Source organism: Pseudomonas putida (assembly GCF_050989985.1).
GTDB classification, from domain to species: domain Bacteria; phylum Pseudomonadota; class Gammaproteobacteria; order Pseudomonadales; family Pseudomonadaceae; genus Aquipseudomonas; species Aquipseudomonas putida_AI.
In genome coordinates, this window is the sequence record NZ_CP158815.1 from 2,673,528 (window position 1) to 2,729,821 (window position 56,294).

The 56,294-nt window shown below is 60.7% G+C and carries 51 protein-coding genes, 1 tRNA gene and 1 pseudogene (2 of these 53 cut by a window edge); 23 read left to right on the plus strand and 30 right to left on the minus strand.

Annotated elements, in window-relative coordinates; translation table 11 throughout:
• Window positions 1-126, plus strand: partial view of a hypothetical protein gene (locus ABTV29_RS12415; RefSeq protein ID WP_433770594.1) — the end only. Its footprint begins 534 nt before the window's first position; 126 of the gene's 660 nt are visible here — the last part of the coding sequence; the start codon falls outside the window, past its left edge; its stop codon occupies window positions 124-126.
• 3 nt (window positions 127-129) lie between these two features.
• Entirely contained in the window at window positions 130-489 is a 360-nt protein-coding gene (locus ABTV29_RS12420) for a hypothetical protein (protein WP_433770596.1), read from the plus strand.
• Window positions 490-888: 399 nt separating this feature from the next.
• Here ABTV29_RS12420 and ABTV29_RS12425 read toward each other — a convergent pair.
• A pseudogene (locus ABTV29_RS12425) lies at window positions 889-1,026 on the minus strand (Rho-binding antiterminator); the annotation flags it as partial.
• Between the two features lie 340 nt (window positions 1,027-1,366).
• On the opposite strand from ABTV29_RS12425, the gene ABTV29_RS12430 reads away from it, so the two are divergent.
• From ABTV29_RS12430 to ABTV29_RS12455, 6 genes are all read left to right on the plus strand, one after another.
• A complete protein-coding gene (locus tag ABTV29_RS12430) occupies window positions 1,367-1,813 on the plus strand; it encodes an RDD family protein (protein ID WP_433770598.1) in 447 nt (148 codons plus the stop codon).
• Between the two features lie 70 nt (window positions 1,814-1,883).
• Complete coding sequence (locus ABTV29_RS12435) at window positions 1,884-2,579, plus strand: hypothetical protein (protein WP_433770601.1); 696 nt, start codon at window positions 1,884-1,886, stop codon at window positions 2,577-2,579.
• 144 nt (window positions 2,580-2,723) lie between these two features.
• Window positions 2,724-3,209 carry a hypothetical protein gene (locus ABTV29_RS12440; RefSeq protein ID WP_433770603.1) on the plus strand — a complete coding sequence of 162 codons (486 nt, stop codon included), beginning with the start codon at window positions 2,724-2,726 and terminating at the stop codon, window positions 3,207-3,209.
• A gap of 58 nt (window positions 3,210-3,267) precedes the next feature.
• Entirely contained in the window at window positions 3,268-3,690 is a 423-nt protein-coding gene (locus tag ABTV29_RS12445; protein WP_433770604.1) for an RDD family protein, read from the plus strand.
• Window positions 3,691-3,869: 179 nt separating this feature from the next.
• Entirely contained in the window at window positions 3,870-5,090 is a 1,221-nt protein-coding gene (locus ABTV29_RS12450) for a helix-turn-helix domain-containing protein (RefSeq protein ID WP_433770606.1), read from the plus strand.
• Between the two features lie 36 nt (window positions 5,091-5,126).
• Window positions 5,127-5,768, plus strand: a complete 642-nt coding sequence (locus ABTV29_RS12455) for a Vgb family protein (RefSeq protein ID WP_433770608.1) — start codon at window positions 5,127-5,129, stop codon at window positions 5,766-5,768.
• Window positions 5,769-5,846: 78 nt separating this feature from the next.
• Here the strand turns inward: ABTV29_RS12455 and ABTV29_RS12460 are convergent, their stop codons facing one another.
• Window positions 5,847-7,172, minus strand: coding sequence for a 2-hydroxycarboxylate transporter family protein (locus ABTV29_RS12460; RefSeq protein ID WP_433770610.1), 1,326 nt, complete (start codon window positions 7,170-7,172; stop codon window positions 5,847-5,849).
• 259 nt (window positions 7,173-7,431) lie between these two features.
• Here ABTV29_RS12460 and ABTV29_RS12465 point away from each other — a divergent pair, with 259 nt between their 5' ends.
• Window positions 7,432-8,349, plus strand: coding sequence for a LysR substrate-binding domain-containing protein (locus ABTV29_RS12465; protein ID WP_433770612.1), 918 nt, complete (start codon window positions 7,432-7,434; stop codon window positions 8,347-8,349).
• A gap of 116 nt (window positions 8,350-8,465) precedes the next feature.
• Here the strand turns inward: ABTV29_RS12465 and leuD are convergent, their stop codons facing one another.
• The 3 genes from leuD to ABTV29_RS12480 all read right to left on the minus strand — a co-directional run bounded on the left by leuD (window position 8,466) and on the right by ABTV29_RS12480 (window position 10,752).
• Complete coding sequence (gene leuD / locus ABTV29_RS12470) at window positions 8,466-9,074, minus strand: 3-isopropylmalate dehydratase small subunit (RefSeq protein ID WP_433770614.1); 609 nt, start codon at window positions 9,072-9,074, stop codon at window positions 8,466-8,468.
• Between the two features lie 3 nt (window positions 9,075-9,077).
• Window positions 9,078-10,499 carry a 3-isopropylmalate dehydratase large subunit gene (leuC, locus tag ABTV29_RS12475; protein WP_433771854.1) on the minus strand — a complete coding sequence of 474 codons (1,422 nt, stop codon included), beginning with the start codon at window positions 10,497-10,499 and terminating at the stop codon, window positions 9,078-9,080.
• Window positions 10,500-10,575: 76 nt separating this feature from the next.
• Complete coding sequence (locus tag ABTV29_RS12480; protein ID WP_433770616.1) at window positions 10,576-10,752, minus strand: hypothetical protein; 177 nt, start codon at window positions 10,750-10,752, stop codon at window positions 10,576-10,578.
• A 45-nt stretch (window positions 10,753-10,797) separates the two neighbouring features.
• Here ABTV29_RS12480 and ABTV29_RS12485 point away from each other — a divergent pair, with 45 nt between their 5' ends.
• Window positions 10,798-11,808 (plus strand): GlxA family transcriptional regulator, encoded by a 1,011-nt coding sequence (locus ABTV29_RS12485; RefSeq protein WP_433770618.1) that lies wholly within the window; start codon window positions 10,798-10,800, stop codon window positions 11,806-11,808.
• Between the two features lie 146 nt (window positions 11,809-11,954).
• Here ABTV29_RS12485 and ABTV29_RS12490 read toward each other — a convergent pair whose 3' ends face one another.
• The 4 genes from ABTV29_RS12490 to ABTV29_RS12505 form a co-directional block, all read right to left on the minus strand.
• Window positions 11,955-12,416, minus strand: a complete 462-nt coding sequence (locus ABTV29_RS12490) for a hypothetical protein (protein WP_433770620.1) — start codon at window positions 12,414-12,416, stop codon at window positions 11,955-11,957.
• A 100-nt stretch (window positions 12,417-12,516) separates the two neighbouring features.
• The gene (locus ABTV29_RS12495) at window positions 12,517-13,809 is read right to left on the minus strand and encodes a DUF6396 domain-containing protein (RefSeq protein WP_433770621.1); all 1,293 of its coding nucleotides are present in this window, start codon (window positions 13,807-13,809) and stop codon (window positions 12,517-12,519) included.
• Complete coding sequence (locus ABTV29_RS12500) at window positions 13,809-15,710, minus strand: phospholipase D-like domain-containing protein (protein ID WP_433770623.1); 1,902 nt, start codon at window positions 15,708-15,710, stop codon at window positions 13,809-13,811. Before ABTV29_RS12500 ends, ABTV29_RS12495 begins: the two co-directional genes overlap by 1 nt.
• A complete protein-coding gene (locus ABTV29_RS12505; protein ID WP_433770625.1) occupies window positions 15,707-18,421 on the minus strand; it encodes a type VI secretion system Vgr family protein in 2,715 nt (904 codons plus the stop codon). The genes ABTV29_RS12500 and ABTV29_RS12505 overlap by 4 nt, the downstream gene beginning before the upstream one ends.
• Before the next feature lie 540 nt (window positions 18,422-18,961).
• Between ABTV29_RS12505 and ABTV29_RS12510 the strand changes: the two genes are divergently transcribed.
• On the plus strand, window positions 18,962-19,270 hold the full coding sequence (locus ABTV29_RS12510) for a DUF6124 family protein (RefSeq protein ID WP_433770627.1): 309 nt from the start codon (window positions 18,962-18,964) through the stop codon (window positions 19,268-19,270).
• A gap of 109 nt (window positions 19,271-19,379) precedes the next feature.
• Here the strand turns inward: ABTV29_RS12510 and ABTV29_RS12515 are convergent, their stop codons facing one another.
• The 5 genes from ABTV29_RS12515 to ABTV29_RS12535 all read right to left on the minus strand — a co-directional run bounded on the left by ABTV29_RS12515 (window position 19,380) and on the right by ABTV29_RS12535 (window position 27,497).
• Window positions 19,380-20,240 (minus strand): CAP domain-containing protein, encoded by an 861-nt coding sequence (locus tag ABTV29_RS12515; RefSeq protein ID WP_433770629.1) that lies wholly within the window; start codon window positions 20,238-20,240, stop codon window positions 19,380-19,382.
• Between the two features lie 153 nt (window positions 20,241-20,393).
• Window positions 20,394-21,038, minus strand: a complete 645-nt coding sequence (locus ABTV29_RS12520) for a helix-turn-helix transcriptional regulator (protein WP_433770631.1) — start codon at window positions 21,036-21,038, stop codon at window positions 20,394-20,396.
• A gap of 20 nt (window positions 21,039-21,058) precedes the next feature.
• Window positions 21,059-21,688: a hypothetical protein gene (locus ABTV29_RS12525; protein WP_433770633.1), complete on the minus strand. Its 630-nt coding sequence runs from the start codon at window positions 21,686-21,688 to the stop codon at window positions 21,059-21,061.
• A 435-nt stretch (window positions 21,689-22,123) separates the two neighbouring features.
• Window positions 22,124-26,209, minus strand: a complete 4,086-nt coding sequence (locus tag ABTV29_RS12530; protein ID WP_433770634.1) for a molybdopterin-dependent oxidoreductase — start codon at window positions 26,207-26,209, stop codon at window positions 22,124-22,126.
• Window positions 26,210-26,594: 385 nt separating this feature from the next.
• Window positions 26,595-27,497, minus strand: coding sequence for a LysR family transcriptional regulator (locus tag ABTV29_RS12535; protein WP_433770636.1), 903 nt, complete (start codon window positions 27,495-27,497; stop codon window positions 26,595-26,597).
• Between the two features lie 132 nt (window positions 27,498-27,629).
• Between ABTV29_RS12535 and ABTV29_RS12540 the strand changes: the two genes are divergently transcribed.
• Together ABTV29_RS12540 and ABTV29_RS12545 are read left to right on the plus strand one after the other, a co-directional pair.
• Window positions 27,630-29,015 (plus strand): MFS transporter, encoded by a 1,386-nt coding sequence (locus tag ABTV29_RS12540; RefSeq protein ID WP_433770638.1) that lies wholly within the window; start codon window positions 27,630-27,632, stop codon window positions 29,013-29,015.
• Window positions 29,012-30,286, plus strand: a complete 1,275-nt coding sequence (locus ABTV29_RS12545) for a glucarate dehydratase family protein (protein WP_433770640.1) — start codon at window positions 29,012-29,014, stop codon at window positions 30,284-30,286. The genes ABTV29_RS12540 and ABTV29_RS12545 overlap by 4 nt, the downstream gene beginning before the upstream one ends.
• Before the next feature lie 214 nt (window positions 30,287-30,500).
• Here the strand turns inward: ABTV29_RS12545 and ABTV29_RS12550 are convergent, their stop codons facing one another.
• Window positions 30,501-31,286: an alpha/beta hydrolase gene (locus ABTV29_RS12550; protein WP_433770642.1), complete on the minus strand. Its 786-nt coding sequence runs from the start codon at window positions 31,284-31,286 to the stop codon at window positions 30,501-30,503.
• A gap of 51 nt (window positions 31,287-31,337) precedes the next feature.
• Between ABTV29_RS12550 and ABTV29_RS12555 the strand changes: the two genes are divergently transcribed.
• The 3 genes from ABTV29_RS12555 to ABTV29_RS12565 all read left to right on the plus strand — a co-directional run bounded on the left by ABTV29_RS12555 (window position 31,338) and on the right by ABTV29_RS12565 (window position 34,422).
• On the plus strand, window positions 31,338-32,615 hold the full coding sequence (locus tag ABTV29_RS12555) for an NTP/NDP exchange transporter (RefSeq protein WP_433770644.1): 1,278 nt from the start codon (window positions 31,338-31,340) through the stop codon (window positions 32,613-32,615).
• The gene (locus tag ABTV29_RS12560; protein ID WP_433770646.1) at window positions 32,612-33,556 is read left to right on the plus strand and encodes an aldo/keto reductase; all 945 of its coding nucleotides are present in this window, start codon (window positions 32,612-32,614) and stop codon (window positions 33,554-33,556) included. Before ABTV29_RS12555 ends, ABTV29_RS12560 begins: the two co-directional genes overlap by 4 nt.
• A gap of 212 nt (window positions 33,557-33,768) precedes the next feature.
• Window positions 33,769-34,422 carry a peroxiredoxin gene (locus ABTV29_RS12565; protein ID WP_433770648.1) on the plus strand — a complete coding sequence of 218 codons (654 nt, stop codon included), beginning with the start codon at window positions 33,769-33,771 and terminating at the stop codon, window positions 34,420-34,422.
• Between the two features lie 115 nt (window positions 34,423-34,537).
• Here ABTV29_RS12565 and yghX read toward each other — a convergent pair whose 3' ends face one another.
• From yghX to ABTV29_RS12595, 6 genes are all read right to left on the minus strand, one after another.
• Window positions 34,538-35,425: a YghX family hydrolase gene (gene yghX, locus ABTV29_RS12570; protein ID WP_433770650.1), complete on the minus strand. Its 888-nt coding sequence runs from the start codon at window positions 35,423-35,425 to the stop codon at window positions 34,538-34,540.
• A 149-nt stretch (window positions 35,426-35,574) separates the two neighbouring features.
• A complete protein-coding gene (locus ABTV29_RS12575) occupies window positions 35,575-35,976 on the minus strand; it encodes a heme-binding protein (protein WP_433770652.1) in 402 nt (133 codons plus the stop codon).
• Between the two features lie 22 nt (window positions 35,977-35,998).
• Entirely contained in the window at window positions 35,999-37,219 is a 1,221-nt protein-coding gene (glcF, locus tag ABTV29_RS12580; protein WP_433770654.1) for a glycolate oxidase subunit GlcF, read from the minus strand.
• Window positions 37,220-37,222: 3 nt separating this feature from the next.
• On the minus strand, window positions 37,223-38,287 hold the full coding sequence (glcE, locus tag ABTV29_RS12585; RefSeq protein WP_433770655.1) for a glycolate oxidase subunit GlcE: 1,065 nt from the start codon (window positions 38,285-38,287) through the stop codon (window positions 37,223-37,225).
• Window positions 38,287-39,786 (minus strand): glycolate oxidase subunit GlcD, encoded by a 1,500-nt coding sequence (glcD, locus tag ABTV29_RS12590; protein ID WP_433770657.1) that lies wholly within the window; start codon window positions 39,784-39,786, stop codon window positions 38,287-38,289. The genes glcE and glcD overlap by 1 nt, the downstream gene beginning before the upstream one ends.
• A gap of 190 nt (window positions 39,787-39,976) precedes the next feature.
• A complete protein-coding gene (locus ABTV29_RS12595) occupies window positions 39,977-41,740 on the minus strand; it encodes an L-lactate permease (protein WP_433770659.1) in 1,764 nt (587 codons plus the stop codon).
• A 169-nt stretch (window positions 41,741-41,909) separates the two neighbouring features.
• Between ABTV29_RS12595 and ABTV29_RS12600 the strand changes: the two genes are divergently transcribed.
• The gene (locus tag ABTV29_RS12600; RefSeq protein WP_433770661.1) at window positions 41,910-42,146 is read left to right on the plus strand and encodes a hypothetical protein; all 237 of its coding nucleotides are present in this window, start codon (window positions 41,910-41,912) and stop codon (window positions 42,144-42,146) included.
• A 467-nt stretch (window positions 42,147-42,613) separates the two neighbouring features.
• Here ABTV29_RS12600 and ABTV29_RS12605 read toward each other — a convergent pair whose 3' ends face one another.
• Window positions 42,614-43,033, minus strand: a complete 420-nt coding sequence (locus ABTV29_RS12605) for an organic hydroperoxide resistance protein (protein ID WP_433770663.1) — start codon at window positions 43,031-43,033, stop codon at window positions 42,614-42,616.
• Window positions 43,034-43,286: 253 nt separating this feature from the next.
• Here ABTV29_RS12605 and ABTV29_RS12610 point away from each other — a divergent pair, with 253 nt between their 5' ends.
• From ABTV29_RS12610 to ABTV29_RS12620, 3 genes are all read left to right on the plus strand, one after another.
• Complete coding sequence (locus ABTV29_RS12610) at window positions 43,287-43,721, plus strand: GNAT family N-acetyltransferase (RefSeq protein WP_433770665.1); 435 nt, start codon at window positions 43,287-43,289, stop codon at window positions 43,719-43,721.
• A 108-nt stretch (window positions 43,722-43,829) separates the two neighbouring features.
• On the plus strand, window positions 43,830-46,529 hold the full coding sequence (mdeB, locus tag ABTV29_RS12615) for an alpha-ketoglutarate dehydrogenase (RefSeq protein ID WP_433770667.1): 2,700 nt from the start codon (window positions 43,830-43,832) through the stop codon (window positions 46,527-46,529).
• A gap of 99 nt (window positions 46,530-46,628) precedes the next feature.
• Window positions 46,629-47,375 carry a sulfite exporter TauE/SafE family protein gene (locus tag ABTV29_RS12620; protein WP_433770669.1) on the plus strand — a complete coding sequence of 249 codons (747 nt, stop codon included), beginning with the start codon at window positions 46,629-46,631 and terminating at the stop codon, window positions 47,373-47,375.
• Here the strand turns inward: ABTV29_RS12620 and ABTV29_RS12625 are convergent.
• Both ABTV29_RS12625 and ABTV29_RS12630 read right to left on the minus strand, forming a co-directional pair.
• The gene (locus ABTV29_RS12625; protein ID WP_433770670.1) at window positions 47,372-47,698 is read right to left on the minus strand and encodes an AzlD domain-containing protein; all 327 of its coding nucleotides are present in this window, start codon (window positions 47,696-47,698) and stop codon (window positions 47,372-47,374) included. The genes ABTV29_RS12620 and ABTV29_RS12625 overlap by 4 nt on opposite strands.
• Window positions 47,695-48,432, minus strand: coding sequence for an AzlC family ABC transporter permease (locus ABTV29_RS12630; protein ID WP_433770672.1), 738 nt, complete (start codon window positions 48,430-48,432; stop codon window positions 47,695-47,697). Before ABTV29_RS12630 ends, ABTV29_RS12625 begins: the two co-directional genes overlap by 4 nt.
• 139 nt (window positions 48,433-48,571) lie before the next feature.
• Between ABTV29_RS12630 and ABTV29_RS12635 the strand changes: the two genes are divergently transcribed.
• A complete protein-coding gene (locus ABTV29_RS12635) occupies window positions 48,572-49,450 on the plus strand; it encodes a LysR family transcriptional regulator (protein WP_433770673.1) in 879 nt (292 codons plus the stop codon).
• A gap of 4 nt (window positions 49,451-49,454) precedes the next feature.
• Here ABTV29_RS12635 and ABTV29_RS12640 read toward each other — a convergent pair whose 3' ends face one another.
• The 3 genes from ABTV29_RS12640 to ABTV29_RS12650 all read right to left on the minus strand — a co-directional run bounded on the left by ABTV29_RS12640 (window position 49,455) and on the right by ABTV29_RS12650 (window position 51,616).
• The gene (locus ABTV29_RS12640) at window positions 49,455-50,255 is read right to left on the minus strand and encodes a metallophosphoesterase (RefSeq protein ID WP_433770675.1); all 801 of its coding nucleotides are present in this window, start codon (window positions 50,253-50,255) and stop codon (window positions 49,455-49,457) included.
• Window positions 50,256-50,386: 131 nt separating this feature from the next.
• Window positions 50,387-51,193 (minus strand): lytic transglycosylase domain-containing protein, encoded by an 807-nt coding sequence (locus tag ABTV29_RS12645; RefSeq protein ID WP_433770677.1) that lies wholly within the window; start codon window positions 51,191-51,193, stop codon window positions 50,387-50,389.
• 335 nt (window positions 51,194-51,528) lie between these two features.
• A tRNA-Ser gene (locus ABTV29_RS12650) sits at window positions 51,529-51,616 on the minus strand.
• Window positions 51,617-51,739: 123 nt separating this feature from the next.
• Between ABTV29_RS12650 and ABTV29_RS12655 the strand changes: the two genes are divergently transcribed.
• Complete coding sequence (locus ABTV29_RS12655; protein ID WP_110963322.1) at window positions 51,740-52,411, plus strand: Bax inhibitor-1/YccA family protein; 672 nt, start codon at window positions 51,740-51,742, stop codon at window positions 52,409-52,411.
• 67 nt (window positions 52,412-52,478) lie between these two features.
• On the opposite strand, the gene ABTV29_RS12660 is transcribed toward ABTV29_RS12655, so the two are convergent.
• Window positions 52,479-52,916 (minus strand): Lrp/AsnC family transcriptional regulator, encoded by a 438-nt coding sequence (locus tag ABTV29_RS12660; RefSeq protein ID WP_433770679.1) that lies wholly within the window; start codon window positions 52,914-52,916, stop codon window positions 52,479-52,481.
• A 135-nt stretch (window positions 52,917-53,051) separates the two neighbouring features.
• On the opposite strand from ABTV29_RS12660, the gene ABTV29_RS12665 reads away from it, so the two are divergent.
• Window positions 53,052-53,948, plus strand: a complete 897-nt coding sequence (locus ABTV29_RS12665; RefSeq protein WP_433770681.1) for a DMT family transporter — start codon at window positions 53,052-53,054, stop codon at window positions 53,946-53,948.
• Here the strand turns inward: ABTV29_RS12665 and ABTV29_RS12670 are convergent.
• A complete protein-coding gene (locus ABTV29_RS12670; protein WP_433771856.1) occupies window positions 53,945-54,988 on the minus strand; it encodes an FUSC family protein in 1,044 nt (347 codons plus the stop codon). The two genes, ABTV29_RS12665 and ABTV29_RS12670, sit on opposite strands and share 4 nt — an antisense overlap.
• 44 nt (window positions 54,989-55,032) lie before the next feature.
• On the minus strand, window positions 55,033-56,294 hold the 3' portion of the coding sequence (locus tag ABTV29_RS12675; RefSeq protein WP_433770682.1) for an NADP-dependent glyceraldehyde-3-phosphate dehydrogenase. Its footprint extends 364 nt past the window's final position; only the last 1,262 of its 1,626 coding nucleotides appear in the window; the start codon falls outside the window, past its right edge; the stop codon is at window positions 55,033-55,035.

Consider the following 56,294-nt stretch of genomic DNA (forward strand, 5'->3'; position numbering starts at 1 on the left):
GAGAACGCAAATGGTGGACCTGTTGATCCTACGACTGGCAAGCCGCCGCAGCCACCGCAAGGTTTATCGAAGGCTGAAAGGAAACAATGGATTAGAGAGCGTACACATATTGAGCAAGTGGACTAGGTTATGATTGATATTTTTGAAGCTGTGGCTCTTTTTTTTCCAATAAAAATTGAGCAAGTATCTTGGGATGGCGATACTTTGATACTGTCTACGGCAGATTGGAGTTTTCGTACCGAGAGTGTCTGGCGTGTTTCAAAAAACCATAAGTTGCAGTTTGCCTGTTGGGATGATGATGCACCCGTCTTAATTTCTGATTTTTTAGGTGCATCTATCATTGAAATAAAATGGATTACTGATGCCCAGCCGATTGACCCTTCTATTAAGCTATCTGATGGCCGAGTATTGGACGTTTTCTGTTCGATATCAATAGAACCTTGGGTCATGGAACTTTCGAGTGGGGTCGTATACCTGGGTAACTGTTAGCTTTCTCATTTTTTGTTGGGTCGAGATGAAAAATTGGGGCAGATGGTCCTGTCCCGTGACAACGGGTTCCAGGAAGCTGGTTATTTGAGTAGAAAGAGCAAAAAGGGCACAAAGCAAAACAATAGGGAGGAGAAAAGAGACCAACTGTTGCTGATGAATTCTCAACTCATCGGAGTACTGACAGTTGCTGCGCTTAACCCAGACGCCGATAGCCACGAGCTGCAAACCGGGGCATGGGTGGCACAGAGTGGGACACAGTACAATTTCCTGAATCACGAGGTTGATGCTTTAGTCGAGGAATTGAAAGGTTGCCGAACGAAACCAGATCCAACGACCTGTCGAGCTGATGTAACCAAAAAATATGCAAATCTAAGCCATGCAAGTAGTGACAAAGCCTTGGCTGGCCGTTCGCGTGGTCAGCGCCCTGGCGACCAGGCGTGCACCATCCTTCAATTCGACATCCAGCCGGTAGCCGCGCAGGCAGGCGATCTCCAGATAGTCATACAGGTCACAGTTCACGGGTTGATAGGTGTTCATGGCCTTATTCCCGACGTCATAGACGCTGTTGGTGTCAGGTGCATCATGAGCCCAGACCACCGGGGTCAACAAGGGCCGAGAATCTTGCATTTTCAGCTGCATTTAATTGACGTCAGAATAGTGGCTCTCTAATATCAAGCCATTACTGGGCCGTCATTCGTTTTTCGAGGGAACGACTGATTTACTCACCCGCCTTGGTGGCGAGGTGTCTATGGCTTCGCACCGTTTTTCTCCATTGAATACGGCCCTCACCGCACCCGCTCGCTAGTGTTTATTAATGGTGCTCGCGATATTCACTTTACAGCTCATGCTTTGGATTTGGCACGAAATTGGAGTTGACATGGAAGTATCAAGGACATCCTTGGCGGTACGGCGAGCAGGGGCATTTACCATTGATAAAGTGATAGTTGTCCTGCTGTGTGTGGTGATGATGAAGTCAAATTTCGCCTTTGACGGGCTCGTCTATCTCTTGGTGTTTCTGCTGTATTTTCCATTTTGCGAATACTTGATGAGTGGTCGTACGCCGGGGAAGTATCTATTCGGAATTATTGCCATTAATGGCGTCGGTGGTCCGCCGACGCTTCTTCAGGTGATCATCCGAAACGTGACTCGATATATAGAAGCCTCACTTTCCCTTCTTGTCTTATTTGTGTTCGTTAATTCCCGGAATTGCCAGCGAGTAGGAGATATTTTTGCCCGAACTTATGTAATTGTTGTCAAGGATTTGGAGCAGGTGCGTTTAAGTATTAACTTGAAAGCTGCGATTGAGGGGCCGGCTGAAGAATAGTTTGATCACGGACTTGGATGGCAAGAGGCTTACGCCATTTTGCCCACTGAAGAGTAAAAAGGGATTATTTGTGAATAAACTGATTTTTGTATTCCTGACTGCACTTCTGATCACCGGTTGCGCCAATCAAAAACTCACGCCGGAGAATCGGGCTCAAATCAAGACCGTAAAGGTCCTGCCTGTTAAGTGGGAACCGAAACAGATGTTTTACATGGGCCGCGAGCAAGCCTGGGGCGCGGCGTTGGGGGCCGGCCTTGGCGCGGGCGTCGGAATGGCCAGCGGCGCCTCCCGCTTGGGGACCAGTGCGTTATCGGGTGCAGGGTTTGCAGCTGGGCTGAAGGCTGGCGACCTGGCGTCGATGCCGACGGTGGATGCGATTCTTTACTTGATGGAGTCCGAGAACATTAACCTGGGCGAATTGTTGAAGCAGAACTTCGTGGACGAACTGGCAAAGAATCCGTCGCTCAAGGTGGTCAGCGGTGAGGAAGCGGCCGATGCGCAGATTCAACTCACAGTGAATACCTGGGGTTTTAGCCTGACACAAGGTTTCAGTAGCGTGGTCTATCCAATGATCAATGTGGACGCGGTGATGACGCGTGGTGCCGAACAACTGTGGCGCCAGGGAGAAGGCGTCTCGGCGTTCACCAGCGGCAACGACTACGGCTATACACCACTGCAGTACCGTACAGAGCCACAGACGTTGCGCATGGCGTTGAAAGGTGTGTCTGAGATTGCCAGCAAAAAACTGACGCAAGACTTGAATTGATCCGAGAAGCAGCAATAAGGGCACAGTCACAAAAGGGGGCGGGTTTATTTATCAAGAAAAATAAATCTGCCCTCCACTTCAATAACCCCGGGGTGGAGCCTGGATGTAAATGACTCGGCCACTCCAAAGTCAGGGCTGCACACTGTGAGTGAAATAAGCTACCCCCGCCGCAAAGTATTTATCGCCTTCTTTCTCTGTCCATTGGTATTGGGTTTTTTCGCTGGTATTTACAAGTTCGTTGCACTGCTTGCTCATTTGGTGAGTACGCCAAGGCTGTTGGGTGAGGTAAGGGGTGGGGAACTGTTGTTGATGCCGGTAGCAGTACCACTCATTGCGCAGGTGGCGTTTCTTCCACCGTTTCTGGTACTCGCGTTGGTGATTGCCCGGATGAAAGTCTGCAGGACTTCACGAAGCTGCGTGCTTATCTCTTTGGCGGGGGGATTTCTTGCCATGTCGTGGTCATTATTGTTTGTTGTAGCAGTAGTGCGGCATGTGAAGAACGCCCAGTTCTCGGATTACCTTTTTGAAATGTTAATAATTTTCGTCGCGACGTCTGTTACGTGTTGGTTGGCGGCACGTTTTTTTCTGCCGGTGCAAATCGCAACAGCTGTTGAGACGTTCAACGACTGAAAAGGGGGGCAGATTCAATACCTGGCTTGCCTGATTCTTACCAATGGAGTGATAACACATGACCATCAGCAACACCGAAGGGAACTACCAAAAGCCCACTAACCTCGCCGGACTGGGGCGTCGCTGGGGAGGGCAGATGATTGATTCGATGGTTACCGTTTTTCTGTTCATCTTCATGGGGCGAGCAGCCGAGTTTGTGGGGCTCCCGCCCACCGTGGTCGGTATTTTGGCTCTGGGTTCCGGTGCCGCGTATTACCTGTTTTCCGATGCAATGCCCAATGGTCAGAGCCTGGGTAAAAAGCTGTTGGGGATGTCGGTGATTGATGAGCGCAGTTATCTCAATTGCAATCTTTATCAGTCTTTCATGCGCAACATCACTACGCCGTTTCTAAGTGTCTTTGACTGGATCTTTATCTTCTTTGGTTCACGCAAGCGCCTGGGTGACATGATCGCATCCACGATTGTCATTCGGTCCAAGTAGCGCCAAGCGATACACGTCATCGTTCACGACCATCGCGGGCAAGCCTCGCTCCCACAGTTGTCCGATACCTGTGGGAGCGAGGCTTGCCCGCGATGGCGTCAGACCAGGCGCGGTAATTTCCCTGAGATAAACTCAACAGCGCCCCCCACCGCTGGAGTGATTCCCATGGCAGCACCGCAATGGACTCGCTAATCACGGCCGCCGCCCAGGCTCTGGCGGCAGGGGATCCGTTGGGGGCGCTGGATCGGGTTGCGTTGCGTGAGGATGCGCCGGCGCTGGCGCTGCGCGGGATTGCCATGGCGCAACTGGGGGATCTGGTGCGGGCCAGGGTGCTGGTGCGGCGGGCGGCGAGGGCGTTTGGGCCGAGGGAAGTGGTGGCGCGTGCGCGGTGCATTGTTGCCGAGGCCGAGATCGCGCTGGCTTCGCGGGATCTTGGTTGGCCGGTGCAGACACTGCAAGCGGCGCGGGCGACTTTGGAGAAGCACGGTGATTGGCTGAATGCTGCCCACGCACGCTATCTGGACATCCGTCGTCTGCTGCTGATCGGGCAACTCAACGAGGCACAGGAAAAACTCGCACAACTGGACCCGGCGACCTTGCCACCCGCGCTGCGGGCCACCCATGAACTGGTGGCGGCGGGCATCGCCATGCGCCACCTGCAATCGCAAGCTGCCCGCGCCGCCCTGGCCAGGGCCGGAATCGCAGCGCGGCAGGCAGCGATTCCCGCACTGCTCGCGGAGGTCGAGAGCGCCGTACAACTGCTTGATAGTCCCGCCGCGCAGCTGACCGCCCATGGGCAGCAACGGCCACTGTCGCTGGAGGCCGTAGAAGCGCTGCTCGCCTCGACATCCCTGGTGGTGGACGCCTGCCGCTACGTCGTACGCGGTGCCGGCATGTCGGTGCCGCTGGCGACGCGGCCCATCCTGTTCACCCTCGCGCGCGTATTGGCCGAAGCCTGGCCCAACGATGCACCGCGCGAAGCGCTCATCGCCCGGGCCTTTCGCCTGAAGCTCAGTGATGAATCCCACCGCGCCCGCCTGCGAGTTGAAATCGGACGGCTGCGCGCGGCGCTCAAACCCCTGGCCGGAGTTACCGCCACCAAGAGTGGATTCACTTTGGTCTTGCTCACATCTCCCGACGTCGTGCTGCTCACACCCCCGGTCGAAGAAAAGTACGCCGCGTTGTTCGCCTTGCTCAGCGATGGGGAGTCCTGGTCGAGCTCGGCCCTCGCGTTGGCGTTGAACAGCAGCCAACGCACCGTGCAACGGGCTCTCGATTCACTGGCGGCGCAGGGCAAGGTGCAGTCGTTCGGACAGGGCCGGGCACGGCGTTGGCTGACGCCGCCGGTGCCCGGTTTCGCGACGACCTTGTTACTCCCGGTGCCGCTGCCCGGTGGCTAGGATGAACGCCACCAACCCCTTTCGAGGAACTGCAAAATGAAACAGTCAGCAGCCGAAATTCTCCGTGAGTACGGCCCTTTTGAAGGCATCGATCACGTACATGGCCTCACCTGGGACGGTCAGCAGGTATGGTTTGCCAGTGGCGAGAAACTCAATGCCCTGGACCCCGACAAGGGCCAGCCTGTGCGCTCGATCGATGTCGCCGCCCACGCCGGCACTGCCTTCGATGGCAAGCACCTGTTCCAGATCGCCGAGGACCGCATCCAGAAAATCGACCCGCAAACCGGCAAGGTCCTCTCGACGATTCCGGCCCCCGGTGGCGGCAATGATTCAGGGCTGACCTGGGCAGAAGGCTCGCTGTGGGTGGGTCAGTATCGCGAACGCAAAATCCACCGGATCGATCCGCAAAGCGGCGCGATCTTGCGGACCCTCGAATCCAACCGTTTTGTTACTGGCGTGACCTGGGTCGAAGGCGCGCTGTGGCATGGCACCTGGGAAGGGGATGAGAGTGAGTTGCGCCGCGTCGATTCGCACACCGGCGAAGTGCTGGAAAGCCTGAAGCTGCCTGCTGGCATAGGTGTGTCAGGACTGGAGTCCGACGGTGGCGAACGGTTTTTCTGTGGCGGTGGCAACAGTGGGAAGGTGAGGGTGGTGCGTCGGCCTTCATCCGCCGGCTAACCTGCGAGTAAACGCCAAAGGGTGCGCTGCTACACAGGCAGGGCACCCTTTGGCACAACTGGGACTACAGGTACGGACTCAGGCAAAAACCTTCAACAACAGCGTCGCCAGAATCACCGTGGAAGCTCCGCCGATCCGTGTGGAAATCTGCGCGAACGGCATCAGCGACATGCGGTTCGAAGCCGACAGGATCGCCACATCACCGGTCCCGCCCAGGCCGCTGTGGCAGCAGGTCACGATGGCCGATTCGATGGGGTACATCTTCATCAGGTTGCCGATGAAGAAGCCCGCAACGGTCATCGACACGACCACGGACACGCAGACCAGCACATACCCCACCGAGAACACTTTCACCACGCTGTCCAGCGGCACATAGAGCATGCCCAGGCCGATCATCACCGGCCAGATGAAGGCCGAGGACACCAGTTTGTAGAAGGTGTTGGCGCCTTTCTCGAGTTTTTCCGGCAGCACTCGTACGTATTTAAACAGCACGGCAGCAAGGATCATCATCACCGGGCCGGGGATGCCGACGACTTTTTCCAGCAGGCCACCGAGGACGAAAAAGGCGCAAATTACCAGCACGCCGGCGCCCATGACACGGAAGTCGACGAGGGAGCCGGTGTCTTCCTTGACCTGGAATTTGTCGTTCTCGGCCTTGGCGCGAATCAGTGAACCCTCGCCGTTGATGTTAGGGCGTTTGAGGGCCAGGCGAGCCAGGTAGCCGGCGCAAATGATCGCGACGATGTTGCCGACCACCGCGGCAGGCGCCAGTTGTGCGACGTAGATATCGGGTGTGCCGCCGAGGATCGCCGAGTAGGCCAGCGACAGCGGCAGGATGCCTTCGCCAATCCCGCCGCCAATGATGGGCACGATGATGAAGAAGAAGGTGTGGTGCAAGCTGTAGCCCATCAGTTTGCCGACGATGAGCCCGCTGGCCACGGCGGCGAGCGTGCCCACCAGCAGCGGGATGAACATGCGCAGCATGCCCTGGACCAGGATGAAGCGGCTCATGCCCAAAATGCTGCCGACCACCAGGCTGGCGATCACGAAGTAGAGGAAGTTGGCTTCCTTCATCAGCATTTTGGTCGCGTCGATCGTGGCCGGGCCGAAGAAGCCGTAGAACACCAGGACCGAGGGCAGCATCAGGCACAGAATGGCGCCGCCGCCGATGTCCCTGAGGATCGGCAGGCGCGAACCCATCTGCCCGAAAAACATGCCCATGGTCATGATCACGGCCAGGCCGCCGATCATGTTCTTGGGCAGGAAACCCAGGTGGGCCGAGAGGTAAACGATCAGGGCGATGCCGAGAAACACCGGCAGCGGGATCACGCCAATCTCGTAGCTGCGCAGGCGTTGCAGCAGCCCGACCGTAGGGGTGATTTCGATTTTCAGGGACTCATTCATGACGCTGTTTCCTCATGTTTGTTTTTATCGAGGATGTAAGGAACTACGGCTAAATCGGACTTGGCTCGGTGCCTTGCTTTTCTGTAGGAGCGAGCATGCTCGCGATGGTCGTCAACGATGACGCGCAAATCCTGAATGAACGCGGTGTCCTTGCGTTCATCGCGAGCAAGCTCGCTCCTACAGGAACAGCCGGTTGTGGCCCGGTAGAGAGATGCTATCCTTCGCGAAATACGTGATAAATAGCGGATCCATGAGGCTTATGAACACGAATCGTGATCAATTTCCCTTGCCTGAAGACCTCAAGGTTTTCCTCACCGTCGTGCGCAAAAACGGCTTTGCCAGCGCCGCCGAAGAGCTGGGTGCTTCACCGGCCTACATCAGCAAACGCATTTCGGTACTGGAAACCACGCTCTCCACGCGGCTGCTGCACCGCACCACACGGCGGATTGCCCTGACCGACGATGGCGAGCGGGTGCGGGTGTGGGCGGAAAAGCTGCTGGGCGATTTCGATGATTTCATCGGTGAAATAGCCCAGGCACGGCAACAGCCCATGGGCTCGCTGCACATCTGCAGCAGCTTCGGTTTCGGACGAAATCATGTCGCCCCGGCGATCTGCAAGCTGTCGCAGACCTATCCGAAACTGGAGGTTCGCCTGGACGTCTTCGATCGGGTGGTCGATATCGTCGGCGAAGGTTTCGATCTGGAAATCCGGGTCGGCGATGACCTGCCGGGCCAGCATCTTGGGCGCAAGCTGGTGAGCAACCGGCGGGTGCTGTGCGCGACGCCGGAGTATCTGCAACGACGGGGCACGCCGCGTTCGCTGGATGACCTCAAGGACCATGATTGCCTGGTGCTCAAGGAGCGCAACAACGCCTTCGGCGTATGGGACCTGACGCGCAATGGCCAGCAAGAGTCGGTACGGGTCAGCGGCCCGCTGTCATCCAACAGCGGCGAGATCGTCCTGGAATGGGCCCTGAGCGGCGGCGGGATTCTGTTGCGATCGATGTGGGACGTCAAACCCATGTTGGAGCAGGGGCGGCTGGTGCAGGTGCTGCACGACTACAGCCAGAGCGCCAACGTCTGGGCGGTGTATCCCACCCGGCTAAGCCAGTCGGCGAAGTTGCGGGTGTGTGTTGAGTTTCTGGAAGAGTATTTCCGCGATCTTTCAGTCGAATAAAAAACTCTGTAGGAGCGAGCCTGCTCGCGATGGTCGTCAACGATAACGCGGGCAAACTGAATCAACGTGGTGCCCTTGAGTCCATCGCGAGCAGGCTCGCTCCTACAGGTAGAGCATCAGGCCAACCAGGGATTCGCGGCGAGATGGCGGCTTTCGAAGGCACGAATCTGCTCGGCCCGCTGCAACGTCGTGCCAATGGCATCCAGCCCAGACAGCAGCGCCTGTTTGCGCAGTTGATCGATCTCGAACGGGATCACGCTGCCGTCAGCCAATTCGATAGTTTGCGCGGGCAGATCGACGCTGATCCGTGCGGTGGCCGCGACGCTTATTACTTCGGCCACCCGCTTCAACTGAACCCCGGTCAACTGGATCGCCAACACCCCGTTGCGCTGGCAGTTGTCGTAGAAAATCCCTGCGAAGCTGGTACCGATCAGGGCCCTGATGCCCATTTGCTTCAGGCCCCAGACCGCATGCTCGCGACTCGAACCGCAACCGAAATTGGCCCCGACCACCAAAAAGGCCGCGTCACTCCACGCAGGTTGGTTGAGGATGAAATCCGGGTTGGGTTCGCCGGATGGCACAAACCGCAGATCGAAAAACAATCCCCGATCCAGCCCCTGGCGATCGATGCCCTTGAGAAACTGCTTGGGCATGATCACATCGGTGTCGATGTTGGCAGCCAACAGCGGTGCGGCACTGCCGCTGATTCTGGTGAAAGGTTGCATGGTTCAAGCCTCCAGGGCGAATGAGCGGACGTCGGTCAGGTGCCCGGTAATCGCGGCGGCCGCGACCATGGCCGGGCTCATCAGGTGGGTGCGCGCCCCGGCGCCCTGACGTCCCTCGAAATTGCGGTTGGTACTGGAGGCGCAACGGTCGCCGGGGGCGAGCACGTCATCGTTCATCGCCAGGCACATCGAGCAGCCCGACTGGCGCCATTCGAATCCGGCCTCGAGGAAAATCTGCGCCAGCCCCTCGCTTTCCGCCTGATGGCGCACCAGCGTCGACCCCGGGACGATCATTGCCCGTACATGCGCGGCCACGCGTTTGCCACGCACCACGCGGGCGACGTCACGCAAGTCTTCGATGCGGGCGTTGGTGCAGGAGCCGATGAAGGCGTGGCTGATGGTCACGTCACTCAGTGGCATGCCGGGCTCCAGGCCCATGTAGGTCAGGGCGCGTTGCAGGCCCTGACGCAGAATCAAGTCCGGCTCGGCGGCCGGGTCCGGTACATGGCCACCCACCGGCGCGGCCTGGTCGGGGCTGGTGCCCCAGGTGACCATGGGCTCCAGAGTGTCGACGTCCAGTGTGACCTCGCGATCGAACACGGCGCCTTCATCGCTGTACAAGCCCCGCCACTGGGCAACCGCCTGTTGCCAACGCTCGCCCTTGGGCGCGCGTGGCTTGAGTTGCAGGTAGGCGAACACCTTGTCATCCGGCGCCATGAAAGCGCCCCTGGCGCCTGCCTCGACGGCCATGTTGCAGATGGTCATGCGGGCTTCGACGCTGAGATCGGAAATCGCCGGGCCGGTGAATTCAATCGCATAACCCGTGGCTCCCGAGGCACCGATGTTCTTGATCAGTGCCATGATGATGTCCTTGGAGGTCACCCCGGCGCCGAGCAGGCCGTTGACTGTCACGCGCATGGTCTTCAGGCGTTTGTAGACCAGGGTTTGCGACGCCAGCAAATGCTCGATTTCCGAGGTGCCGATACCGAAGCCGAAGGCTCCCAGGGCCCCGTAGGTGGTGGTGTGGCTGTCGCCGGCGGCCACCACCATGCCCGGCAGGATGAAGCCTTGTTCGGGGGCGACGACATGTTCGATGCCCTGGCGCTTGTCCAGCACGTCGAACAGTTCGATGCCGAAATCCCGGCAGTTCTCCTCGAAATACGACACCTGCCGCGCGCCACCGGCATCGGGCATGGTGGCGATGCGATTCGGGGCCGTGGGGTTCACATGATCGACCACCGCCAGCGTCGCTTCCGGGCGCCAGACCTTGCGCCCGGTTTCGCGCAGGCCGCTGAAGGCTTGCGGGCTGGTGTATTCGTTGGCCACCTGGCGATCGATGTACAACAGCACATGGCCCTGGTCGTCGAGTTCGCAAACGGTGTGGCTGTCGATGTGCTTCTGATAGAGCGTTCTGGGTCGCATGATGGCTTGGGCTCTTATTGTCATGGGAAATCACGGAAACGTCCCCATAGCCTATTCGTCGCGGAATTTGCATCAAGTGTCATAAAGTGATGGCTTTGCGCACGATGCGTGAATAATGCATGGATGCCAGTTCCAACGACGGGCCGCGTGGCATCGCGGGTTTGCCTTCGGGTTTGAACTTGCGTAAACAGAGCGCCTGTCGAATATTTTCAGGCTGCAGCTTCAGGTTTCTGCGCAAAGGAGTGAGAGTGATCAAGGGGTTCGTTCATACAGTCGTCGACACGACGAAGCGAGGCGCGCGTTGGTAGAGCGACGTGAGTTCAGCGGTGGCATGAAGGGCAAGAACCTGCGCTACCTCAATGAACATGAAGGCCAGTCGGTACGCGCCCGTGCGGGGTTTCTGCTGCTGGAACATTTTTCCTTGCCGGCGTTCACCCAGGCGCTGGACACGGTGGTCACGGCCAACCTGCTGCGGCCCGAGCTGTTTTCCAGCAAGACCTTCGGTTTGGCCGAAGGGGAAGTGATCAGCGATCTGGGCCTGGTGATTCGCCCCGACGCCTGCCTCAGCCACGCCGAGATCCAGGAGCTGGATTTGCTGGTGGTGTGTGGCGGCTATCGCACTGCGCTCAAGGCCGATGAGGCGTTGATCAACCTGCTGCAGGACGCTGCCGAACAGGGGGTTACCCTGGCGGGGGTGTGGAATGGCGCCTGGTTCCTCGGGCGCGCCGGTTTGCTCGATGGCTATCGCTGTGCGATTCACCCCGAGCATCGCCCTGCACTGGCGGAAATCGCCAAGATGACCCAGGTCACCAGCGAAGCCTATGTCGTGGATCGCGATCGCATGACCGCCTCCAGTCCGAATGGCACCTTCTATATGGCGCTGGAGTGGATCAGGGGGCTGCACGACAAGGCATTGACCGACGGCATCGAAGACATTCTGGCGTTCGAGGCCTCTCGTTACCGGCGCATCAAGCCCTCGTTGAATGCCTCGGTGTGCGGCCCGCTACGCGAGGTGGTCAACCTGATGGACGCCAACCTCGAAGAGCCGCTGGAGATGGAGGCGCTCTGTGAATACGCCGGCCGCTCCCGGCGGCAGATCGAGCGGCTGTTCAAGGAACAACTGGGCACCACGCCGCAGCGGTATTACATGGACTTGCGTATTACCGAGGCGCGGCGGCTGCTGCAGCACACCTCGCTGAGCATTGTTGAGGTGTCGGTGGCTTGTGGTTTTGTTTCGCCGAGCCATTTCAGCAAGTGCTACAGCTCGTATTTTGGGTATCGGCCTTCGAAGGAGACGCGGTTGGTCAAGTAGGGGGATTTGTTGGGTTGAAGAGCAAAAGATCGCAGCCTGTGGCAGCTCCTACAGGGGAACACATTCCAAATGTAGGAGCTGCCGCAGGCTGCGATCTTTTGACCTTTTCTAACCTATTCGATGCCTATGAAGGTCTCTCTCTCAATTCATTGCGCTTGATCGCCGACCGAGTCACGTCGGCCAACGATAATTTCGTTGTCCTTGGTGAGTTGTTGTTTAAAGTTTCGACCCCTGAACCCCAGCACCTGACCTTCTTGTGAGTAGGCAACTTCGATATGGCCACCACCACAAAAATCTACGCGACAGATCCGTGTCTGCTCCTCAGTTCGCACAGCGAATGATTCGATATCTGAAAAGTCCCGGATGCCTACCGATTTGGGAACTAGATTTTCTATGGTTATTTCACCATCTATCATACTTACTGTTGCCCCATCCGGACGAGTAAGCCTTACACCGCCCTCAATTCTTTCGATGAAGTTTCCATAAGAATGAGCCTCAATAAATTTTCCTTCGTCGTCTAATAGAATAATGCTTTCACCCTCGACTTCGGGCCCTGGTGAGTTTGGGAGAAAGCCAATCGTTACATCGTCCTTTTCATTCTTGCTCATTTTATTGCTCCTTTTAATTGCCAGTATTGGCGGTTCCATTGATGCGTGGTCGTAGCTTTTCTAATTTGCTCAGCTTGTAAGGCACTTGCTTGCGCAATATTCAGGCTTCACCCAGCAGCCTCCATTCAATGTTTTCTTCCTCGACGGTTATTCGATCGGCGAGCAGGAATCGGCTGTGACGATGCCGAACATTGAGGGTTGGCATAATCTCGCCTTTCTCGAAGCGCCGGGGTTCGCCTTTTGACAAGCTCGACCAGGGTTTGCCGGCGATACATTCCGCCAGCCAGTAACCGGTATGCGTGCAGGCTTCGCCGCTGTTGCAGGCCGGTCTCTTTATGTAGTCGATCTGTATAAATGCCGAGGAGCCCGGCATTGCCCGGCCGGTGGCGGGATCGAGGAGTTTGTCTTTGGCCAGTTGATGAATCAGTGCTTCGCTGGGTTTTTCGGGTGGGACATTGGCAAGCCGATGTTCGAGCCATTGGAGCTTGCCGTCCCAGGCGGGGAGTTCGGCAGGAGGCAATGGGACTATTTCGTTGATTTCGGGGACTTTGGGATTGGCGTAAGAGTAGCCGGAGAGGATTTTCCAGATTTTTTCGTAGCGATCAGCGCGCTCGAGGTCTTCCTTTTGCCCTAAATAGTTCAGGCGATCATTTGGCTCCGGTCCACGAAAACCATGGCTCAAAAAAGAAGTCGAGGTGCTGTCACCGGCAGCTACTCCAAGTTGAAAGGCTTCAATGGCTTCCTGATACTGCCCATCTGTCGAATGATCGACACCTAGTGCTCCGGCAGCATCTCCATTTCCTTGTTCAGCAGCGCAATGACGCATTTGCCGGGCAATATCCGGTGCAATGTTGATTGGCGCCAACTTGTCGGCGACATAGGCTTGAGCGAGCGCACTACCTTCATCAGCGGCTTTTCGGTAATAACGCAGGGCCATCAGACGATCCTGGTGCAGCCCAGCTGCGCCGCGCTCCAGGAAGATCCCGATAAAGTAATAACCTGTTGCTACTCCCGCATTGATCAGTTGCTCACTCATGCGCAAATGCTCTTCGCCATGGACTCTGAAATACCCGCGCATGGCACCGTTCTGTAGATTGATATTGGCCTTGTAGTGACCATTCTCACTGGCGATGCGGTACAGACGTTCAATCTCTGAATCGATAGTCTTGTCCTGTTTGAGTTGGTTATTTTTTTGCAACCAGCGCGCGTAATGGAACAACAAATCAGCTTCGGCGGGGGCGCTGGGGATCTGCTCGTGGACACAGGTAAAGGCCATCTTGGTCTTGACTTCAGATAAAGGGTTCAAATGCGTTTCCTTGGTCGAATTATAGGAAGGACTACCGGCATCGCATGCGACGAGCAGTAGACATGACAGCAGCAAGATCTGGCGCATCAGTCGAGGTCCGACAGTTTGGATTCGCCGTAATAGAACTCGACGAGGGGGGCATAGGGAGTCATTTGTTTTAATTGAAAGCTTTTGTTTGTATTTATTATTCGTTTCCACTCTTCGAATGCCACGGCAGGATCATCCTGCCCCCCCATTCCATTCGTATGCATCTCCCACAACCGCCGCCGCATCACCTGCGTCACGCTCGCCCACTCATGGGCAATATTCAGTTCGCTGTCGACCTGCATGCTGCGGGTGTTGATGTTGGCCGAGCCGTGGGTGGTGAACACATCGTCGACGATCATCAACTTTGAGTGGATGTACACATCCATCCATTTCTTGCCGGCAGGCGAGTCGGGAGCGACCAGCGAGCACACATGGACCTTAAGCCCGGGGAACTCCCTGGTAGCCAAAACTTCTTTTTCAATGGCCTCGATCTGGCTGTTCAGAGCGTGTTGGCGCCAATCGTTGGACCAGGCTTTTCGCCGCTGCTCTTCCTTGGCCCTGTCGCTGAGATCGGTTCCACCCAAGGCGTCGGTGAGGTTCGTCAACATGACCAAGGCATGCTGCTCCAGCCGCTCTGCGACAGTGGGTTCCAGCGCGGCGGCCTCAGCTTTAGCCCGTTCAATACGCTGTAACTTGGTGATTGCCGGCATGGTTTCCCCACGCCCCAGACTTTCGAGCATGCGTTGCGTGTTCACGGTGCCTGCGCCAATGCCGCCATCGGTGGCATTGGTGATTACGAACAGGTGCAAGTTGCCGTGTATGCCCGGATCGCGACCGGCCTTGGTCTGGCCAGCGGCAACCGTCTTGATCAGTTCAGCAAGCGGGGGCCAACGGAAGTACTGGTTTTCGATGTAGATGAACTGGGTCGCGTTGTTGGCGGCTTGCAGGTAGAGCTTCTCGATATCACGTTTGCCTTCCTGGGCCTGGGTGCGAAGGATTTGTGCGATCTGTCGGGTGGCGCCCGGGGTGCATTTCAGTTGCGGACCCACTTGCATGGCTTGGCGCGGGGCCAGCAGGTCCTCGCCGGTTTCCTTGCGCCAGGCGCTGGCGAAGTTGTGATGCAGGTGTTCCAGGATCGGCCCACTGATGCGGCTCGAAATGTCTTGCCGTGGGGTGTCGCCACGCGGGCCTTTATTGGGTGCGGGCTTGGTGTCTTTTTTACGTTTGAGGGCCGAGTGGGCATTGGTGTCCCAGTACTCGTCGAGCATGTTGTGGCCCATGACGAAACCGACGGCGCGGTCTGGCAACTCATAATCGACGAGCACTGTTTTTTGATGATGCGTCGCTGTCGTCGTAAGGATGAATTGCGTGCTGGCGCTGATCTGCGGGTCGTGGCTCTTGTACCTCGCCTGATGGGCGATCTCGGCTCGTTCAAACACACTGAAACCGCGACTGACGAAAACGGGAGTACCGCGAGCGGCCTGGAGCGCGGCGGCCATGTTGTCGGCCACCGCACAGTTGGAAAACCAATAGCGGTCGTAGTCGTATTGGTCGTCCGTGGAGGGCTGCATCTCACGATCGTAGTATCGAAACGGACCTTTGCCGGGCAAGTTGGCTTCGCCGGCTTTGCCAGCGGTATTGAAGGGCATCTCCCACCCCAGAACCCGAACCTTGACGCCTTCCCGGGCCTTGGCCAGCAGCAGTTCACCAATGCACGGCGATATGCCGTCGCGAATAAAATACATCGACGGCTGAAAACCCCAGCAGATGATGTCGACAGAGGTCTTGGCGTTCGCGATGGCTTCGTGCACGGCCCGGAACGTTTCTTCGCCGTTGATCAACGGTTCATAGGTCGCCATGGCGGGCGGGTATTCGGTGTGTCGCACGTACCACGGCGCAGTACAGGTCACCTCTTGGGTGTGCTGCAGTGCAAGTGGTGAAACGATCTCGTACTGGCTCATGGTGTTTTCCCTTGTTGGTCATTGATTCCTTGCAACACCGCGTCGTATAGCGCGCGGTGATCGGTGTGCGAGGTGGGTTGGCTTACTTCGGCGTGGGGTTGCGAGGGATGGTTTTGCAAGCCACGGTTGGCCAGGTGTGCCTGTTCGGCATTGCGGTAATCCGTGGGTATCGGGATGTGGTGGGTCACACCGTTGGTCATGACCAACCGGTAGGCTCGCGTAACAACCTGATGATCAATCAAAAGTTGCCCGGACGCGTCCAGCACGCCCTGCTTGAGCACGGCGCCGTCGGCATAGAGCGTGTAGGGCATGCCCACCCAACTTTGATTCGTGGCGTTGGACGCTTGAGAAACATTGAATCGCAGAACCTGCTTGGACAGGCTCTTCGGATACTCCGGGTGCGTGGCGGTCATGCTCGCCGGGCCGCTGTATTCGAAGTGCGCGGCCTTGACCTTATGGTCGCCCGCCGTGCCCTGTTCGATGCCGCCCTCATCCAGCGTCATGTAACTGCCACCGCCATTGACGACGATTTTCTTCTTCGCCGTGATGCGGACTTCATCTTCGGTGCTGGTGATGTCCAGACCATGCCGGGCGAACACCTCCAATCGGTCGTTCTGCGCTTGAATCTGCACCGGCCCCTGATTGGCGATCAGCTTGATCCCGAGCTTGCGCACAAAAAAGCTCAGGCCCTGACCCACACCTATGAACAGTCGCTTGACCACGCTGATATCGGCTTCGCCACCGGCGTTGAGCATCAGATTGTTTTGCGCCGCCAGTTGCAGGTGCTGGCCGCTGGTGAGAGCGATGCCCTGTGGGGCGCTCAGCAACAGGACCGAGCTCTTGAGTTGCTCCAGATCCTCGCGCAGCAGTTGCAGTTGCGCCGCCACATCCGCCGGATCAGCGCTGGCGGCCTGGGCATCGACCGAGAGTTTTTGCAGTTGTTGGCCGGCCTGTTGCAGGCGGTCGACAGCGGCGCTCATCTCCAGTTGTTGGCCTTGCGCTTTGGGCTGGGCATCGGCACTGATGAAAACACCCTTACCCGCACGAAGACTGCCCCAATCATCCGTCCGCAGCTCAAAGCCATCCCCGCGCTTCTGCTTTTTCGCATTCACCAGATGCCCGAGGTTCAACTGGCTCTTGCCGCCATATTCGGTGCTGAGCTTGACGTGTTCCTGCCCGCGCTGATCCTCCATGCGCAGCTTGTTGTTGGCCGGGGTGCGCAGCACGTTGCGGGTGAAGTCGCGCTTGGCCAGGGTTACGTGGTCCGGGTGTTCGCTGTCGTGCAGGGCGTGGGCGATGTAGGGGCGGTCCGGGTCGCCTTGTTCGAAGGCGATGGCCACTTCGGTGCCGCAGATCAGTGGCAGGTGCAGGCCGTGGGTGTCGCCGGCGTAGGGGCGGGCCAGGCGTAGCCACATGCTTTCCTGGCCGAGTTTCCAGTTGTCGCGGTCGAACAGGAAGTTGACCTTGTAGCGGCCGTGCATGTCGATTTCGGCGTATTTGTCATGGGCCATGGCGCTGGTGACGCGCGCCGGTACGGTGCCGGCGATTTGCGGTTTGGGCGTCACCGGTGGGCGAAAGCACAGGGCTTCCGAATAGGGCATGGCGTCGAAAAGGCATTCGAAGCTGGCATCGCGAGCAGCACGGGTGGTCAGGCCGATGATTGTGCAGCGCGGGGTGAAGGCCTTGGGCGCGCCACCGTTGATGGTCAGCACTTGGCCCGGTGCGAGGGTTGCGCTGTTGCTGGTGCCGTTCAGCAGGGTCTGGTAATTCAGGTAACGGTCATGGCTCAGACGCGCAAAGAAATAGCCGCTTTCGGTTTCCAGCTCTTCGTGCTGGTCGTAGCGGTCACCGAGCACACGATAAGGTTCGGCGTAGTGGTAGGCCTCGCCGTAGGTGCCGGGGGCGCCACGAGTCTGGTCGATCTCGGCATCGAGAAAAGCGCGGGCGTCCTGGTGGTGATAGGCGCGGATGTTGACGTGTTTTTCCACCACCTGGTGGCGGGTTTGCAGGGCCCAGACACCGTCTTCGCCGCTGGCGAGTCCCGCCGGCGGGCGACAGGGCAGTTCGACGTCGAACTGGTAGCCGCGCTGGTTATCGAAAAATTCCACGACCTCGAAGTCCAACCGCTCGTGGTTGCGGATGCAGTACCAGATGCCGACTTCGGCCAGCAGGCGGCTGATGAAGTCCAGGTCGCTTTCGCCGTACTGCATGACCTGCTCACGCCGGGGGTATTCACGCACCAGACGGAAATGGAAGTCGTAGCCTTCGAAGTCATGCCGGCTGCGCAGGATCTGGTCAACGATCTCTGGCACCGACTGCTGCTGGTAGATGCGGTATTGCCGGCCCCGCTCCAGCAGGGCGAGGCGCGGTTGCAGGATCAATGAGTAGCGGGCTTCGTCCTTTGAACCGGACAACCGCTGAAAGCCGGTGATCACCCCGTGCAAGGTGCGCAGTGGTTTGATCTCGGGAGTTTTCCAGGGCATCAGGCGCGGATCGGGCGGGATGGGATGTAGGCTGAAGCTGGCGCCCTTGCCGAGCAGCTGCTCGGCGGCAAGGTCCTGTTCGGGACTGGTGAATTCGATGGTGTAGCTGAAGGGCTGGCTGAGGCGTTCTTCACCGTTGAAGGCGAGGACGTCGAGGGAAATATCGAGACCGCGAACCCAGAGTTTGTGGCGGCTGTGGTCGAAGAAGACGCGTGTAGGACTGCTCAAATTGAAACCTCCCTGGAGTGTTCGGGGAGGCTTCATGTCCGTCCCCGGTCAAGCGCGGGACAGCTTTCGGGAAGTGGACACGAGTTGAAATAGGGTGATTCCGATGGAGGTGTGAGATCTTTCGCAGATCTTGGTGAGGCTGTTCTGTAGGAGTTTTTATGGCCTGGTCGAAGCCCCTTCGACGTCACCTTTTCTGACGCTTGTTTAAAAGTCCGGCAGGTTACTTGATGAAAGCCACAACGCCTTGCGTCGTTGCCTACCGTTACGCCAGAATCCGCCGGCTTGTGCGCCTTGGGGCCGGGTTTTATCGTTTGCCGGTCGCTGAAAAAGACAGCGATCGGGTTTGGTAGCCCGGTTCAATTAGGCGTGTGCCATCACTGTTTCAGATCGTATTGGGTCTGCGGTTTATGGTGGTCATGCGCAGGGCTCCTCCGGGGGCGCCGGGTTCCTAATTACCGGTCTACCAACCCGCGTATGGCCGCCACCCTTCGTTTGGTAGCGAGGGTCAAGGCTCCTTCATTGCAATTAGGAGTTTCATTCATGTTCAAGGTCACGCCCAACCCGCCAGAGACCGATTCTGCATCCTCCGACCGCATCCCCTCAGCCGCCGACATCAACGCCACCCCCCGCACACTCGACACTACCTTCATCGTCAATCCCGACCTCGATACCCAAACCCTGCTGGCTCATGCCTGCGAGTCCTTGGCCTCAGCCAATGTCATGACCCTGGATCTGGCGGATCGCATTGAGGGGACGGGTCGCAATACGTTGTTGGGGATTGCCCAGGTGATCATGTTGGGGGAGCTGGCGGTGAATCGGGCGCTGGATCGGATTGAATCGCGGGAATAGAAGAGCAAAAGATCGCAGCCTGCGGCAGCTCCTACACGGGATGGTGTTCACCCGCGAAATTGCACCGAACACCGGACCTGTAGGAGTTGCCGAAGGCTGCGATCTTTTCTCACTTCGCGCCAAACAGCATCGTCCAGTAGACCCCTTCATCGCTGCGCGCCTGCGTCGCAAATCCGGCGCCCACCTGGGTGAACATCGGGTTCATCAGGTTGGCGCAATGCCCGGGGCTCGCCAGCCAGCCGGCCATGGCCTTGCTTGGTGAGCCTTGGCCGGCGGCAATGTTTTCACCGATTTGCCGCCCCCGATAACCCGCGGCTCGTGCCCGATCAGCCGGCATGTCGCCGTCGGGGTCCTGATGGGCGAAGTAGTTGCCGTAAGCCATGGCCTTGCTGTGGCCTTGTGCGGCGGCGCCCAGGCTGGCATTCCAGGCCAGTGGCCGGGCGGCGGCGAAGCGCTGGCGGCCGCACATGCGCGGTTTGGCCCGGGCGGCATTGACTTGCGCCAGCAAGCTCTGAGCGACCGATCGGCTGTCCGCCATTTGGCTGTCCAGCACCGGCTTTGCCAGCACCACTTGCCATTCACCCCGGCTGCGGCTGACGCCGACATCGCTGTACTGGCTGTCCAGCAAGGCCGCGCAATGCTCATCCTGCAGCAGGTCGAATGCCTCTTCGGCATCCTGCGCCCCCACCACGCGAATACTGCGTACCGCCACCGCCTGGTAGCCCGAGGCTTTCAGTCTCTCGCGCATACCGCCGCCATAACCCACCGGCAAGGCCAGGCTGGATTTCAGCGCCAGGGGCGATAAACGTTGAGCGGGACGGCGGCCGCAGCCTTCAGGGTGGGCTCGGTAATCGTTGATGGCATCCACCAGTTGTCGATCCGCACCAGCGTGGGCGGGGGTCGTGAAGAGGGGAAGGGCGGTTAACAGGCACAGCGAAGTGAAGCGCAAAGCGAGAGCGGTTTGGCGCATGGGGCGGCAACTCGAAGTGAGATGACAACGGTTTGGGAAGGGGTAATTGCCGCTCTTAGACTGGCGCGGGCAAACAAGTTCAAGCCGCCGCGGGGGAGATTTGCCGATAGTGCTGCGTATCCGACGAACGCAGCGGGGAGGGGATTTTTTCCGTCAATGGGATTCGCTTTCAGACTCCTGCGCTGGCTCAACAGGCCGTAGCTTGAAACGACAGACATGCCCGCCACGCACCATGCATTCACTGTGCTCGACTTCGCCGCCGCCCAGGGTGCCGATCAATGCCAGGTCCAGTTCGCAGACCACCGGATGGGCTGCGGCCAGGCGATGGAACACGCAGTTGTGGGCGACGATTTGCGCGTCGCCCGCCGAGCGAAAGAACACCTCGGCCTCGTATCCCGCTTCGTTCATGTGCTGCACGATCTTCATTTCGTCGACGACCTGCTGTTCGCGGTCATGGGCCAGTTTGCGGCCCAGGCTGCGCATCAGCGTGGCCAGCGCCTCGGGACCGACAATGTCGGCCACTTCATCGATCAGCGCGCTGGCCAGCAACTGATACTGGCGAGGGAACTGCTCCCTGGCATGGTCGGTGAGCCGATACAGCTGCTCCGGCCGCCGCCCCGTCGGCCGGGTCTCGCCGCGCAGCACCAGGCCGTCACGCTCCAGCGCCGCCAGGTGTTGGCGAATCGCCGTACGCGTGACCGCCAGCTGCTCGGCCAACTCGTCAATGCTCATGCCGCCGGCGTGGTGCAGCAATGCACTGAGCAAGTCCTGCTGTGTCCGACCCAATCCTTCCAGCATGGTGTTTCCTCTTGAACAGGTCAGAACTTGTCGGGGAATTGCTTGACCAGCGCGGCGGTCAAGGCGTCAGCCAGCGCCAGGATATGCACGCGCATCATCGACCAGGTATTGGCTTCGCCAGCATAGTCATGGGCGGCGAATTCATCGATCTGGGCAATGTGATGGCCGCCGTGGGTGGAAAGCATGTTCACCAGCGTCGCCTCAGGCAGATTGGGGTTGGCCTTGGCCAGGAACGCCGCAATGGCCTTGGCATTGCTGGTCAAATCGGCGACGGCGGTTTGCTTGCCCTTGGCGTCCTTGGCCACCGTGGCATCGCTGTAGTGTTTCACCGCGCCCCAGTGGCCGGCCAGCAGTTTGAGCAGTTGGTCGGCCGCGGGCTGGCCATAGAGCGGGGCAATGCTGTTGGCGATCTTGGTGGCGTTATCGACCACCTGGTCGGCCGTGACCTTGGCCTGTTTCTGATCGCCGGACTGATTGGCCTGCGCGTAGGTCCGGATCCAGAAGATGTGCTCGACCCACAAATCACGCAGCGCCAGGCGCGTGGTCAGCGCCGGGCTGTCGGCGGTGGGGGAGGCGGCGGCTGGCGTTGCGCTCCAGGCCGGTTGCGCGCAGAAAGCCAGCAGGATCAGAGCCAAAACCTTGATATTCATGACGGCACCCTCGTGTTGGTGGGAACGACAATATCAATTAAAGCATGAAAATATGTTTTTATTGGACGAGGGCAAAATCTCGGATCAACGGTCGCGCAGCTTTCATATTGACGGGCGTGGAATACAAGCTCCGCAATCGATGCAGCACCTTGTGGGAGCGGGTTGGATGTGGAATCTGCGGGTAGCCGAAATCACTGTGGGAGCGGGCTTGCCCGCGAAGGGGCCGGCAAATTCAACATTGATGTAGCCTGACACACCGCCATCGCGGGCAAGCCCGCTCCCACAGGTTGATGGGTTGGACGTGGAATCTGCGGGTAGCCGAAATCACTGTAGGAGTGAGCCTGCTCGCGATGAGGGCCGGTCATTCAACATTGAAGTTGCCTGACACTCCGCCATCGCGAGCAGGCTCGTTCCTACAGTGTTTAACGGTCCCAATCAGTAAACATCCCGCAAATACCGCTTCTGCTCACTCAACTGCCGCCAGTAGTCCGCGGCGCCTTCGGTGCACAACCCGCCATGATCCTGGGCAACCCGGCGCAAGGCCTGGTCGACATCCTTGGCCATATGCGTTGCGTCGCCGCAGATGTACAACTGCGCGCCTTCCTGCAGCCAGCGCCACAGTTCGGCACCCTGTTCGAGCAGGCGGTCCTGTACGTAGATCTTCTGCGCCTGGTCGCGTGAGAAGGCCAGGCTGAGTTCGGTCAGCAGGCCGTCGCGCTGCATGCCTTGCAGTTCGTCGCGGTAGTAGAAGTCGCTGGCGGCGTGTTGTTCGCCGAAGAACAGCCAGTTCTTGCCCTGGTCACCCCGTGCGCGACGTTCTTGCAGGAACGCGCGAAACGGTGCCACGCCGGTGCCGGGGCCGATCATGATCATCGGAACATTGCCATCGGTGGGCGCCCGAAAGTGTTTGGAGGGCTGAACGAATACCGGCACCTCAACGTTCTCGGCACGGTCGGCGAGGAAGGTCGAGGACACGCCTTTGCGTTTGCCATATCGCACCGCCGCTACGGTCAGATGCACTTCCTCCGGATGCGCCTTGGGGCTGGAGGCAATCGAATACAGCCGCGGTTGCAGGCGCTTGAGGCTGCCCAGCAGTTCACTGGCCGAGCAGTCGACCGGGTATTGCTGCAAGACATCCGCCAGTTGCCGGCCCCACAGCCAGTCTTTCAATTCGGCCTTGCGTTCACTGCCCAGCAACTGTTGCAGCGCCGGGTTGCGGCTGCGCTCGGCGATGAAGGCCAGGGTGTCGCCGGCGGGGCGGGCGATTTCGAAGTGCTCGGTCAGGGCCTGGCGCAGGGGCAGCTCGCCGACCTTGTCGACCTTGACCGGTGTGTCGGCGTGAAGGCCCGTCAGTTGCAGCACTTCATCGACCAGCTCCGGACAATTGCGTGGCACGACGCCCAGGGCATCACCGGCTTCGTAGTGCAACCCGGAGTCGGCAAGTCCCAAGGAAAACATGCGGGTTTCCTTGTGGGGGCTCTGCTGGTTCAGGTGCAGATTGGTCAGCAGACGTGAAGCGAATGGCTTGGCCTTGCACGGCGCGGAGGCAGGGCTGGCAACCGTCACTGAGATCGGCGCTACCGGTTGCAGCGCTTTCTGCAAATCCGCCAGCCACTGCTGCGCCGGTGCTTCGAAGTCGCTGTCGCAGTCGACCCGTTCCAGCAGCCGCGTGGCGCCCAGTTCATGCAAGCGCCGGTCGAGGTTTTTACCGTGCTGGCAGAACTGCTCGTAATTGCGATCGCCCAGGGCCAACACTGCGAAACGCAGGGACTCCAGGCGTGTCTCGCTGCGGCTCAAGCTGTGCCAGAAACCTTCGCCATTGTCGGGCGCATCGCCGTCGCCGAAGGTGCTGCTGATCACGGCCAGGGCCGGGGTGCTGACCAGTCTGTCTGGCGCAAAGTCCGACATGGCGCTCAGCTCGACAGCGATGCCGGCCTCACGCAATTGGCCGGCGAAACCCTCGGCCAGGGCTTCGGCGTTGCCGGTTTGCGAGGCCCACAACAGCGTGACGGTCGATGGGCTGGCGGATGTTTGTGCGCTGTCGCCCGCTGTCGCAGCGCTCTCGATCCGGCTGAACAAACCGCCCAGCACACCGTCCAGCCATAGCCGGGTGTCGGCGCTCATGGGCGCGCTTGGGGGCAGGACAGGCACGCCACTGGCTTGCCGGCCCGCCGTGGATTGCAGGCCACTGAGGAAGCCGGCCAGGTACAGGCGTTCCTGATTGTTCAGCTTCGGTGAGGGCAGGTGACTGATGCCGGCGATTTCGGCAAACGCCTCGATGGACGACATGGCGAGTTCCTCAGGCAAAGGGCCAACGGGAAGAGGTTCAGCAACGGGGGTGGGCACGTCGAGGAACTGATGCTCGATCAGCTCGACCCGTTGCAGGGCGACGGCGCAGAACTTGAATTCGGGCTGCAGCGAAATCGGGTCGACCGCATCGTGGGTCACCGCGTTGATCGCCAGGTTTTCCCCGAAGACATCGTTCCAGTGGAAGGGCGCAAAACAGTTCCCCGGACGCACCCGGTCGGTCACCACCGCCGGCAGGACCGCCTTGCCGCGCAGGGAGCGCACTTGCACATGATCCTTGTCGCGTATGCCGAAACTGGCGGCATCGTCCGGATGGATTTCAATGAACGGGCCCGGGTTGAGCTTATTCAGGGTCGCGACCTTGCCGGTCTTGGTCAGGGTGTGCCACTGGTGCTGCAGGCGCCCGGTGTTGAGGACGAAGGGAAATTGCTCGTCGGGCATTTCCGCAGGCGGCATGTGCGGGCGGGGGAGGAAGACGGCCTTGCCACTTTCGGTGGCGAACACGATGGCTGGCTGGCGGCCGTCGGTGTCGATCCTCAGCGCCTGGCTCACGCCGTCGTTGAAGTAGCGAATCGGATTGCGGTCCGGGCCATCGGTCGCCGCACAGGGCCATTGAAGCGGTTGTTCGCGCAGGCGTGCATGGCTGGCACCGCGAATGTCATAGCCGGTCCTGGGGTTCCAGGCGCGCTTGATCTCTTCGAACACTTCGCTGGCATCGCTGTAGCTGAACGCTTCGGCGAAGCCCATTTCGCACGCCACCCGCGCAATGATCTGCCAGTCGGCCAGCGCTTCGCCGGGTGGCGTCACGGCTTGTTGCATCAGGGTCAGGTTGCGCTCGGCGTTGATCATCACACCTTCGGCTTCGGCCCAGAGCGCGCCGGGCAGCAGGATGTCGGCGTAGCGGTTTGTCTCGGTGTCGAGGTAGGCGTCCTGGGTGATCACCAGTTCGGCGGCCTGCAGGCCTTCGATGACTTTGCGCCGGTTGGGCACCGAGGCCACGGGGTTGGTGCAGATGACCCAGCAGGCTTTGATCCGGCCCTCGGCCATTTGCTCGAACAGATCCACGGTGCCACCGCCGACCGTGCGCGGCAGGCTGCCTTGGGGGATGCTCCACAGGTTCTCGATGAACACCCGGTCCGCTTCGACCAGTCCCGAACGCTGGCCCGGCAGGCCCGGGCCCATGTAGCCCATCTCCCGGCCGCCCATGGCATTGGGTTGCCCGGTCAGGGAAAACGGCCCGCTGCCAGGGCGGCAGATCGCCCCGGTGGCCAGGTGCAGGTTGCACAGGGCGTTGGTGTTCCAGGTGCCGTGGGTGCTCTGGTTCAGGCCCATGGTCCAGCAGCTCATCCACTCGGCGGCCTCGCCGATCCATTGCGCCGCCTGGCGAATGTCGGCTTCGGCCAGGCCGGTGATCTGCGCGACCTTGTCCGGGGAATAGTCCTCCAGAAACGCCGGCATGACCTCCCAGCCCTCAGTGAAAGAGGCGATGAATTCCGCATCGGTATGGCCATTTTTCAGCAGCAGATGCAGCAAGCCATTGAGCAGCGCCAGGTCGGTGCCGGGGCGGATTTGCAAAAACAGCCCGGCCTTTTCTGCCGTGGCGCTGCGGCGCGGGTCGACCACGATCAGTCTGGCACCGGCCTTGACCCGGTCCATCATGCGAAGGAACAGGATCGGGTGACAGTCGGCCATGTTGGCGCCGGTCACGAAGAACAGGTCGGCCTTGTCGAAGTCCTCATAGGAACCCGGTGGCCCGTCGGAGCCTAGGGAAAGCTTGTAGCCACTGCCGGCGCTGGCCATGCACAGGCGCGAGTTGGATTCGACGTTGTTGGTGCGCACGAAGCCCTTGGCCAGTTTGTTGATCAGGTACTGGGCTTCCAGCGACATCTGCCCGGAAACGTAGAACGCCAGGGCATCGGGCCCGTGACGATCGAGAATGCCGCGCAGCCGGCCGGCGGTTTCGCGGATGGCCTGATCCATGGCGACCCGAACCGGGTCGCGATCACGGGCCTGGCGCAGGTAGGCATTCTCCATCCGGCCCGCCTCGGCAATCGCCTGCCCGCTGGTGGTGCCTTTGGTGCAGAGCCGACCAAAGTTGCTCGGGTGGGTCTTGTCGCCAACGACCTTGACCACCCGATTGCCCTCGACCTGCATGACGATGCCGCACCCCACGCCACAATAGGGGCATACGCTGCGTACGGTTTTGTCTGCCATCCTCGAAATCCTGCCGACACTTGATCAATCCAGAAACGCAAAAGGCGCCATGCGGCCCTCCGTCGAAACGGGGAGCTACACGGCGCCTTTGTCGTATATGTGCAATCTGCGTTGACTGCGTAGTGGGTGATTGCAAGTGGCGGGCCAGAAGCTTTGAGGCCTTGCTGTAAGGGGTTTCGAGGCTGTCGGTGGGGCTGGAGCGACCGATGTGTGCACTTTTTTATTGCGATGCCCGGGCCGGGTGCACCAGCGGATGGCGAGTATGCAGTAACTGTAGGAGCGAGCATGCTCGCGATGGACGCAAGGGCAACGCGGGGCATCAGGTACCCAGCGTCATCGTTGACCACCATCGCGAGCATGCTCGCTCCTACAGGGGACAGCGATGCTAGGATCCCCACCCCTCACGCACCGCCCGCCGAATCCCCTCCAGTAACATCGCAAACGCCGGGTTGTCGTTGTTCTCGCGCCAGATCAAATGCAATTCGCTCTGCACCCCTTCGCCCAGGTCAATGTCGCGGAACACCACGTTCTTGAACACCACGCTGGTGGCGCAGCGGGGTACCAGGGCCAGGCCCATGCCGGCGTTGACCAGGGCGAGGATGGTCAGGGACGAGCCGAGCCATTGCACGTAGTCCGGGGCCACGCGGGCCGAGCGCAGGGTGCCGGTCAGCAGTTCGTTGAAAGGCGGGTAGGCAACGTGGGAGTACATCAGGAAGGGCTGGGCGTCGAGGTCCTGGACCGACACCGTGGCCGCCGTGGCCAGCCGATGGGGGCTGGGCACCGCCAGCACGAAGGGTTCGCGCACCAGGCATTCGGTGGAATAACCGGGCTCCAGCAACGGCGCACGGGCGATGCCCAGGTCAACGCGCCGGGCACGCAGGGCTTCGTGTTGCTGGTAGGTGTTCATTTCCGCCAGGTCAATTTTCACATGGGGCTGGGTCAGTCGCGCCTCGGCAATGACCTTGGGCAGAAACTCGTAAACCGCGCTGCCGACAAAGCTGATATTGACCGAGCCAATATCGCCCTCGGCAAAACGCCGCGCGGTCACCGCCGCCTGCTGGGCACGCTCCAGCAGGTTCTGCGCCTCGATGAAGAACGCACGGCCAGCGGCGGTGAGGGCGACGCTGCGGGTGCTGCGGGTGAACAACTCGACCCCCAGGTGATGCTCCAGCAACTGAATCTGCCGGCTGAGCGGCGGCTGGGTCATGTTCAGGCGTTCGGCGGCGCGACGGAAATTCAGTTCCGTGGCCACGGTAGTGAAGCAGCGCAGCTGGGTCAGTTCGAACATTGATCTAATCCGGGTATCAATCGAATGCCAAGTTAGATTAGACGGGATCAATGCAGGCGTCCATCATCGCTCCAGGCCTACAGAAATCCCTTAAAGCTATCCCTTAGAAAAATAATGATCGGGAGTCGCCCCTTGAAAACCCTCCAGAGTCCACCCGACCCGAATGTGCTCGCCCGCGCTGCCGCCAAGGTCAAGCGCCATGTCCTGCCGCTGTTCGTGATCATGTTCATCGTCAACTACATCGACCGGGTCAACATCGGCTTCGTGCGCAGCCACATGGAAACCGACTTAGGGATAGGCGCTGCCGCCTATGGCCTGGGTGCCGGGCTGTTTTTCGTCGGTTACGCGATCTTCGAAGTGCCGTCCAACATGCTGCTGCAACGCTACGGTGCCCGCGCCTGGCTGACCCGCATCATGTTCACCTGGGGTGCAGCCGCGATGGCGATGGCCTTCGTTCAGGGCGAAACCAGTTTCTACGTGCTGCGCTTCATCCTCGGCGCCGCCGAAGCGGGCTTCTTCCCCGGCATCATTTATTACTTCACCCAATGGTTGCCGGCGACCGAACGCGGCAAGGCCATGGCGATTTTCCTCAGTGGCTCGGCCATTGCCTCGGTGATTTCCGGTCCCGTGTCCGGTGCGCTGTTGCACATCAGCGGCCTGAGCCTGCACGGCTGGCAGTGGATGTTCCTGATCGAAGGCTTCGCTTCCATCGTGCTGTGCGGTTTCGTCTGGTTCTGGCTGCAATCCCATCCTCGGGAAGCGAAGTGGCTCAGCGATGAAGAAAAGACCGCGCTGACCACCGCCATCGACCTGGAGCAGCAAGCCCGCGATGCCAGCCGTACGGTCAAGCCATCGATGTTCAAATTGCTGGCCGACCGGCAGATCGCGCTGTTCTGCTTCATCTACTTCTCCATCGCGTTGACCATCTACGGTGCCACCTTCTGGCTGCCGAGCATGATCAAGAAGATGGGCAACCTCGGCGACTTCCAGGTCGGCCTGTTCAACTCCATTCCATGGATCATCTCGATTGTCGCGATGTACGGCTTCGCCGCCATGGCCAGCAAATGGAAATACCAGCAGGCGTGGGTGGCGGTGACGCTGGTGATCGCGGCGTTTGGCATGTTCATGTCCACCACCGGCGGCCCGATCTTCGCCTTCGTCGCCATCTGTTTCGCGGCCATCGGCTTCAAGGCGGCCTCGGCACTGTTCTGGCCGATTCCGCAAAGCTACCTGGATGCGCGGATCGCGGCGGCGGTGATCGCCCTGATCAACTCCATCGGCAACCTTGGCGGCTTCGTCGCCCCGACCACCTTCGGCTTCCTGGAGCAAACCACCGGTTCCATCGAAGGCGGCCTGTATGGCCTGGCGGCGACTTCGCTGCTGGCGGCCATCGTGATCTTCTTCGCCCGCACTTCGCCCCGGGGTTCGCCGGCCGGCGCAGCCGTTGAAGGTGCGGCAACAAAAAAGCCCCTCAGTCATCAAGCCCTGAAATCTGATCCAACGGGAGCAGCCTCTTGAAAATCAAACGAGTCACCGTCACCCCAATCGCCTTCCGTGATCCGCCATTGCTCAATGCCAGCGGCATTCATGAACCCTTTGCCCTGCGTTCGATCATCGAAATCGAGAGCGACAATGGCTACATCGGCCTGGGTGAAAGCTACGGCGACGCTCCGGCGCTGGCGATCCAGCAGCAACTGCAAAGCCAGCTGATCGGCCTGGATCCGTTCAACCTCAACCAACTGCGCGCCATCGTCCAGGTCACGGTCGCGGCGAACAAACCGGCAAGTATTGCCGGGGCGGAACTGGCTCCCGGATCCCATGCCAGCAAAGCGGTGAGCAACGCTTATTCGGCGTTCGAAGTGGCGTTCCTCGACTTGCAGGCACGCTCCCTGAACGTACCGCTGGTGGACCTGCTGGGCGGGGCGATCCGCGACGAGATTCCATTCAGCGCCTACCTGTTCTTCAAATACGCGCAGCACGTCGACTCCCCCTACAAGCCCGACAATTGGGGCGAAGCGCTCAACGAAGAGCAGATCGTCGCCCAGGCGCGGCGGATGATCGAGGAATACGGCTTCAAGAGCATCAAGCTCAAGGCCGGCACGCTGCCGCCAGAGCATGAAGTGTCGTGCATCAAGGCGTTGAAAAAGGCCTTCCCGGGCTATCCGCTGCGCATCGATCCGAACGGCAACTGGTCCCTGGAAACCTCGATTCGCATGGCCGAATTGCTCGGTGATGACTTGCAGTATTACGAAGACCCGACGCCGGGCCTGGACGGCATGGCCGAGCTGCACAAGCGTACTGGCCTGCCGCTGGCGACCAACATGGTGGTCACCGACTTCGACGAGTTCCGCCGCAGCGTGGCGCAGAACAGCGTGCAGATCGTTCTCGCCGACCACCACTACTGGGGCGGCCTGCGCGACACCCAGGCGCTGGCGAAAATGTGTGAAACCTTTGGCTTGGGCGTGTCCATGCACTCCAATTCGCACCTGGGTATCAGCCTGATGGCCATGGCCCATGTCGCCGCGTCGGTGCCGAATCTGGATTACGCCTGCGACACCCATTACCCGTGGCAGGAACCGGATGAAGAGGTGATCAAGGGCGGCAAGCTGCCGTTTGTCGATGGCTGCGTGAAAATCACCCGGGCTCCGGGGCTAGGCGTGGAGCTGGACCACGATCAACTGGGCAAGCTGCACGACCAGTACCTGACCTGCGGCATTCGCCAGCGCGATGACGTGAAGCAGATGCAGCGGTACAAGCCGGAGTGGAAGGCGGTCAAGCCACGGTTCTGATAGCAGGGTTTCAAAGAGCATGTAGCAACTTTGGTCCGGGAAGCGTGGTCGCGCTTGCCCGGGCTTTTTTTCGCCACGATATTCGTGCACGACACGGGCCACTGTGGGAGCGAGCCTGCTCGCGAAAGCGGAGTATCAGCCGCCATTAATATTGAATGTGCCGGCCTCTTCGCGAGCAGGCTCGCTCCCACAATGGATCTGCATTGCGCAGGATTTACAGTCCTTCCCCCAACGCTTTCATGTACTCGGGGCTGTCGCTGATGGAGTTGTGCCCCGTGCCCGCAATCACCTGCAGCGTCGCCACACCCTCCTGGAAATGGCTGAACAACCGCCGGGTGCTGGACGCCGGAATCACTTCATCATCCTCGGCAGCAATCAACCGCGTCGGCACGCTGATGTGTTCGGCGTAGCGCCAGGATTCGAATTTATCGGTCAACAACCACTGCACCGGAAACCAGCGAAACTGCCGGGCAGCCAGTTCCTCCAGGCTGTTGTAAGGCGTGACCAGCAGCAGTTTTGCCACCGGGCGCACGCTTGCAAGGCGCACGGCGACGCCGGAACCCAGGCTGCGCCCGACCAGGGTGATTTGCGGATGATCGGCATAGACCTTGTCGAACAAGGCCATGGCATCGCGGGCGATCGCTTCCTCGGAGGGCGAGCCGCTGCTGCCGCCATAGCCTCGGTAATGCAGGAAATACAGCGCGTCATCGGGGAAGGCCGCCGCGAATGCCGGCAGGCTGCGCGAGACGTCCTCGGCGTTGCCGCCGAAATAGATCAGGGCCTTGGGGCCGGTGCTCGGGCGGGTCGAAACCTGTATCTGCGCATCGTCGACGGCCAGGCTCAACAGCGGCGCCGACGAGTCGCCCCGGGGTTGCGGGTAGTAGATGAGCGCGCGCTGAAACACGAACAGGGCCGCGCACAGCGCCAGGTACAGCGCCGCGAGCAGGACGACGAGTAACACCAGGGTTCGGGACATTCGGCTAACGTTAGTGGGCGGCATCAAAGGCTCCGGGTGCTGTCAGAGTGTAGCGGGCGGTAAAGGAGGGCACCGATGCCCAACATGCCTCAATGGCTCGATGTAAGGCCTGCTGAACGTTCGGCCTTGGTATTGGGCTTTGCGTTCCATTTCTGCGTGCTGGCCAGCTACTACCTGGTGCGACCGCTGCGCGACGCCCTGGGGCTGGAAGGCGGCGCCGACAAGTTGCAGTGGCTGTTTACCGCCACTTTCGTGGTCATGCTGCTGATGGTGCCCATCTTCGGAGCGCTGGCGTCGCGGCTGCCGGCCACGCGCTTCGTGCCCTTGATCTACCGCTTGATCGCGGTGTCGATGCTGGTGTTCGGCCTGTTGATCGCCAACCACGTCGCCCCGGTCATGGTCGGGCGGGTGTTTTTCGTCTGGATCAGCATCTACAACCTGTTCATCGTCTCGATTTTCTGGAGCGTGCTGGTCGACCGCTTTTCCAGCGAGCAGGGACGACGGCTGTTCGGTTGCATCGCCGCGGGCGGCACGCTGGGCACCTTTATCGGGCCGTTGCTGGCGGCGACCATGGCCACCCGACTGGGGCCGATGGCCCTGACCCTGGCGGCGGCGCTGTTGCTGGAAGTGGCCGTACGTTGCTACCGGGGGCTGCTGTCGCGCACACAATCGCAGTCGGGCAATCGGTCAATCGACGAACGGCGCATGGGCGGCAGCATGCTCGCCGGCATCACCCTGATCCTGCGGTCTCCCTACCTGCTGGGGATGGTGCTGTTCATGCTGCTGCACACCAGTGCCGCGACCTTGTTGTACTTCGAACAGGGACGGATCGTCGCTGGCAGCTACGCTGATACTGGCAGCAGGACACAATTCTTCGCCGTGGTCGATCTGATCGTGTCGGCGCTGACCCTGACCTTGCAGGTGCTGCTGACGGCGCCATTGATCCGTGTGGTCGGGATTGGCGGGGCGCTGGTGGCGATGCCCCTGGCGACCATAGTGGCCTTCGCCGCCATGGCGCTGGCGCCGGTGCCTCCCACGGTGGCACTGGCCCAGGGGCTGCGGCGGGCGGTGGAGTTCGCCATCGTGCGCCCGGCGCGAGAGGTGTTGTGGACGGTGGTCAGCCGCGAGGAGAAGTACAAGGCCAAGAACGTGATCGAGACCCTGGTCTATCGCGGTGGCGACGCCGCCAGTGGCTGGTTGTCCGCCGGTTTGACGGCGCTGGGCGCGGGGTTCGGCCTGGTGGCGCTGGTGATCGTGCCATTCGCCGGGGTGTGGGGCTGGACCTGTCTGTGGCTGGCCAGGCAACAGGCGCGACAGGCCGCGTCGCAGCCACGGGAGAGGGAGATGTCATGAGCCATGCGGACGGTTTTACCCGCAGGGAAATACTCACGCTGGCTGCCGGTGTTTCGGCGGTCTTCACGTTCGCTCCAGCGATTGCGCAAACCGCGCTGGCGACGGGAACAGGAGGCAAGACCATGCAGACCCGCGCCATTCCTTCGAGCAACGAGCCACTGCCTGTGGTCGGGCTGGGCACCTATCGCGGTTTTGATGTCGCGCCAGAGGATCCGGCCTACAAACAGTTGCCCGGGGTGCTGCGTGCGTTGTTCGAGAAGGGCGGGACAGTTATCGACAGCTCGCCGATGTACGGGCGCGCCGAGGAAAACACCGGCGAATTGCTGTCGATCCACGAGCCGCGCTCGCCAGCGTTTCTGGCGACCAAGGTATGGACCCGTGGCCGTGAGGAAGGGATTGCGCAGATGGAGCAATCCTTCAAGTTGCTGCAGACCGACCGCATCGACCTGATGCAGATCCACAACCTGCTGGACTGGCAGATTCACCTGCCGACCCTGCGTCATTTGAAGGAGCAGGGGCGCATTCGATACATCGGCATCACCCATTACACCGCGTCGGCCTATGAGGAAGTTGAGGCGGTGCTCAAGGCCGAGCCCCTGGATTTTTTGCAAATCAACTACGCCCTGGATGATCGCGGCGTCGAGAAACGCCTCCTGCCGCTGTGCCGGGAGCGGGGCGTGGCGGTGATCTGCAACCGGCCGTTCGGTGGCGGTGGCCTGCTCGGCAGGCTCAAGGACAAACCGTTGCCCGGCTGGGCGGCGCAGGTCGGGGTCAAGACCTGGCCGCAACTGGCGCTCAAGTTCCTCTTGTCCCATTCGGCCGTGACCTGTGTGATTCCCGGCACCGGCAACCCGCGCTACATGGCGGAAAACGCCGGGGCGGGCTTCGGCCCGGCACTCACCGATGCCCAGCGTCATCAATTGATCGCGCTGGTGGAGTAGCTGCAAGCGGGTACAGACCTGTGGCGAGGGAGTTTACTCCCGTTCGGCTGCGGAGCAGTCGCAAATCCGGACACTCCAGCCATGTCTGAATGAGCGCAGGGGCCGCTTCGCAGCCCAGCGGGAGTAAACTCCCTCGCCACAAAAAAGCTCTCCTATACTGTCCGCGTTGACTGGCTCCCCTTCCAATGACCATTACTGCAAGGAGATCGAACATGGCAATTCGTATTGGCGACGAAGCACCGGATTTCACCGCCGACACCACCGAAGGCAAGATCAATTTTCACGAATGGATCGGCAACGGCTGGGCCATCCTGTTTTCCCATCCAAAGGACTTCACCCCGGTCTGCACCACTGAACTGGGGTATCTGGCCAAGCTCAAGCCGGAGTTCGACAAGCGCAATACCAAAATCCTCGGCTTGAGCATCGACCCGGTCAGTGACCACGAGAAGTGGGTGGGTGACATCGAGGAAACCCAGGGCAGTGCCGTCAACTATCCGCTAATCGGCGACGAGAACCTGGTGGTGGCCAAGCTCTACGACATGATCCACCCCAACGCCAGCGGCGGTGCGCGCACGGCGGTGGACAACGCCACGGTGCGTTCGGTGTTCCTGGTCGGCCCGGACAAGAAGATCAAGGCGATGCTGATCTACCCGATGAGCGCCGGACGCAATTTCGACGAGGTGCTGCGCCTGCTCGATTCGCTGCAACTCAATGCCAAGCACACCGTTGCAACGCCGGTGAACTGGCGTCCGGGTGAGGATGTGATTATTCCGACGTCGGTGTCCGATGAGGATGCGAAGAAGAAATACCCGGATGGCTACAAGACCCTGAAGCCGTATTTGCGGACTGTGGCACAACCGAAGTAATCACTGGCCTTGATATGGCTATCGCGAGCAGGCTCGCTCCCACAGTGGATTGTGCGTAACGAAGATCCATTGTGGGAGCGAGCCTGCTCGCGATGAGGCCGGCCCTGCTGGCCGATTAGACAAGGTATTTGCGAAACCACCCCAACGTCCGCTCCCACGCCAGATCGGCTGCCGCCTTGTCATAACGCGGTGTCGAGTCATTGTGGAACCCGTGATTGACGCCGGGATAGATAAACGCCTCATACGTCTTGCCCCCGGCCTTCAGTTCCTTCTCAAAGGCCGGCCAACCCTCGTTGATCCGCGTATCCAGCTCGCCGTAATGCAGCATCAGCGGCGCCTTGATGCGGGGCACGTCCTTGGCTTCCGGCTGGCGCCCGTAGAACGACACCGCCGCCCCCAATTCCGGATAGGCCACCGCTGCCGCGTTGGTCACGCCGCCGCCGTAGCAGAAGCCGGTGATGCCGACTTTTCCGCTGCCTTCTGGGTGTTTCATCATCCATTCGACGGCGGCGAAGAAGTCGTTCATCAGCTTTTCCGGGTTGACCTTTTCCTGCAGCTCCTTGCCCTTCTCGTCGTTGCCCGGATAGCCGCCGACCGAAGTCAGGCCATCGGGGGCGAGGGCGATGAAACCGGCCTTGGCCAAACGGCGGGCGACGTCCTCGATGTACGGGTTCAGCCCGCGATTTTCATGCACGACCACCACCGATCCGACCTTGCCGCTGGCCTTGGTCGGGCGCACCAGGTAGCCACGCACCTGTCCGTTGCCCTTGGGGGACGGGTAGGTGATGTACTCGGCGAGGATATCCGGGTCGGTGAACTCGACCTGCTCGGCCAGCGCATAGTTCGGGCTCAGCGAAGCGAGCAGTGCACTGGCGGTCATGGTGCCGAAGGTGAACAACGCCGCCCGGTCGAGAAATTCGCGGCGGTTGATCAGGCCGTGGGCGTAGTAGTCGTAGAGTTCCAGCAGTTCCGGGGCAAAGTCTTTCGCGGTGAGACGGGTCATCTGTGCGCTTCCTCTTCAACTGAGTGAACACGAACCCTGTAGGAGCGAGCCTGCTCGCGATGCACCCGAGAACGCCGCGGGGTGTCAGGCTGCCAGTGTTAGCGTTGACGACCATCGCGAGCAGGCTCGCTCCTACAGGGGGATTAGGGTTATTTGAGCGCTTGCGCCCCGGCCTTCGCCACCTGCGCATCCTGCTCGGCCTTGACCCCCGACACGCCTACGGCGCCGATCACCTGGCCGTCGACGATGACCGGCACGCCGCCTTCCAGCGAAGTCAGCAAGGGTGCCGTGACAAACGCGGTACGCCCGCCATTGACCATCTCTTCATAGCCTTTCGATTCCCGCCGGCCCAGGGCCGAGGTCCGGGCTTTCTCGGTGGCGATGTAGGCGCTGATCGGCGCCGCGCCGTCGAGGCGTTCGAGGGCCAGGGGATGGCCGCCGTCATCGACGACCACGATGGTCACTGGCCACTGGTTGTTCTGCGCTTCGTTACGCGCGGCGGTGAGTATGCGCAGCACTTCGGTCTGGCTGAGCACGGCTTTGGTCTTCATCGCTGTTCTCCGCAATTTGGTGTCAGGGCAAAGCCGCTTCCACCACTTCGATCCAGTGTTTGACCGGCGTGCGACCCGCGCCGTCGAGGTGGGACTGGCAGCCGATGTTGGCCGTGACAATCACTTCAGGGTAGCCGCTTTCCAGGGCATTCATTTTGTTGTCGCGCAATTGCCGCGACAGTTCCGGCTGGGTCAGCGAATAGGTGCCCGCCGAGCCGCAGCACAGGTGGCTGTCGGGCACGAAGGTCAGGTTGAAGCCCAGGCGCTCGAGCACTTTTTCCACCGCGCCACCGAGTTTCTGCGCGTGCTGCAAGGTGCAGGGGCAATGGAAGGCCAGGCGATGGGCGTTGTGGATGCCGAGTTTTTCCAGTGGCTCATCGCGCAGCACCTCGACCAGGTCCTTGGCCAGCGCGCTGACCCTGCGGGCTTTGTCGGCATAGGCCGGATCGCTGGCGAGCAGGTGGCCGTAGTCCTTGATGAAGGCGCCGCAGCCGCTGGCGGTCTGCACGATGGCCTCGACGCCGTCTTTATCGATCAGGGGCCACCAGGTGTCGATGTTGTGACGGGCGCGATCGAGGCCAGCGGCCTGGGCGTCCAGGTGATAGTCCACGGCGCCGCAGCAACCGGCCTCGCGGCATGGCGTGACACTGATCCCGAGCCGATCCAGCACCCTGGCCGCGGCGATATTGGTATTGGGCGCCAGGCCCGGTTGTACGCAGCCTTCGAGCATCAATACCCGCCGTGCATGACGGAGGGTGGGTCGCGGTTTGCTCAGGGTGCTGCTACGCGGCAATTTGCTTTGCAGGGTGTCGGGCAGCAAGGCACGGAACACCTGGCCGCCGTTGACCAGCCCCTTGAACAGATCCGGATGCGGCACCAGCGTGCGCAAACCCTCGCGCAGCAGGCGCTGGCCGAAGGGGCGCGGGACCGCTGCGTCGACCACCGCGCGGCCGATGTCCAGCAGGTTGTGGTAATCGACGCCGGAGGGGCAGGTGGTTTCGCAGTTGCGACACGACAGGCAGCGATCCAGGTGCTGCTGGGTTTTCTGCGTGACCTCGTTGCCTTCCAGCACCTGTTTGATCAGGTAGATGCGCCCGCGCGGACCATCCAGCTCATCGCCCAGCAACTGGTAGGTCGGGCAGGTGGCGTTGCAGAAACCGCAGTGCACGCAGGTGCGCAGGATGCTGTCGGCTTCTTCGGCTCGTGGCAGGCGGCGGGCGCTTTCACTCAGGGTGGTCTGCATGGTTCAAAGCTCCGCGTACAGTCGTCCGGGGTTGAAAATGCCCCGGGGGTCGAGTTGCTGCTTGAGGCTGCGGTGGTAGCGCATCAGCGCGTCGGGCAAGGGCTGGAACGGACTGTCGATCAGGCCGTGGCTGTAGCAGGTCACGTGGCCTCCGGTTTCATCGACGACCTGACGAATGAAGCTGGCCTGGCTATCGGATTTGAGCCAGCGCTGGGCGCCGCCCCAGTCGATCAGTTGCCGACCGGGCAGGGAGAGTTTCGGGGTGTTGTGGGGCAGCGACAGACGCCACAGCGGCTGGTCCTCGTCGAAGAACGGCAAACGATGTTCGTTGAGGTCATCCCAGTAGCCGCCGTCCAACGGTTCCCCGCCGAGGCGGTCATGGGCCGACGCCACCGAACCCTCGCCACCTTCGAGGCGCAGGTACAGGCGCTCACCGTCATGGCTGGCCGCGCTGATCGGCAAGGGTTGCTGGCCCCATTTCGCCAGGTTGCGCAGCGCACGTTCGCTGTCCATATCCAGGCTGATGCTCAAGGTTTGCCGGGGCTTGGGCAGGACCTTGAGCGAGACTTCGGTGATCAGGCCCAGGGTGCCGTAACTGCCGGCCATCAAGCGCGACAGATCGTAGCCGGCGACGTTCTTCATCACCTCGCCACCGAAGCGCAGATGCTTGCCCAAACCGGTGATGACTCGCGTGCCGAGGACAAAGTCGCGAACCGAGCCGGACCACGGGCGGCGTGGCCCCGAGAGCCCGCAGGCGATCATGCCGCCGACGGTGGCGTCGTCACCGAACGCCGGTGGCTCGCAGGGCAGCATCTGTTGCGCGGCGTCCAGCACCTGCTTCAGTTCGGCCAGCGGCGTGCCACAACGCACGGTGATCACCAGCTCGGTCGGGTCATAGCTGACGATGCCGCGATGGGAGCGGGTGTCGAGTATTTCCCCGGCGTTGATGCGCCCGAGAAACGCCTTGCTGTTCGAGCCTTGAATGCGCAGCGGGGTGGCGTTCTCCAGCGCCTGATTGACCTGTTCCAACAGCGCCTGGCTGTCGTCGAAATCACCTGTGCCGTGCATCAGAAGCGCTCCAGTTCAGGGAAGGGCAACTGCCCGCCATGCACGTGCATGGCGCCGAATTCCGCACAACGGTGCAGGGTCGGGATGTTCTTCCCGGGATTGAGCAGGCCGCTGGGGTCGAATGCGGTTTTGACGGCATGGAACAGGGTCAGTTCATCGCTGTTGAACTGAGCGCACATCTGATTGATTTTCTCGCGGCCGACACCGTGCTCGCCGGTGATGCTGCCGCCGACTTTCACGCACAGCTCCAGAATCTTGCCGCCCAGGGTTTCGGCACGTTCCAGCTCGCCCGGCTGGTTGGCATCGAACAGGATCAGCGGGTGCATGTTGCCGTCACCGGCGTGGAATACGTTGGCGACCCGCAAGTTGTATTCGGCGGACAACTCGGCGATGGCCTTGAGCACCCCGGGCAGCTCGCGCCGGGGAATGGTGCCGTCCATGCAGTAATAGTCGGGCGACAGGCGGCCCACCGCCGGGAAGGCGTTCTTGCGCCCGGCCCAGAAGCGCACGCGGTCGGCTTCATCCCTGGCCAGGCGTACTTCGGTGGCGCCGGCCTGTTCCAGCACCTGCCGCACGCGGGTGCAATCGTCGTGAACGTCGGCTTCGACGCCATCGAGCTCGCACAGCAGGATGGCCTCGGCATCGACCGGGTAGCCGGCGTGGATGAAATCTTCGGCGGCGCGGATGGCCAGGTTGTCCATCATCTCAAGGCCCCCCGGAATGATCCCGGCGGCAATGATGTCGCCCACCGCGCGGCCGGCTTTTTCCACGGAGTCGAACGCGGCCAGCAGCACCTTGGCCGATTGTGGCTTGGGCAGCAGCTTGACGGTGACTTCGGTGATCACCCCGAGCATGCCTTCGGAGCCGGTGAACAGGGCCAGCAGGTCGAGACCGGGGGAATCCAGGGCATTGGAGCCCAGGGTCAGGCGTTCGCCATCGACGGTGAGGATGTCGACCTGCAGCACGTTGTGCACGGTCAGGCCGTATTTCAGGCAATGCACGCCACCGGCGTTTTCGGCGACGTTGCCGCCGATGGAACAGGCGATTTGCGACGATGGGTCCGGCGCGTAGTACAGGCCGTACGGCGCGGCGGCCTGGGAAATCGCCAGGTTGCGCACCCCCGGCTGGACCCGGGCGGTGCGTGCTTCGGGGTCGATGTGCAGAATCTGATTGAAGCGCGCCATCACCAGCAGCACGCCTTTTTCCAGGGGCAGGGCGCCGCCGGACAAACCGGTGCCGGCACCCCGGGCGACCACCGGTACATGCCGCTCATGGCACAGGCGCAGCACGCCCTGGACCTGGGCGATATCCCGGGGCAGCACCACCAGCATCGGCGTCGTGCGGTAGGCCGACAGGCCGTCGCATTCGTAGGGCTTGAGTTCTTCCTGCTGATCCAGGATCTCCAGCTCGGGCAATTGCGTGCGCAGTGCCTGCAATAACGCGTTTTTGTCGACCTCGGGCAAGGCGCCGTCAACGCGTTCGTCGTAAAGAATGTTCATCGGTGTACGACACTCGTTTTGTAGTTATGTGAGGTCATTTTCCGTAAACCGATTTCTATCCTATCCCTGTGGGAGCGAGCCTGCTCGCGAAAGCGTCATGCCAGTCGCCATTGATGTTGAATGTGCCGACCATTTCGCGAGCAGGCTCGCTCCCACAGGAGAGGGGAGAAAGGCCTGGATTTGAGTCCAATCAATGGCCGCCCACCACCATATGACTGAACGGCGCCACATACGCCTGCAAGGTCACCAGGCCGCCGACGAGCACGGCGAGCACGATCGAGTGGAAGAACACGTAGCGCAGGATCTCGCCTTCGTGGCCGTACCAGCGGGTCGCGGTGGAGGCGACCACGATGGATTGGGCATCGACCATCTTGCCCATGACCCCGCCAGAGCTGTTGGCCGCGGCCATCAGCACCGGGCTCAGCCCCAGTTGCTCGGAGGTGACCCGCTGCAGGCCGCCGAACAGCACGTTGGACGCGGTGTCGGAGCCGGTCAGGGCCACGCCGAGCCAGCCGAGCAAGGTGCCGAACATCGGATAGAAAATCCCCGTCGCGGCAAAGGCCAGGCCCATGGTGGCGTCCAGTCCCGAATAGCGCGTGAGAAAGCCCAGGGCGAGCATCGCCGTGATGGTGATCAGCGAATAGCGCACCACCCAGATGGTGCGCAGGTATTGCTTGATCAACTGCGGAATCGAGTAGCCCATCAGCAGGCCGCCGACAATCGCAGCCAGCAGGATCCCGCTGCCGGTAGCGGTGAACCAGGTGAACTTGTACACCGCTTCCTCGACTTTAGGCGCGGGCACCACCGGTGGAACCTTTTCGATCTGCTGGTGAATGGTGGTGAAGGTCAGGACCGGGGCGAACACCGGGTTGGCTTCACGCAAGGGTTTACCCTGGGGATCGAGTTTGGCCGCACTGGTGGCCGGGTCGATGGCCGCCCGGGTGTCGAAGCTGTTCTTGAAGCCCTGGGTGCCCCAGGCGAAAACGAAGATGGTCAGGATGATCCACGGCATCCAGGCGCGCATCACCGCCTTCTTCGAATCCCCGGAAAAGGCTGCGGTCGGTTCCGGCTTGCTGGCGTATTCGTCATCGATTTTCGAGTCGTCGACCCGCCCGGACAGCGCCGCGGAGGTATGCACGGTGGCGGGTTTCCAGACCCTGAGGAAACCGGTCAGGCAGGCCATGGAAATCAGCGCGGCGATCACGTCCACCAGCATCGGCCCGTGATAGTTGGAAACCAGGAACTGCGGGATCGCGAAACTGACCCCGGCAACGAGGATCCCCGGCCAGATTTCCAGGGTCTTGCGCCAGCCGGCGAAAGCCCAGATCAGCCAGAACGGCACGATCACCGAGAAGAATGGCAGTTGCCGACCGACCATCATCGACAGCTCCATTTCATCCAGCCCGGTGACTTTGGCCAGGGTGATGATCGGCGTACCCAGGGCGCCGAATGCCACCGGCGCAGTGTTGGCAATCAACGCCAGGCCCGAGGCGGCCAGCGGCGAAAAGCCCAGGCCGATCAGAATGGCCCCGGTCACCGCCACTGGCGTGCCGAAACCGGCGGCGCCTTCGAAGAACGCGCCGAAGCAGAAGGCAATCAGCAGCAGTTGCAGGCGCCGGTCGTCGGTGATCCGCGCGAGGGAGTCCTGCAGCACTTTGAACGAGCCGTTTTCAGTGGTCAGCCGGTGCAGAAAAATGATGTTCAGGACGATCCAGCCGATCGGCAACAGGCCGTTGGCCGCCCCATACAACGCGGCTGAACCGGCCATGTTGGCGGGCATGCCGAAGGCGAAGATCGCGATTACCAGCGCCGAGGCCAGGGCGAGCAGCGCCGCCAGGTGCGCCTTGACATGGAAGAACGCCAGGGCCGCCAGCATCACGACGACGGGCACGGCGGCCAGGAGGGTTGATATCACCGGGTTGTTGAACGGATCGTAGATTTGCTGCCAGACCATGTTCACCTCTGCTTTTTATTGTTGGACGTGCAGACCCCAGGGGGGACGGTGGTCTCTAGTATAGGTGGCATTACGCTGCTGTCAGATTCAGCAATCGGACCTGCGAATTCGAGGGGCTGAGCTAGCATTGCCAGTTAGGTTTGAGTCCAGCGACGGGAGGAAAGCAGTCATGACTGAGCGCCATCTGGAACACAAGGAAACGCTGTCCAACGGATGCAGCATCCGGGTAAGGGCCGAAATTCTGAAAGATGGATCGCTGGGGATGTTCATCGGCGTGTACCGGCCGGACGGCTCGGTGATCGACGAAAATCACGACCCCAAGCCGCACATGCTGGACATGGAAGCGGCGATGGATTGGGGGATCGATATCGCCAAGGGCATCGGCAATAGCCAACGCACGTTATAGGCATACCTTCGATAGCATGTTTGGGTTTTTCGGCGCCGGCCGAAGTACGAAATCGGTCTAAAAAGACACTTTTACATTTTGTGGGTTTTGCTAGTCTTGAACTTGTAGGTGAAAACGCAGACTGATGCGCAAGCGGATAGCGAGGACGCGTGGGGCGCGCTCCGAAGGGTACACGGTTAGAAAGATCTCCGCGCTGAGATCCAGCCCTTATGCCGTGTGAAGCAGGACAGCGCATTGCTGTACCTGTGGGAGTCCTGAGAAACCTCGTAAGCCAGAGACCAGCACTGGCCACCTACTAAACCCACTAAGAGCCCGCCTTGTGCGGGCTTTCTAATGCCCGGCTTTTTTTGCTTTTTGTAGGAGCGAGCCTGCTCGCGATGGACGTCAACGATGACGCGTTCCTGCTGGAGAAACGCGGCGTATTCGAGTTCATCGCGAGCGAGCTCGCTCCCACAAGGGGCGGGCGCTTAGACGAGGTTGATGGTGACGTCGATGTTGCCACGGGTTGCCTTGGAGTACGGGCAGGTCTGGTGTGCGGCGTCGACCAGGGTGCGGGCCAGTACAGGGTCCACGCCCGGCAGACTGACATTCAGGCGTGCCTGGAGGAAGAAGGCGTTGTCGGTCTTGCCCAGGTCGATTTCGGTCGCGACGCTGACGTCAGCCGGCAACGCCACTTTCAACGCGGCCGCGGCCTTGCCCATGGCCCCGATGAAGCAGGCCGACCAGCCGGCTCCCAGCAGTTGCTCGGGATTGGTGCCGCTCCCGGAAGAACCCACAGGGGACAGCTTGACGTCCAGACGGCCATCGTCGCTACGGGATTCGCCCTGGCGACCACCGGTGGTGACGGTCTTGCCGGTGTACAGCACGGTTTCGATATTGTTGATCATGGGGGCTCCTGAAATTTTCAGCGTTTGCGCCCGGGTGTCGCTCGAACGAGCGAAGAACACCAGCAGGGCGACCCGCGCACTTTTTCATCCCCATGTAGGCCGAGTGTGTCTTGAACCGGCGGTTGTGTATCGCCGTGTAGGTTCACCGGGAAAACCTACACAGCGATACAAATCACCTGCCTTGGCAAGTTCACACAAGCGACAGGCGGCATTTGCTAGCCTGCGGCCTCCGTCATTACGCAGGTAGCCACCGATGTTCACTCTCCGAGTCATGACCCTGGACGATTACGATGCGGTCATCGCCCTTATGCGCGACACGCCGGGCATTTCCCTGCGCGACGCCGATTCCCGCGAGGCCACCGCGCGTTATCTGCAACGCAATCCCGGCATGAGTTTCGTTGCGCAAGTCGACGGCGAACTGTGCGGCTGCGTGATGTGCGGGCACGACGGGCGCCGGGGTTATCTGCAGCACTTGCTGGTCCTGCCGGCGTATCGGCGACAGGGCATTGCCCATGCGCTGGTCGAGCGTTGCCTGAGCGCGCTGGAGCAGCAGGGCATCCTCAAATGCCACCTGGACGTGTTCAAGAGCAACGAGGCTGCCGCCCGTTATTGGCAAGGCCAGGGATGGCAGTTGCGCACCGATATCGATCGCTATTCGTTCATCCGCTCGGGAAACGCCAATGCGTGATTGAGTGGGGCGCACCCGGTCGATCGTGCGCTGGCGAAACGGCGCGAGAGCGATCACATTGATGGAATGCCACCTTTAAGCGTCGCTCGACACTTGCAGGAGTTGCCCATGAATCCGTCCGATGTTCACCCCCGATTGCCGGCCCAGGCAGCAGAAGACCTCCAGGAAATCGCCGAATGGCGCGATGCGCTACGGTCGGTCATCGACCATGGCGGTGCGGCGCAGGCGAAAAAGATCCTCGATATGCTGGTATCGGTGGCCAGCGAATCGGACATCGGTTGGCGGCCCAGCCACGGCACCCCCTACATCAACACCATCAGCGTCGACCGGCAGCCGGTGTTTCCGGGTGATCTGGCCATCGAAGAACGCTTGGCCTCGATCATGCGCTGGAATGCCCTGGCGATGGTTGCCCGGGCCAATCAGGCCTACGGCGAATTGGGCGGACACATCGCCAGTTATGCCAGCGCCGCCGATCTGTTCGAAGTCGGCTTCAACCATTTCTTCAAGGCGCGAACCGAGAGCAATGGTGGTGACCTGGTGTTCTATCAGCCGCACTCGGCGCCGGGTGTCTATGCCCGGGCTTTCCTCGAAGGCCGGCTGGATGAGCAGGATCTGCAGCACTATCGGCAGGAAATCGGAGCCAAGGCCAATGGCGCGCAGGGCCTGTCGAGTTATCCGCATCCATGGCTGATGCCGGACTTCTGGCAATTTCCCACCGGCTCCATGGGCATCGGTCCGATCAGCTCGATCTACCAGGCCCGTTTCATGCGTTATCTGCACCATCGAGGCCTGCAGGACACCACGGAAAGAACCGTCTGGGGGGTGTTCGGCGATGGGGAAATGGACGAGCCGGAAAGCATGTCGGCGCTGACGCTGGCGGCGCGCGAAGGCCTCGACAATCTGGTTTGGGTGGTCAACTGCAACCTGCAACGCCTGGACGGGCCGGTGCGGGGCAACGGTCGCATCATCGACGAACTCGAAGCGCTGTTCGGCGGCGCCGGCTGGAATGTGATCAAACTGGTCTGGGGTTCCGATTGGGACGGTTTGTTCGCGCGCGACAGCGATGGCGCGCTGGTCAAGGCGTTGTCCGCCACGGTCGATGGCCAGTTCCAGACGTTCGCGGCAAAGGACGGTCGTTTCAACCGTGAGTATTTCTTCGGCCAGAACGAGGCATTGGCGCGCCTGGCTGAGGACCTCAGCGACGAGCAGATCGATCGCCTCAAGCGCGGTGGTCACGACCTGGTGAAAATCTTTGCCGCCTACCACGCCGCCCGGCGCGAGGGCCGCAGGCCCACGGTGATTCTGGCGCAGACCAAGAAAGGTTTCGGCATGGGGGAAGCGGGGCAGGGCCGGATGACCGTGCACCAGCAGAAGAAACTCGACGCGCAGGCGCTGATCGCCTTCCGCAACCGTTTCAACTTGCCGTTGAGCGACGAGCAGGCGCAGTCCCTGAGTTTCTTCAAGCCGGACGAAAACAGCCGTGAAATGCGCTACCTGCACGAACGCCGCCGGGCATTGGGTGGGTATATGCCGGCGCGATCTTCGGCCTGCCCGCCATTGCCGGTCCCTGCGCTCGACAGCTACGCCGGGTTTGCGATGGCCGCCGAAGGCAAGGAAATGTCCACCACCATGGCCTTCGTGCGCATGCTGGGCGGGCTGCTGCGCGACCGGCAATTGGGGCCGCGCATCGTGCCTATCGTCGCCGATGAAGCGCGTACCTTCGGCATGGCCAGCCTGTTCAAGCAGATCGGCATCTACTCCAGCGTCGGCCAGCGCTACGAGCCCGAGGACATCGGTTCGATCCTCAGCTATCGGGAAGCCCTGAATGGGCAAATCCTGGAGGAGGGCATCAGCGAGGCGGGTGCGATCAGCTCCTGGGTGGCTGCTGCGACCAGCTATTCGGTGCACGGCCTGCCCATGCTGCCGTTTTACATCTATTACTCGATGTTCGGCTTCCAGCGCATCGGCGACCTGATCTGGGCGGCGGCGGATCAACGGGCCCGCGGCTTCCTGCTGGGCGCCACCGCCGGGCGCACGACCCTGGGCGGCGAAGGCCTGCAACATCAGGACGGCAGCAGCCACCTGATGGCATCAACGGTCCCCAACTGCCGCGCCTACGACCCGGCCTTCGCCTGCGAATTCGCGGTGATTCTCGACCACGGCATGCGCCAGATGCTGGAGCGCCAGGTGGACGAGTTCTACTACGTCACCCTGATGAACGAAAACTACCCGCAACCCAACCTGCCCGAGGGCGCCGAACCGGCGATCATCAAGGGCATGTACCGCTTCGCCGGGCATGACTGTGCCGATGCTCGCGGCAGGGTCCATCTGTTGGGTTCGGGCGCGATCCTGCGCGAAGCCATCGCTGCCGCGCAGTTGTTGGTCAGCGACTGGAACGTCGCCAGCCAGGTATGGAGCGTCACCAGCTTCAGCGAACTGGCCCGCGATGCCCGGGAGGTCGAACGCTGGAATCGCCTTCATCCTGGCCAGCCGGCGCGCCGCAGCCACCTTCAGGAATCCCTCGGCGACCCGGCGCCGATCGTTGCCTGCTCCGATTACGTGCGCGCCTTGCCCCAGTTGATCGCCAGTTACCTGGATGGCCGCTACACAGTGCTCGGCACCGACGGCTTTGGACGCAGCGATACGCGCAACAGGCTGCGCAGGTTCTTTGAGGTGGATCGTTATCAGATTGTTTTGAGCGCGCTGACGGCGCTGGTTCGCGAAGGAAAGCTCGAGTCGAGTGTCTGTGTCGAGGCGATTGCCAGATACGCCATCGATGTTGATGGAGTAGCGCCTTGGGAAGGTTAGGGGCGGGTGCAAACGAAGGTATAGGCCAGCACGTCTTCCTAAACCCGGCACCAGACCGTAGGCTGCCATCACTTACTCAAGGTCGAGAGGGAGCAGGGCATGTCGCTGGTCGAGTTGTTTTTGTTGGGGATACCGGCGGTTTTGCTGACGGGGATATCGAAGGGCGGTTTCGGCGGTGCGCTGGGTGGCATTGCCGTGCCGTTGCTGGCGCTGAACATGCCGCCGACCCAGGCTGCGGCAATCATGCTGCCGATCCTGTGCATCGCCGATATCACCGGGCTGCGCCGGTTTCGCGGCAAATGGGACAAGGGCAACCTGAAGATCATGATTCCGGGGGCCTTGGTGGGTGTGCTGATTGGCGCGCTGACGTTTGGCGCCCTGAGCGAGCGGCTGATCGCACTCTTGATGGGCGCCATTGCGATCGTGTTTTTCTGCCTGAACGTCTGGGCGGCCCGGCACACCCTTGCCCCCGCGCAACCCAAGGTTGGCAAGGGCACCTTCTATAGCGCATTGGCGGGCTTCACCAGCTTTGTCGCTCACGCCGGCGGGCCTCCGTTGATGATGTATCTACTGCCCCAGCAGATGGACAAAGTCCGCTATATCGCGACAACCAACGTGTTCTTCCTGCTGACCAACGCCATCAAGTTGGTGCCGTATGCGCTGCTCGGCCAGTTTTCGCTGACCAACCTCGGAGCAAGCCTGGCGCTGGCTCCGATTGTGATACCCGGGGTCTGGCTGGGGATCTGGCTGCAGGGGCGGGTGAACCAGACATGGTTCTATCGAATCGCCTGGTTCGGGCTTCTGGTCACCGGGGTTCAGTTGGTGATCCGCAATCTGAACCTCTAGCTGTACCAGTATTTCAGTGCCCACAAGGTGCCCATCCCGACCCCCAGCGTGAGCAATGTACTGCGGGTGCGCCATGCGACCAGGGCGGCGAGAATTGCCGCGGGAATTTGTGGGTTGCTCCAGTCGAACGCCGCATGCCGATCCGGGTACACCACGGCGGGCATGACCAGTGCAGCCAGTACGCTCGCCGGTACATAGAGCAGGGCTCGGCGCAGCAACGGCGGAATTCGCAGGCTCCCGTAAAACTCGATGAAGGACAGGCGAATGGCGAAGGTGCCTGCGCCGATCAACAGGAACAGGCCCCACTGGGATAGCTCGCTCATGACGCCTCCTGTTCAGCTTCATTGCCTTGCGCCGCAGGCAGATCCTTTCGCAGATGCTCGACGATCAGTCCCGCGACAACGCCGCCAACGGAAGCCGTCAGCATGCCCAGGTTGTAGGGCAGATCCACCGCCAGCACCGCCAGCGAACCACCCACTACAGCTGCGCCCAGGGTCGCGGCATTGCGCAGGCCGGGGATCAGCAGCGCCAGGAATGACAGCGGGATCGTAAAGCCCAAGGACCAGGCTTCGGGGATGCGTGCTCCCAGGAATGCGCCGGCCAGCACCGCCAGATTCCAGCCCATCCACATCGTGACCGCAGCGCCCATGTAGTACTGAAAAGCGAAGCGTCCGAGTCCACCCGAGGCCGATCTAAGGCTGAACAACGCGAATACCTGGTCGGCCAGCAGATAGGACAGGGGCCATGTTTTGTGCCGGGGCAGGTGGTGCAGGTGAGGCGCCAGCGATGCGCTGTACATCAGAAAGCGAAGATTGATGACCAGCGCGGTGAGCACGATGGTCAATGGCAGGGCGCCATTCTGCAGCATCTGCAACACGGCTATTTGCGCCGACCCCGAGTAGAACAGCAGCGTCATGCCCATGGTCGTGGTGGGTGACATCCCCATCCCGGCAGCGGTGACGCCAGCGATCAGCCCGAACGGAATGACCCCGGTGGTGAGAGGGGAAGCGGTGTGAGCACCGTGCACGAACGCATGTGTCCCACTTCGATAATTCATTTGAGTTCCTTGAGAATGATCAGATCGTTGCGCGTAGTGATTCGGGCGAGGTGGCGCCTGATCAAAATAATGCTCGTAACAATTGGGAACAACGGCAGATTTCTGAAATATTAGGCCTAGAAAAAATGAGGCTCACCACATGTTTCTGGATTCACCCATCAGGCACACCCTGCAACTCAATGCTCTGCGCGCATTCGAGGCATCGGCGCGTCTGGGCGGCTTCGCCCGGGCGGCACACGAGCTGAAGGTGACACCGGGCGCCATCGCGGCCCAGATCAAGTCCCTGGAAAACGAATACGGTGCCGCGCTGTTCGAGCGCCATGCAAAGGGTGTCAGGCTCACGGTATTGGGCGAGAGCATCAAGGAGCAGTTCATCGAAGCCTTCGATGCCGTAGAGGAAGCCGCCCGAACCCTTCGGCGACTGTCCGCACCCCAGCGGGTACATATCGTCACCTCGCCGGCGTTGGCGCAATTGTGGATCGGGCCGCGCCTGCCACGCCTTACCGAAATGCTGGCGCCCATCGAAATTTCGGTCACGGCGGTCGATGAGCCGCCCAACCTCAAACGCAGCCCGTTCGACCTGTGCCTGTTCTACACCGAGCAACTCGCGCGCGGGCAGCGGATGCTTGCCGTCGAAGAACTGCTGCCGGTCTGCGTGCCGTCGCTGGCCGCGCGGATCACGCATCCGAACGATCTTGCCGATGTGCGCTGTATCGCCGATGTGGGATGGAATGATTGGGAGATATGGACTCGCTCATGCATGCCCGGTCAGAAGTTCGTCGCCCGCGGGCCGGGTTTTTCGCTGTATTCCATCGCAGTGCAACAAGCCTTGTTGTCCGCTGGCGTATTGATCGGCCGTCGCAGCCTCATACAGCGGTATCTGGACAGTGGCGAACTGGTTGCGCCTATCGATCAATCAATTGCGCTGGGGATGGTCATCGCCGCCTGGAAGCTGCCGGGGGCCAAGGGCAATCGTGTGGTGGAGGCGGTGGAAGAAGCGTTGATGCAGTTGGCGTAGAGGCTTACTGGTCGAAGATTCCTTTCCGGGGGTGCAGGCCCAATGGTTTTTCCTTCTCATTGAAACCGTGTTCCGGGTTGATGGGTGGGATGCATTGCAGGGTTGAGAGATTCAGAAGCGTGAAGTGGCCGTCCAGCCAGCCTGCGGTGTCGATGTGATACACGTTCCCGAGAACGACCGGTTGCCTGAGGGGGGTGTGGCCCACGATCACAGCCCGCACGCCATCCACTGCGGTGCAGTCGCCGTCCGTAAGGCGCTTGCGTGACCATTGGAGCATCGCGACAACGTGGCCGGCTGGCATTGCGGTTTCAGCAAGGGCTTCGGTCATATCCCCCCAGCTCACGTGTGGAACGTCGGCATGAACGATCCCGATCATTCCCTGTGCGGTTTCGACTTCAATGACCAGAGGCAGATTGCTAAAGATGCTGGTGTAGTAGTCCTGCTCGGCATTTGAAAGTGTGTAGAACCACCCGCCGCCATTGATGAAGTGCAGGCTGCATTGATCGCTTGTGCGGCCAGCGGCGTGCGAGTCGATTGCCATTTGCTCGTGATTGCCACGAACGGCATGAAACCAGGGCCTGCGCAGCAGCCATTCGTCCACATCCTGCGACTCGGGCCCACGGTCAATCAGGTCTCCGACGCTGAACAGGCGGTCGACGGCAGGATCGAACCCGAGCGCATCCAGCGCTACCTGCAGCCGGGTGAAATGCCCATGAATATCGCCGACCGCGAAATCGCGGCCAGTCATGTTCGCAGCGAAATGCATCACCCGTGACGTCTCGGTTTTTTCAGCGATGCCAGTCATTACCGCGACCCCTTGTAGCAGTACATATAGTCGGACCAGACGAGGGGAGTCAGGGATTCACCGCCTGGCTCACCGACCACTTCACAGGCGATGCTGAAAGCCGGATCGCCAAGGTGGGGGGCGTGAATGAACTAGCGATGGTTGCGATAGCGTTCGGTCAAGGACTGCACGCGGGTGACATAGGATTGCGTCTCCGCGTAGGGAGGCACCCCGTTGTACTCGTCCACGGACGCCTCGCCGGCGTTGTAACCTGCCAACGCCAGCATCTGGTTGCCGTTGAAACGCTTGAGCAGCCAGGCCAGATAGCGCACGCCGCCACGAATGTTCTGTCGTGCGTCGAACGGATCGTCCACGGCGAAGCGCTCGGCGGTGGCGGGCATCAACTGCATCAGCCCCTGGGCGCCTGCTTCGGAAATGGCGTTGGGGCGAAACGCCGATTCGGCATGTATCACTGCGCGGACCAGCGCCCTGTCGACACCATATTTACCCGAGGCAGCCTCGATCTCCCGCCGATAGGAATAAGTGTCCAGGCGCAGTGAGGCGACCTTGAAATCCTTCGGCACCGTACACAGATAGCAGCCCTTGATGTAATAGACCTCAAGTACATCAACCCTCGCGGAGATCCCGACCGGGCGCCGGCTCACATATTGGCGAACACCCCTGTGCATGAAGGTATACACCCGAATCCGCATCGCGCCTGAGTCGTCGCCTCGCACGAGCCGTGGCTGGGCCTTTGCCTTGGCGCCGACACCGGCGTGCGTCATGTCATTCACGCGAGTGCAGCGGGCGCTGGCGATGGCTTGGCTGGTGTAGCTGATGGCTCCGTCCCTGGCCTGGCACTTGAACATGGCGCTGGCACACAGTGGGGCGACCAGCAAGGCCAGCTCGATGCAGCCAAGAAGGCTCTTGCGAGCCCATCGCCATGTTCTGGAACTCATCAAATCGCTCCGCGCCGCTGGCGCCGATCAGGCCTGGGGTGCCAGGCCCGGGCGCGGCCTTTGGAGGGCCTGTTCCGGGTGACCCGTCTTTTGCTCTGATAGTTATACCCCTTGTAACCGGCCTTGGAACTTGTGTTGACGTACGGGCTGCCGGCGTTCCCGGGCGAGACGACGCAGGCCAGAGTGCTCAATTGATTGGGGCGGGAGAAGGGGCGCCGTGGCAGGCTGCGCAAATGACCAAAAAGAAGCGGAAACGATCCAGGGATGGTGCAACAGGAATTGCAGGCTGCAGAAACGACAAAGCCCTGAATAATCAGGGCTTTGTCGTATAAAGATGGCGGAGGCGATGGGATTCGAACTCATGGACCTGTTACAGTCGACGGTTTTCAAGACCGTTGCCTTAAACCACTCGGCCACACCTCCGTTTCTGTTGCGGGCGCCATAATACCTGAATGAAACACACTGTCAAACTCTGCGCATAGCTTGTTACAGAGCGTCTGTTATGATCTTTGCGACTGAACGTTACAAACCAACAGGAGTGTCGCCATGCGCGAACAGGATTACGCAGTTAATAACAGCTTGCAGGCTGAGCAGCTAGAGGTTAGCCGCGTCCTGCGCAACACATACGGCTTGCTCGCCCTTACGCTGGCATTCAGCGGTATCACCGCCTACGTTGCCCAGCAGATGCGTGTTGGCTATCCGAACATTTTCGTGGTGCTGATCGGCTTCTACGGTCTTTTCTTCCTCACCAACAAACTCCGTGATTCCGCCTGGGGCCTGGTATCGGCATTTGCCCTGACCGGTTTCATGGGTTTCCTGCTCGGCCCGATCCTCAACCGTTACCTCGGCATGCAGGGCGGCGCTGAAGTCGTCAGCTCGGCATTCGCAATGACGGCATTGGTGTTCGGCGGTCTGTCGGCCTACGTGCTGATCACCCGCAAGGACATGAGCTTCCTCGGCGGCTTTATCACGGCAGGTTTCTTTGTCCTGCTGGGTGCGACGCTGGCCAGCTTCTTCTTCCAGATCAGCGGTCTGCAACTGGCGATCAGCGCAGGTTTCGTGCTGTTCTCCTCGGTTTGCATCCTGTTCCAGACCAGCGCCATCATCCACGGCGGCGAGCGTAACTACATCATGGCGACCATCAGCCTGTATGTATCGATCTACAACCTGTTCGTCAGCCTGCTGCAGCTGTTCGGCATCATGGGCCGCGATGACTGATCGTCAGCCTTGAAATGAAAAACCCGCTTCGGCGGGTTTTTTTATGGCCTGCAATTTGAGCGAAGGCTCACGCCATGGGCGGCAAGCGGCGTTTGACCGGGGTTTTCTTGACGATCGCGGTGTTGGTTTCCGCGAGTGTGTTGAGGCGATCGAGCAGGGTGTCCAGCTGCTCCATCGAGCGCACGTGCAAGCGCGCGATGAAACAGTCTTCACCGGTGACCTTATCGCACTCGGTGAATTCCGGAATGGCCATGATTTGCCGCTCCACCTCCTGCAGCTGCCCCGGTAGCGGGCGGACACGCACGATGGCCTGGAGTTGATAGCCGAAGCATTTGGGGTCGATTTCGACGGTATAGCCTTTGAGCACGCCACGTTCTTCCAGGCGACGCAGGCGCTCGGCGACACTGGGCGAGGACAATCCGCTGATCTGCGCCAACGCCTTGAGCGAGCGCCGCGAGTCTTCCATCAAGGCGCTGATCAGCACCTGGTCGATATCGTCGGTCATGGAAAATCCTCAGTTAGGCAGTTTTCTGAAATTGCCTTGATAAAAAAGGCAGATGCCGAGTTTAGCCTGATTTATGCGCTGGAGAAGCGCCTCTGAGGATTGGCATACTTTGCCCATCAACAGAGGAGTCTGAAGATGGACAAGACAATACGCCGTGGCTCGTTCGAAATGACCGCCGCCATGCTGATCTCCGGCACCATTGGCTGGTTTGTGCTGGTTTCCGGGCAACCGGTTCTGGATGTGGTGTTCTGGCGCTGCCTGTTCGGTGCGGGTGCGTTGTTGCTGATTTGCGCGGCATTCGGCTTTTTGCGCCCGGGCATCCTGACCCGCACCACATTCCTGCTGGCCGTGTTCAGCGGTGTGGCGATTGTCGGAAACTGGGTGCTGTTGTTCGCGTCCTACTCCCGTGCCTCGATTGCCATTGGCACCGCGGTCTACAACGTGCAGCCCTTCATGTTGGTGGGCCTGGCCGCAGTCTTCCTCAATGAAAAAATCACTGTGCAGAAACTGGCGTGGCTGGGCGTTTCGTTCCTCGGCATGCTGGCGATCGTCAGCGCCCATGGCGGGCAGGGCGAGAGTGGCGATCAATATCTGATCGGTATCGTATTGGCACTGGGCGCTGCGTTCCTCTATGCAATTGCCGCGCTGGTCATCAAGCGTCTGACCGGTACCCCGCCGCATCTGATCGCACTGATTCAGGTCAGTACCGGCGTTCTGTTGCTCGCGCCGTTCGCGTACTCCTCCGCGCTGCCACAGGCGCCGAGTGCCTGGGGCAGCCTGGTGACTTTGGGGATCGTGCACACCGGCGTGATGTACGTGCTGTTGTACGGCGCCATCCAGAAGCTACCGACGGCATTGACAGGTGCGCTGTCGTTCATCTACCCGATCGCAGCGATTTTCGTCGACTGGTTTGCCTTCGGCCACCGTCTGGAACCGCTGCAATGGATAGGCGTAGCCGCAATTTTGCTGGCCGCTGCCGGAATGCAGCAGGGTTGGAGCCTGAAATTTCGCAAAGCCGTCACGCACTCCTAAATGCTCCACTGTGACGCAGTTTTGGCCAGGCGCTGGCGCATCTCACCGATGTTGGCCGCTAACTGGTGGAGCAGTAATTGATAGCCGTCAAGATGACTTTTGATCGGTGTGTCCTGGAGGGATTCCGCCAGCGCTGGCACGGGCCGGTCGAGACGCAGGGACTCACCGGTCTTGAGCGCCCGGGCCATGCCAATCAGTTGCACGCGAACCAGCCGATTCTCCGCCTTGAACTCTGATTGCAGTTGAGCCACGGCGCCAGGCTCGGCGACATCCGGGCGAGTGTTGCCGAGGATCTCAAGCGTGCTGACACACATGCGCAGGTGACGCTGGATGGCGTCCAGTTCGGTCATCGAAATCTTCACTTCCTTGGAGACCGACGGCATCAGGGAGCGCAGTTGCACCATCGCCGTGTTCAGGCGACCCATGAGTTGCAGGTGTTCGTCAGCGGTGATGGGCTGGCCGTCGATAATCCGCCCGTAGATCCTTGCGCAGTCACGCAAGGCGTCGGCCAGGTTGTAGCGCCACGAGTAGACGGCATAGAGCGGCAGGGCAAAGGAAAACGCCAGGGCCAGCGCGATGCCGATCAGGATGTCGACCCCGCGCCACAGCCCGTCAGAGATCGGATTGTCGCCATGACCGGCGACGATAAACACGGTGATACCCGCCAGCAGCGCGGTGTATCCACCCTTGCCAATGGCGTGGTACGAAAAAAATCCGCAGACCACGGCCATGATGAAATAGGTCAGCCACGGCAGGCCGAGCCAGGCCTGTTGCACCACCAATCCCAAACCGATAGCCGCCCCGACCAGGGTGCCAATCGCGCGTTCGGCGGCTTTTTTGCCGATGTTGCCGTGGTGCTGCAAACCGCCGATCACCACCAGCATCGTCACCGATGCCCATTCGCCGTGAGGCAGATGAAGGCCGGTGGTCAGCAGGATCGATGCCAACAATCCCAGCGACACGCGGACCGCGTGGATCATCCGCGCATGGCGATAGCGCCGGTACGGGTCCAGAAGCGGACGCAGTAGCCGGCGCAACAGCGGTGGCAATCGATGATCGAGGGATTTGCTCAGATTCGCGCTCCTCAGAAAATGTAGTCAGTGGTCAAAAAGCTCGAGCTGCGGCCGCTGATTATCTCGCTGATCAAGTCCTTGTTGGTCTCTTGGAACTTGGTCGCCACCAGGGTCCGGATCGAAAACACCCGCAGTGCGTCATGTACCGACAAAGTGCCCTCGGCGGAGTTCTTGCGGCCATTGAACGGGTAGGTGTCGGGGCCGCGCTGGCATTGGGCATTGAGGTTGATGCGCCCGACCTGATTGGCGAAGGTGTCCACCAGGCGGCCGACCGCTACCGGATTGGTGCCGAAGATGCTCAGTTGCTGGCCGAAGTCCGACTCCAGGACGTAATCGATCACCGTGTCCAGGTGGCGGTATGGCACGATGGGCACCACCGGGCCGAATTGTTCTTCCTGGTAGATCCGCATCTGCGGCGTCACCGGGTACAGCACCGCAGGGTAGAAGAACGATGCACGGGCCGCGCCACCGTTTGGATTGACCACTTTCGCGCCTTTGCCGACGGCATCGGCGACCAGCGAATGCAGGTAGTCGACCTTGCCCGATTCCGGCAGCGGCGTCAGGGCCACGCCGCTGTCCCAGGGCATGCCGGGCTTGAGCGTGGCGAGTTTGGCGTTGAATTTCTCGATGAAAGCCTCGACCACGGCCTCGTGGACAAAGAGGATTTTCAGCGCGGTGCAACGCTGGCCGTTGAACGACAGGGAACCGGTGAGCGCTTCGCTGACCGCGTTGTCCAGATCCACCTCCGGCAGGACGATGCCGGGATTCTTCGCATCCAGCCCCAGCGCGGCCCGCAGGCGGTGAGGGCGCGGGTGCAGTTTCTTCAGGTCGCTGGCGGCCTTGTTGGTGCCGATGAACGCGAAGATGTCGATCTTGCCGCTGGCCATCAGTGCGCTGACGGTCTCGCGGCCGCTGCCGTAGATCACGTTGATCACCCCGGCCGGGAAGCTGTCGCGGAAGGCCTCCAGCAACGGGCGAATCAACAGCACGCCGAGCTTGGCGGGCTTGAACACCACGGTGTTGCCCATGATCAACGCCGGAATCAGGGTGGTGAAGGTTTCGTTCAGCGGGTAGTTGTAGGGGCCCATGCACAGCGCCACGCCCATCGGCACGCGGCGGATCTGGCCGAGGGTGTCCTGCTCCAGTTCGAAGCGGCTGGAGCGGCGGTCGAGTTCTTTGAGGGCGTTGATGGTGTCGACGATGTAGTCGCAGGTGCGGTCGAACTCTTTTTCCGAATCCTTGAGGTTCTTGCCGATCTCCCACATCAGCAGTT

Bases quoted from the DNA above. Each gene is read 5' to 3' on its own strand.
- ABTV29_RS12555 (WP_433770644.1), top strand. From the start codon at position 31,338: ATGCCCAACATGCCTCAATGGCTCGATGTAAGGCCTGCTGAACGTTCG.
- ABTV29_RS12605 (WP_433770663.1), bottom strand. From the start codon at position 43,033: ATGATCAACAATATCGAAACCGTGCTGTACACCGGCAAGACCGTCACC.
- mdeB (WP_433770667.1), top strand. From the start codon at position 43,830: ATGAATCCGTCCGATGTTCACCCCCGATTGCCGGCCCAGGCAGCAGAA.
- ABTV29_RS12565 (WP_433770648.1), top strand. From the start codon at position 33,769: ATGGCAATTCGTATTGGCGACGAAGCACCGGATTTCACCGCCGACACC.
- glcE (WP_433770655.1), bottom strand. From the start codon at position 38,287: ATGCACGGCACAGGTGATTTCGACGACAGCCAGGCGCTGTTGGAACAG.
- ABTV29_RS12455 (WP_433770608.1), top strand. From the start codon at position 5,127: ATGAAACAGTCAGCAGCCGAAATTCTCCGTGAGTACGGCCCTTTTGAA.
- ABTV29_RS12460 (WP_433770610.1), bottom strand. From the start codon at position 7,172: ATGAATGAGTCCCTGAAAATCGAAATCACCCCTACGGTCGGGCTGCTG.
- yghX (WP_433770650.1), bottom strand. From the start codon at position 35,425: ATGACCCGTCTCACCGCGAAAGACTTTGCCCCGGAACTGCTGGAACTC.
- glcD (WP_433770657.1), bottom strand. From the start codon at position 39,786: ATGAACATTCTTTACGACGAACGCGTTGACGGCGCCTTGCCCGAGGTC.
- ABTV29_RS12575 (WP_433770652.1), bottom strand. From the start codon at position 35,976: ATGAAGACCAAAGCCGTGCTCAGCCAGACCGAAGTGCTGCGCATACTC.
- ABTV29_RS12660 (WP_433770679.1), bottom strand. From the start codon at position 52,916: ATGACCGACGATATCGACCAGGTGCTGATCAGCGCCTTGATGGAAGAC.
- ABTV29_RS12620 (WP_433770669.1), top strand. From the start codon at position 46,629: ATGTCGCTGGTCGAGTTGTTTTTGTTGGGGATACCGGCGGTTTTGCTG.
- ABTV29_RS12520 (WP_433770631.1), bottom strand. From the start codon at position 21,038: ATGCTGGAAGGATTGGGTCGGACACAGCAGGACTTGCTCAGTGCATTG.
- ABTV29_RS12515 (WP_433770629.1), bottom strand. From the start codon at position 20,240: ATGCGCCAAACCGCTCTCGCTTTGCGCTTCACTTCGCTGTGCCTGTTA.
- ABTV29_RS12420 (WP_433770596.1), top strand. From the start codon at position 130: ATGATTGATATTTTTGAAGCTGTGGCTCTTTTTTTTCCAATAAAAATT.
- ABTV29_RS12450 (WP_433770606.1), top strand. From the start codon at position 3,870: ATGGACTCGCTAATCACGGCCGCCGCCCAGGCTCTGGCGGCAGGGGAT.
- ABTV29_RS12530 (WP_433770634.1), bottom strand. From the start codon at position 26,209: ATGGCAGACAAAACCGTACGCAGCGTATGCCCCTATTGTGGCGTGGGG.
- ABTV29_RS12495 (WP_433770621.1), bottom strand. From the start codon at position 13,809: ATGCGCCAGATCTTGCTGCTGTCATGTCTACTGCTCGTCGCATGCGAT.
- ABTV29_RS12595 (WP_433770659.1), bottom strand. From the start codon at position 41,740: ATGGTCTGGCAGCAAATCTACGATCCGTTCAACAACCCGGTGATATCA.
- ABTV29_RS12625 (WP_433770670.1), bottom strand. From the start codon at position 47,698: ATGAGCGAGCTATCCCAGTGGGGCCTGTTCCTGTTGATCGGCGCAGGC.
- ABTV29_RS12430 (WP_433770598.1), top strand. From the start codon at position 1,367: ATGGAAGTATCAAGGACATCCTTGGCGGTACGGCGAGCAGGGGCATTT.
- ABTV29_RS12635 (WP_433770673.1), top strand. From the start codon at position 48,572: ATGTTTCTGGATTCACCCATCAGGCACACCCTGCAACTCAATGCTCTG.
- ABTV29_RS12525 (WP_433770633.1), bottom strand. From the start codon at position 21,688: ATGAATATCAAGGTTTTGGCTCTGATCCTGCTGGCTTTCTGCGCGCAA.
- ABTV29_RS12655 (WP_110963322.1), top strand. From the start codon at position 51,740: ATGCGCGAACAGGATTACGCAGTTAATAACAGCTTGCAGGCTGAGCAG.
- ABTV29_RS12510 (WP_433770627.1), top strand. From the start codon at position 18,962: ATGTTCAAGGTCACGCCCAACCCGCCAGAGACCGATTCTGCATCCTCC.
- ABTV29_RS12560 (WP_433770646.1), top strand. From the start codon at position 32,612: ATGAGCCATGCGGACGGTTTTACCCGCAGGGAAATACTCACGCTGGCT.
- ABTV29_RS12500 (WP_433770623.1), bottom strand. From the start codon at position 15,710: ATGAGCCAGTACGAGATCGTTTCACCACTTGCACTGCAGCACACCCAA.
- glcF (WP_433770654.1), bottom strand. From the start codon at position 37,219: ATGCAGACCACCCTGAGTGAAAGCGCCCGCCGCCTGCCACGAGCCGAA.
- ABTV29_RS12535 (WP_433770636.1), bottom strand. From the start codon at position 27,497: ATGTTCGAACTGACCCAGCTGCGCTGCTTCACTACCGTGGCCACGGAA.
- ABTV29_RS12645 (WP_433770677.1), bottom strand. From the start codon at position 51,193: ATGAGTTCCAGAACATGGCGATGGGCTCGCAAGAGCCTTCTTGGCTGC.
- leuD (WP_433770614.1), bottom strand. From the start codon at position 9,074: ATGCAACCTTTCACCAGAATCAGCGGCAGTGCCGCACCGCTGTTGGCT.
- ABTV29_RS12445 (WP_433770604.1), top strand. From the start codon at position 3,268: ATGACCATCAGCAACACCGAAGGGAACTACCAAAAGCCCACTAACCTC.
- ABTV29_RS12665 (WP_433770681.1), top strand. From the start codon at position 53,052: ATGGACAAGACAATACGCCGTGGCTCGTTCGAAATGACCGCCGCCATG.
- ABTV29_RS12600 (WP_433770661.1), top strand. From the start codon at position 41,910: ATGACTGAGCGCCATCTGGAACACAAGGAAACGCTGTCCAACGGATGC.
- ABTV29_RS12640 (WP_433770675.1), bottom strand. From the start codon at position 50,255: ATGACTGGCATCGCTGAAAAAACCGAGACGTCACGGGTGATGCATTTC.
- ABTV29_RS12490 (WP_433770620.1), bottom strand. From the start codon at position 12,416: ATGAGCAAGAATGAAAAGGACGATGTAACGATTGGCTTTCTCCCAAAC.
- ABTV29_RS12465 (WP_433770612.1), top strand. From the start codon at position 7,432: ATGAACACGAATCGTGATCAATTTCCCTTGCCTGAAGACCTCAAGGTT.
- ABTV29_RS12630 (WP_433770672.1), bottom strand. From the start codon at position 48,432: ATGAATTATCGAAGTGGGACACATGCGTTCGTGCACGGTGCTCACACC.
- ABTV29_RS12550 (WP_433770642.1), bottom strand. From the start codon at position 31,286: ATGCCGCCCACTAACGTTAGCCGAATGTCCCGAACCCTGGTGTTACTC.
- ABTV29_RS12610 (WP_433770665.1), top strand. From the start codon at position 43,287: ATGTTCACTCTCCGAGTCATGACCCTGGACGATTACGATGCGGTCATC.